The organism is Pseudomonas sp. KK18 (assembly GCF_037094675.1).
Taxonomy (GTDB): domain Bacteria; phylum Pseudomonadota; class Gammaproteobacteria; order Pseudomonadales; family Pseudomonadaceae; genus Aquipseudomonas.
In genome coordinates, this window is sequence record NZ_CP146605.1 from 2787603 (window position 1) to 2845273 (window position 57671).

Annotated in this window: 49 protein-coding genes (2 of these 49 cut by a window edge); 22 read left to right on the forward strand and 27 right to left on the reverse strand. The window is 62.5% G+C overall.

Going from position 1 to position 57671, the window contains the following annotated elements:
* The 4 genes from V6607_RS12720 to V6607_RS12735 all read left to right on the forward strand — a co-directional run.
* A protein-coding gene (locus V6607_RS12720; RefSeq protein WP_134326221.1) for an ABC transporter permease crosses the window boundary here: on the forward strand, positions 1–954 show its 3' portion. 24 nt of this gene lie to the left of the window's left edge; 954 of the gene's 978 nt are visible here — the last part of the coding sequence; its start codon lies off the left edge, out of view; its stop codon occupies positions 952–954.
* A complete protein-coding gene (locus V6607_RS12725; RefSeq protein ID WP_134326222.1) occupies positions 954–1781 on the forward strand; it encodes an ABC transporter permease in 828 nt (275 codons plus the stop codon). The genes V6607_RS12720 and V6607_RS12725 overlap by 1 nt, the downstream gene beginning before the upstream one ends.
* Positions 1778–3358 carry an ABC transporter ATP-binding protein gene (locus tag V6607_RS12730; RefSeq protein WP_134326223.1) on the forward strand — a complete coding sequence of 527 codons (1581 nt, stop codon included), beginning with the start codon at positions 1778–1780 and terminating at the stop codon, positions 3356–3358. Before V6607_RS12725 ends, V6607_RS12730 begins: the two co-directional genes overlap by 4 nt.
* Positions 3359–3663: 305 nt before the next feature.
* On the forward strand, positions 3664–4524 hold the full coding sequence (locus tag V6607_RS12735; protein WP_102606247.1) for an alpha/beta hydrolase: 861 nt from the start codon (positions 3664–3666) through the stop codon (positions 4522–4524).
* On the opposite strand, the gene V6607_RS12740 is transcribed toward V6607_RS12735, so the two are convergent.
* The 5 genes from V6607_RS12740 to V6607_RS12760 all read right to left on the reverse strand — a co-directional run bounded on the left by V6607_RS12740 (position 4491) and on the right by V6607_RS12760 (position 10395).
* A complete protein-coding gene (locus V6607_RS12740) occupies positions 4491–5213 on the reverse strand; it encodes a hypothetical protein (RefSeq protein ID WP_003210282.1) in 723 nt (240 codons plus the stop codon). The two genes, V6607_RS12735 and V6607_RS12740, sit on opposite strands and share 34 nt — an antisense overlap.
* Before the next feature lie 83 nt (positions 5214–5296).
* Entirely contained in the window at positions 5297–5983 is a 687-nt protein-coding gene (locus V6607_RS12745) for a M15 family metallopeptidase (RefSeq protein WP_102606251.1), read from the reverse strand.
* Positions 5984–6125: 142 nt separating this feature from the next.
* Positions 6126–7646 (reverse strand): glycosyltransferase family 39 protein, encoded by a 1521-nt coding sequence (locus V6607_RS12750; protein ID WP_102606246.1) that lies wholly within the window; start codon positions 7644–7646, stop codon positions 6126–6128.
* Positions 7647–7706: 60 nt separating this feature from the next.
* Positions 7707–9362, reverse strand: a complete 1656-nt coding sequence (gene arnT / locus V6607_RS12755; RefSeq protein ID WP_134326224.1) for a lipid IV(A) 4-amino-4-deoxy-L-arabinosyltransferase — start codon at positions 9360–9362, stop codon at positions 7707–7709.
* Between the two features lie 349 nt (positions 9363–9711).
* Positions 9712–10395 carry a histidine phosphatase family protein gene (locus tag V6607_RS12760; RefSeq protein WP_102606244.1) on the reverse strand — a complete coding sequence of 228 codons (684 nt, stop codon included), beginning with the start codon at positions 10393–10395 and terminating at the stop codon, positions 9712–9714.
* A gap of 346 nt (positions 10396–10741) precedes the next feature.
* Here V6607_RS12760 and V6607_RS12765 point away from each other — a divergent pair, with 346 nt between their 5' ends.
* From V6607_RS12765 to V6607_RS12785, 5 genes are all read left to right on the forward strand, one after another.
* Positions 10742–11410, forward strand: coding sequence for an ABC transporter ATP-binding protein (locus V6607_RS12765; RefSeq protein ID WP_102606250.1), 669 nt, complete (start codon positions 10742–10744; stop codon positions 11408–11410).
* Position 11411: 1 nt separating this feature from the next.
* Positions 11412–13886: an FtsX-like permease family protein gene (locus V6607_RS12770; protein WP_102606243.1), complete on the forward strand. Its 2475-nt coding sequence runs from the start codon at positions 11412–11414 to the stop codon at positions 13884–13886.
* Positions 13876–14940, forward strand: coding sequence for a lipocalin-like domain-containing protein (locus V6607_RS12775; RefSeq protein ID WP_102606242.1), 1065 nt, complete (start codon positions 13876–13878; stop codon positions 14938–14940). Before V6607_RS12770 ends, V6607_RS12775 begins: the two co-directional genes overlap by 11 nt.
* A gap of 143 nt (positions 14941–15083) precedes the next feature.
* Positions 15084–16067 carry a hypothetical protein gene (locus V6607_RS12780; protein WP_134326225.1) on the forward strand — a complete coding sequence of 328 codons (984 nt, stop codon included), beginning with the start codon at positions 15084–15086 and terminating at the stop codon, positions 16065–16067.
* Between the two features lie 2 nt (positions 16068–16069).
* Positions 16070–16432: a hypothetical protein gene (locus tag V6607_RS12785; RefSeq protein WP_134326226.1), complete on the forward strand. Its 363-nt coding sequence runs from the start codon at positions 16070–16072 to the stop codon at positions 16430–16432.
* A gap of 18 nt (positions 16433–16450) precedes the next feature.
* Here the strand turns inward: V6607_RS12785 and V6607_RS12790 are convergent, their stop codons facing one another.
* Together V6607_RS12790 and V6607_RS12795 are read right to left on the reverse strand one after the other, a co-directional pair.
* Complete coding sequence (locus V6607_RS12790) at positions 16451–17548, reverse strand: SMP-30/gluconolactonase/LRE family protein (RefSeq protein WP_003210263.1); 1098 nt, start codon at positions 17546–17548, stop codon at positions 16451–16453.
* Positions 17545–18222 (reverse strand): sterol desaturase family protein, encoded by a 678-nt coding sequence (locus V6607_RS12795; protein WP_134326227.1) that lies wholly within the window; start codon positions 18220–18222, stop codon positions 17545–17547. Before V6607_RS12795 ends, V6607_RS12790 begins: the two co-directional genes overlap by 4 nt.
* Positions 18223–18395: 173 nt before the next feature.
* On the opposite strand from V6607_RS12795, the gene V6607_RS12800 reads away from it, so the two are divergent.
* Entirely contained in the window at positions 18396–19862 is a 1467-nt protein-coding gene (locus V6607_RS12800) for a hypothetical protein (RefSeq protein WP_003210259.1), read from the forward strand.
* Here V6607_RS12800 and V6607_RS12805 read toward each other — a convergent pair whose 3' ends face one another.
* Positions 19863–21305 (reverse strand): PLP-dependent aminotransferase family protein, encoded by a 1443-nt coding sequence (locus V6607_RS12805; protein ID WP_134326228.1) that lies wholly within the window; start codon positions 21303–21305, stop codon positions 19863–19865.
* A gap of 130 nt (positions 21306–21435) precedes the next feature.
* Here V6607_RS12805 and V6607_RS12810 point away from each other — a divergent pair, with 130 nt between their 5' ends.
* The 3 genes from V6607_RS12810 (at position 21436) to V6607_RS12820 (ending at position 24506) form a co-directional block, all read left to right on the forward strand.
* Positions 21436–22071, forward strand: coding sequence for a LysE family translocator (locus tag V6607_RS12810; protein ID WP_003210255.1), 636 nt, complete (start codon positions 21436–21438; stop codon positions 22069–22071).
* Positions 22072–22149: 78 nt separating this feature from the next.
* Complete coding sequence (locus V6607_RS12815; protein ID WP_023658718.1) at positions 22150–23208, forward strand: diguanylate cyclase; 1059 nt, start codon at positions 22150–22152, stop codon at positions 23206–23208.
* Positions 23209–23276: 68 nt separating this feature from the next.
* Positions 23277–24506, forward strand: a complete 1230-nt coding sequence (locus V6607_RS12820) for a M20/M25/M40 family metallo-hydrolase (RefSeq protein WP_134326229.1) — start codon at positions 23277–23279, stop codon at positions 24504–24506.
* A 150-nt stretch (positions 24507–24656) separates the two neighbouring features.
* On the opposite strand, the gene V6607_RS12825 is transcribed toward V6607_RS12820, so the two are convergent.
* Positions 24657–27728, reverse strand: a complete 3072-nt coding sequence (locus V6607_RS12825; protein WP_134326230.1) for an efflux RND transporter permease subunit — start codon at positions 27726–27728, stop codon at positions 24657–24659.
* Positions 27729–27730: 2 nt separating this feature from the next.
* The gene (locus V6607_RS12830; protein WP_003210248.1) at positions 27731–28837 is read right to left on the reverse strand and encodes an efflux RND transporter periplasmic adaptor subunit; all 1107 of its coding nucleotides are present in this window, start codon (positions 28835–28837) and stop codon (positions 27731–27733) included.
* 186 nt (positions 28838–29023) lie between these two features.
* Here V6607_RS12830 and V6607_RS12835 point away from each other — a divergent pair, with 186 nt between their 5' ends.
* The 8 genes from V6607_RS12835 to V6607_RS12870 all read left to right on the forward strand — a co-directional run bounded on the left by V6607_RS12835 (position 29024) and on the right by V6607_RS12870 (position 39189).
* Positions 29024–29890 (forward strand): pirin family protein, encoded by an 867-nt coding sequence (locus tag V6607_RS12835; protein WP_134326231.1) that lies wholly within the window; start codon positions 29024–29026, stop codon positions 29888–29890.
* A gap of 63 nt (positions 29891–29953) precedes the next feature.
* A complete protein-coding gene (locus tag V6607_RS12840; RefSeq protein ID WP_063028913.1) occupies positions 29954–31396 on the forward strand; it encodes a mechanosensitive ion channel domain-containing protein in 1443 nt (480 codons plus the stop codon).
* A 789-nt stretch (positions 31397–32185) separates the two neighbouring features.
* Complete coding sequence (locus tag V6607_RS12845; RefSeq protein ID WP_134326232.1) at positions 32186–33112, forward strand: substrate-binding domain-containing protein; 927 nt, start codon at positions 32186–32188, stop codon at positions 33110–33112.
* 63 nt (positions 33113–33175) lie between these two features.
* Positions 33176–34684, forward strand: a complete 1509-nt coding sequence (locus tag V6607_RS12850; protein ID WP_008430598.1) for a sugar ABC transporter ATP-binding protein — start codon at positions 33176–33178, stop codon at positions 34682–34684.
* Complete coding sequence (locus V6607_RS12855) at positions 34650–35642, forward strand: sugar ABC transporter permease (RefSeq protein ID WP_003215773.1); 993 nt, start codon at positions 34650–34652, stop codon at positions 35640–35642. Before V6607_RS12850 ends, V6607_RS12855 begins: the two co-directional genes overlap by 35 nt.
* 69 nt (positions 35643–35711) lie before the next feature.
* Positions 35712–36791, forward strand: coding sequence for an alcohol dehydrogenase catalytic domain-containing protein (locus tag V6607_RS12860; RefSeq protein WP_032898587.1), 1080 nt, complete (start codon positions 35712–35714; stop codon positions 36789–36791).
* Between the two features lies 1 nt (position 36792).
* Complete coding sequence (locus V6607_RS12865) at positions 36793–38325, forward strand: FGGY-family carbohydrate kinase (protein WP_134326233.1); 1533 nt, start codon at positions 36793–36795, stop codon at positions 38323–38325.
* Between the two features lie 138 nt (positions 38326–38463).
* Complete coding sequence (locus tag V6607_RS12870) at positions 38464–39189, forward strand: SDR family oxidoreductase (protein WP_003215767.1); 726 nt, start codon at positions 38464–38466, stop codon at positions 39187–39189.
* On the opposite strand, the gene V6607_RS12875 is transcribed toward V6607_RS12870, so the two are convergent.
* From V6607_RS12875 to V6607_RS12920, 10 genes are all read right to left on the reverse strand, one after another.
* Positions 39186–40190: a LacI family DNA-binding transcriptional regulator gene (locus V6607_RS12875; RefSeq protein WP_087694790.1), complete on the reverse strand. Its 1005-nt coding sequence runs from the start codon at positions 40188–40190 to the stop codon at positions 39186–39188. The two genes, V6607_RS12870 and V6607_RS12875, sit on opposite strands and share 4 nt — an antisense overlap.
* 51 nt (positions 40191–40241) lie before the next feature.
* Positions 40242–41105 (reverse strand): LysR family transcriptional regulator, encoded by an 864-nt coding sequence (locus V6607_RS12880; RefSeq protein ID WP_008430591.1) that lies wholly within the window; start codon positions 41103–41105, stop codon positions 40242–40244.
* A gap of 164 nt (positions 41106–41269) precedes the next feature.
* Positions 41270–42673: an amidase gene (locus tag V6607_RS12885; protein ID WP_134326234.1), complete on the reverse strand. Its 1404-nt coding sequence runs from the start codon at positions 42671–42673 to the stop codon at positions 41270–41272.
* Positions 42670–43941 carry a Zn-dependent hydrolase gene (locus tag V6607_RS12890; RefSeq protein WP_134326235.1) on the reverse strand — a complete coding sequence of 424 codons (1272 nt, stop codon included), beginning with the start codon at positions 43939–43941 and terminating at the stop codon, positions 42670–42672. The genes V6607_RS12885 and V6607_RS12890 overlap by 4 nt, the downstream gene beginning before the upstream one ends.
* A gap of 13 nt (positions 43942–43954) precedes the next feature.
* Positions 43955–44650 carry an ABC transporter ATP-binding protein gene (locus V6607_RS12895; RefSeq protein ID WP_003215757.1) on the reverse strand — a complete coding sequence of 232 codons (696 nt, stop codon included), beginning with the start codon at positions 44648–44650 and terminating at the stop codon, positions 43955–43957.
* Complete coding sequence (locus tag V6607_RS12900) at positions 44650–45399, reverse strand: ABC transporter ATP-binding protein (protein WP_003215756.1); 750 nt, start codon at positions 45397–45399, stop codon at positions 44650–44652. Before V6607_RS12900 ends, V6607_RS12895 begins: the two co-directional genes overlap by 1 nt.
* The gene (locus V6607_RS12905; protein WP_008430582.1) at positions 45396–46406 is read right to left on the reverse strand and encodes a branched-chain amino acid ABC transporter permease; all 1011 of its coding nucleotides are present in this window, start codon (positions 46404–46406) and stop codon (positions 45396–45398) included. The genes V6607_RS12900 and V6607_RS12905 overlap by 4 nt, the downstream gene beginning before the upstream one ends.
* Position 46407: 1 nt before the next feature.
* A complete protein-coding gene (locus V6607_RS12910; RefSeq protein ID WP_003215751.1) occupies positions 46408–47268 on the reverse strand; it encodes a branched-chain amino acid ABC transporter permease in 861 nt (286 codons plus the stop codon).
* Positions 47269–47335: 67 nt separating this feature from the next.
* Positions 47336–48538, reverse strand: a complete 1203-nt coding sequence (locus tag V6607_RS12915) for an ABC transporter substrate-binding protein (RefSeq protein WP_338743948.1) — start codon at positions 48536–48538, stop codon at positions 47336–47338.
* Positions 48539–48634: 96 nt separating this feature from the next.
* Positions 48635–49405, reverse strand: a complete 771-nt coding sequence (locus V6607_RS12920; RefSeq protein WP_008430577.1) for an FCD domain-containing protein — start codon at positions 49403–49405, stop codon at positions 48635–48637.
* Positions 49406–50121: 716 nt separating this feature from the next.
* Between V6607_RS12920 and V6607_RS12925 the strand changes: the two genes are divergently transcribed.
* Complete coding sequence (locus V6607_RS12925; RefSeq protein WP_003208975.1) at positions 50122–51024, forward strand: LysR family transcriptional regulator; 903 nt, start codon at positions 50122–50124, stop codon at positions 51022–51024.
* Between the two features lie 9 nt (positions 51025–51033).
* On the opposite strand, the gene V6607_RS12930 is transcribed toward V6607_RS12925, so the two are convergent.
* The 7 genes from V6607_RS12930 to V6607_RS12960 form a co-directional block, all read right to left on the reverse strand.
* Positions 51034–52380 carry an OprD family outer membrane porin gene (locus tag V6607_RS12930; RefSeq protein WP_008436036.1) on the reverse strand — a complete coding sequence of 449 codons (1347 nt, stop codon included), beginning with the start codon at positions 52378–52380 and terminating at the stop codon, positions 51034–51036.
* Between the two features lie 101 nt (positions 52381–52481).
* Positions 52482–53834, reverse strand: coding sequence for a citrate-proton symporter (locus V6607_RS12935; protein WP_008436037.1), 1353 nt, complete (start codon positions 53832–53834; stop codon positions 52482–52484).
* A gap of 95 nt (positions 53835–53929) precedes the next feature.
* Positions 53930–55318 carry an amidase gene (locus V6607_RS12940; RefSeq protein WP_008436038.1) on the reverse strand — a complete coding sequence of 463 codons (1389 nt, stop codon included), beginning with the start codon at positions 55316–55318 and terminating at the stop codon, positions 53930–53932.
* A gap of 161 nt (positions 55319–55479) precedes the next feature.
* Positions 55480–56286 carry a hypothetical protein gene (locus tag V6607_RS12945; RefSeq protein ID WP_134326237.1) on the reverse strand — a complete coding sequence of 269 codons (807 nt, stop codon included), beginning with the start codon at positions 56284–56286 and terminating at the stop codon, positions 55480–55482.
* Complete coding sequence (locus V6607_RS12950) at positions 56274–56480, reverse strand: hypothetical protein (protein WP_063028939.1); 207 nt, start codon at positions 56478–56480, stop codon at positions 56274–56276. The genes V6607_RS12945 and V6607_RS12950 overlap by 13 nt, the downstream gene beginning before the upstream one ends.
* A 121-nt stretch (positions 56481–56601) precedes the next feature.
* Positions 56602–57180, reverse strand: coding sequence for a cupin domain-containing protein (locus V6607_RS12955; protein WP_023658720.1), 579 nt, complete (start codon positions 57178–57180; stop codon positions 56602–56604).
* Positions 57168–57671, reverse strand: partial view of an FAD-dependent oxidoreductase gene (locus tag V6607_RS12960; protein WP_102605441.1) — the final stretch only. It continues 1452 nt past the right edge of the window; 504 of the gene's 1956 nt are visible here — the last part of the coding sequence; its start codon lies beyond the right edge, outside the window — the gene reads right to left on this strand; its stop codon occupies positions 57168–57170. Before V6607_RS12960 ends, V6607_RS12955 begins: the two co-directional genes overlap by 13 nt.

The following is a 57671-nucleotide window of genomic DNA, read 5'->3' on the forward strand; positions in this document are numbered from 1 at the left end:
GGTCGCCTGCTCAAGGCACTGTTAATGATTGTGGCGGTGCTGGTGCTGGGCTTTTTACTGATCCGCCTGGCGCCGGGTGACCCGGCGCTGCTGTTGGCCGGCGAGGCGGGGGGGGACGATGTGCAGTTCATCGAACACCTGCGCCAGACCATGGGCCTGGACAAGCCGTTGCTCACGCAGTTGCTGATCTACCTGGGCAATATCGCCCATCTGGACCTGGGTTATTCCTACCGCAACCAGACCTCGGTGTGGTCGCTGATTGCCGAGCGCTTGCCGGCAACACTGGCCCTGATGGGCTCGGCATTTTTGCTCTCGTCGGTGCTTGGCGTCACCCTGGGGACGTTGGCCGCCCGGGCCCGACAGAAGCGTCACTGGCTGGATGGCGTGATCTCCCACGGCGCATTGCTGCTGTATGCGATGCCGCCATTCTGGCTGGCAATGCTGCTGATCCTGTTGTTCTCCGTCAGCCTCGATTGGTTGCCGGCGTTTGGCATGGAAACGGTGGCACAGGACTTTTCCCTGCTCGACCGGCTCAAGCACCTGCTGCTGCCGTGCGTGTCGTTGAGCGTGCTGTTCCTCGCCTTGTATATCCACCTGACCCGCGCCGCCGTGCTCGACGCCCTTGGCCAGGAATACGTGCGCACCGCCCACGCCAAGGGCCTGCACCCGCGGCGGATTTTGTACGTGCATGTGTTGCGCAATGCGCTGTTGCCGGTGGTGACCTTTGCCGGTTTGCAACTGGGCCAGTTGGCCAGCGGCGCGTTGCTGGTGGAGGTGGTGTATTCCTGGCCGGGGATTGGTCGCTTGATGTACGACTCGCTGGCCCAGCGTGACTACGGCGTGTTGATGGGCGGTTTCCTGGTGATCTCGATTCTGGTGGTGGGCTTTAACGTGTTGACCGATGTGATCTGTCGTTTTCTCGACCCGCGTATCGGTGCAGGAGTGCAAGGCTGATGCTGGTTTTCCGACGTTTTGTGCGCCAGCCTGCGGCGTTGATCGGTGCGCTGTTTTTGCTGCTGCTGACGCTGTTGGCGATCGCCGCCCCCTGGCTGACCAGCAGCTCGCCATGGGAGATGAACAGCCCGCCGATGCTCGCGCCATTCCACGACCCGGCCCATTGGCTGGGCAGTGACCTGCTCGGTCGCGACCTCGCCAGTGGCCTGCTGTACGGCGCGCGGGTGTCCCTGGCCGTGGGGGCGCTGGCCAGCCTGGCGACCCTGGTGGTGGGCCTGCTGGTCGGCGCGGTCGCCGGCTATTTCGGTGGCTGGCTCGATGGTGTGCTGATGCGCATTGCCGAGTTCTTCCAGATCATTCCGCAACTGGTACTGGCGGTGATCCTGGTGGCGATCCTTGAGCCGTCCCTGTTCTCCATCGTGCTGGCCATCGCACTCGTAGCGTGGCCGGCGGTGGCGCGGTTGGTGCGCAGTGAGTTCCTGACCCTGCGCCAGCGCGAATTCGTGCAGGCCGCGCGGGTGCTGGGGCAGTCGCCGCTGGGGATCATCGCCCAGCAGATCCTGCCCAACGCCCTGGCGCCGCTGCTGGTGACCATGACCTTTGTCATGGCCACGGCGATCCTCACCGAAGCGGCCCTGGCGTTTCTCGGCTTGAGCGACCCGGAAGCCATGAGCTGGGGCTACATGATCAATGCCTCCCGTGGCTTGCTGCGGGACGCCTGGTGGATGAGCTTTCTGCCGGGGTTGGCGATTGTGCTGTGCGTGCTGGCGGTCAATCGAGTCGGCGAAGGTTTGCGTGTGGCCTTTGAGCCCGGGAGGTCGCTATGACGTTGTTGAGTGTTGAACATTTGCGTATCGCCTTGCCGGCCGGTGCGGATCGCAGCCATGCGCTGTATGACCTGTCGCTGCAACTGAGCAGTGGCGAATGCTTGTGTGTGGTGGGTGAATCCGGTTCCGGCAAGTCAATGCTGGCCAAGGCTTTGCTGCGCCAGTTGCCGGCCCCGCTGAAGGTGGAAAGCGGGCGCCTGGTGTTTCGCGACGAAGACCTGGCCGACCGCAGCGAAGAGGCCATGCGCCAACTGCGCGGGCGGGATATCAGCATGGTATTCCAGGAGCCCATGAGCGCCCTCAACCCACTGATGCGGGTGGGCCAACAGATCGATGAAACCCTGCGCGCCCATGGCGTGGCGGCGGCACGGGTGCGGCGTCAGCGGGTGGTGAATTTGCTCGGTTATGTCGGCTTGCCCGACCCTGAGCGCTTGCGACTGGCGTATCCGTTTGAACTGTCTGGCGGGCAGCGTCAGCGGGTGGTGATCGCCATGGCCCTGGCGTTTGATCCGGCGCTGTTGATTGCCGATGAGCCGACCTCGGCGCTGGACGTGACCACCCAGGCGCAGATTCTCGACCTGCTGCGCAAGATCCAGCAGGACAAGGGCATGGCACTGTTGTTTATCACCCACGACTTTGCCGTGGTCGAGGCGATTGCCGACCGGGTGCTGGTGCTTGAGAAGGGCCGGGTGGTGGAGCAGGGCACGGCCCCGGCGGTGTTGCGTGTGCCCCGGGAAGATTACACCCGGCAGTTGTTGGCGGCGGTGTCGGCGCAACCGCTGGTGCCACGTACGCAGGTGGCTGGCCCTGTGGTGCTGAAGGCCGAAGCGCTGGGCAAGGTGTTCTGCAGCCGCAGCGGTTGGTGGGGGCGGCGTACGACTCAGGCGTTGGATGCGGTTCAGCTGCAGTTGCGTGAAGGCGAGACGTTGGGGATTGTGGGGGAGTCGGGGTCGGGCAAGTCGACCCTGGGTCGGTGCCTGGTGCGTTTGCTGCGTGCTGACAGCGGGCGGATCGAGTGGTTGGGGCGGGAGGTCGCGGGGTTGTCTGAAGGGCGGCTGCGAGCGTTGCGCAGTGATGTGCAGATGATTTTCCAGGATCCGTTTGCGTCGCTCAATCCGCGGCAGACGGTGGGGCAGATTGTTATGACTGGGCCTTTGGTGCAGGGGGTTTCCAAGGCGGATGCCGAGCGGCGGGCCCGTGAGTTGCTGGGGTTGGTGGGGTTGCCGGCAGCGGCGTTTGAGCGGTTTCCTCATGAGTTTTCCGGGGGGCAGCGGCAGCGCATAGGGATCGCCCGGGCGTTGGCGGTGGAGCCTAAGGTGTTGATCGCTGATGAGTGTGTGTCGGCGCTTGATGCGCTGATCCAGGTGCAGATTCTGGAGTTGCTGGAGTCGCTGCAGCGGCGGTTCAGGTTGAGCATTGTGTTTATTACTCATGACTTGCGGGTGGCTGCGCGGTTGTGCGACCGGATTGCGGTGATGCGTAAGGGGAGGGTGGTGGAGCAGGGGGAGACGGCGGCGCTGTTTGCTGATGCGCGGCATCCGTATACGCGGGAGTTGTTGATGGCTGAGGCCATCTGACTTGGGTTGTTGGGGTTGGGGGCATATCCGTTATTCAGGTAACGGCCACCTATGGTTTCGCTCTTACAGCGAGTCACATTGCAAAAGCGGCAAAGGCGACCTGAGTGTTAGAGCAAAAGCAGAGCCGCTTTATGTGGGAGCGGGCTTGCTCGCGAAGAACCTGAGAGCGCCGCGTTGAATCAGGATGTTCGCGTTATCGTTAACGACCTTCGCGAGCAAGCCCGCTCCCACATTTGGATCGTGTCCGCCTTTGATTTTGCTGTTGCTTCACCACACTCAACCCTTTCACTTATTGAGAAACCTCCATGCCGACCTCTTTCACCGAACTGCCAGTGATCCAGGGCCAACCACTGGAAATCCGCCCCAACCGTCACCTGAGCATCACCCATCACGCGGGCACCACCCAACCCGACACGGTAGTGTTCTTCTGCCACGGCGCCGGCGGCAACAAGGACCAGTGGCGCCACCAATGGCAATCCCTGAAAACCCAAGGCTACAGTCTGGTCGCCTGGGACCTGCTCGGCCACGGCGCCAGCGCAAAACCCCGCAACCCCGAGGCTTACGCCTGGCCCGAACTGGTCGCCGATTACCTGGAAATCCTCAGGCGCTACGGCGGCTCCCGCAACCTCATCGTCGCCCACTCCTTCGGCACTGGCCTGACCCTGAGCGCCTTGCTGGCCAAACCCGCGATCCCCATCGAAGCCGTATTGCTGCTGGGCACCCGACTGCACAGCATCAGCCGGAGCGGCGGCCTGATGCGTCTACCCGCATGGCTCCTGGAATGTCTGCGCCCACTGCTGGCCAAAGGTTTCCGCCAGGCGGCATGGAACGCCAAGGCCGACCCCGCACTGGTCGCCTACGAAGAAAAACTCACCGAGCGCAACCCGCTGTACATGTTCAAGGCCCTGATGAAAAACGTCCAATGGCCAGACGCCAATGCACTGCTCACCCTGACCCTGCCTGTGAGTGTGCTGGCCGGCGACACCGACGGCCTGACCCCGGCCAGCGGCGGCGAAGCACTCGCCCGGCATTTGCCCAATGCCGAGTATCAGTTGTTGCCCGAATGCGGCCACCAACTCATGCTGGAAAAACCCGATGAGGTATTGGCCGCATTTCAGCGCCTGCTGTCAGCTCAGCGGGACGGCAGTTTCCAGCGCTCACGGTAGAGGTCGTACTGCGCGGCGGGCAGTTGCACCAGCAGCGGGTTTTCTCGCGGGTCCAGCCAGGCAAACAACGCCTGGATATTCACCGGGTCCATCGCCGTGCAGCCCAATGTTCCCGAACTGACGCTGCGCCAGATATGCAGGAAAATACACGAGCCGCCGTTGGCCAAAGCCGGTGTGTTGTGCTCGACAAAAATCCCCTGGCGGTACAGCTGGTCCTTGCGCAGCATCCGCTCGGAACTGGTCCAGTCCTTGTTCACCGCCGAGCTGTCCACCAGGGTGTTGTAATGGCTGGACTGGCTGTCATCCACGCATTCGCGGGTGGCGGTACTGGCCGCGTAAGGCAAGCGGGTGTCAGCGGTGGGAGCGTAGCCGAAGGCACCGCCGAGTTTGAAGATGCCGGCCGGGGCCTTGCCATCGCCTTCATGCTTGAGGGGCTGCTGGTCGGGGGTGGGTGTCGTAAGGCCGGTGCCCCACGCCATGCCGTTTTTACCGACCACGATGGCAAAGGGTTCGCCGACTTTCTGAAAGCCTTGCCCGTGCCGCTCATAGCGTTGTGCGGTGCCCTGGAGGGCGTTCCAGCCCGGGGTGGTGACCACGATCAGTTGCCGGCTGGTCTCGGGGATTTGCGCGAGTGCCACGTTTGAAAGCAGCGTCAGCAGCGCCGCGCAGGTTTTGATGAGCGTGTTCAACGGCGTTCAGTCCTTGAAAAGAGGGAAACCTCAAACGCTAGTTTTTGCCCCGGGCTTTATCAAGCTGAAGCTGTGTTGTGATGTTACCGCAGCGGTTCGATAGGGAAGTCCATCGGCTCGGCCCGCACCGGATTGCGGCTGTAGGTGAAGTGCCACCATTCGCCGGCATAACCGGTAAAGCCTTCCTTGGCCATCGCAGCGCTCAACCGTTGGCGGTTCTGGCGTGCCGCCTGGCTGATGTGGGGGCTGTTGGCGTGGGCCATTTCGTCGAAGCAATCAAAACCGGTGCCCATGTCCAGGCCGCCATCGGGCAAGCGTCGACCGTAACCGGCGGCGCAATCCACCGCCGCGGTGTCGGCGCTCCAGGCCTGGGCTGGCCGCGCATCGGGACCGGTCAGGGTCACGTCCACTGCCGCGCCCCGGGAGTGGTTGGAAACCTTGGCCACGTAGCCCAGGCGCCAGAAATCCTGCTTGTTCACCCGGGGGTAGAACTCGGCCTTGGCCGGATCCCCCGGCAGGCTGGCGAAGCGGCCCATGTTCGCCACGGCACGGCTGGGACGATAGCAGTCGAAGACCTTCAAGCCGTAACCCTGCCTGGCCAACTCGGCCTGGACCCGTACCAGTGCCTTTGCCGCGTCGGCAGACAGCACGCATTCGGCTGCGTTGTAGCCGTCCAGCGGCGCTCCGGTGAAGTTGTGGGGGCTGGCGTAGCGAATGTCCTGGGCGATGCTCGGGTCGAGGCTGCGCAGGTAAACCATGTTGGCCGGCATCGGCGTGTCTGCCGCTACCGGCGTGGCGAGCACGATCAGGCTCAGGGCGGCAAGGGAAAGGGAAGAGTAGGGCATGGCGGGCCGGGCTCGGACGGTGGCTTAAGCGCGCCACACTAGCAATGCCCGCCCCATGCCGCCAGTGCTACGGCGCGGCGTTGGGCACAAATGCCACGCTGCCACCGTCACGCTTGTGGAACAACCGTTCACCATTGTCCGGCTGGGTAGTGATGACCTGATGATCGTTGCCCAGGTAGGCCAGCGGCGTCGGGTCATCCTTGGTGGACTGCGCGACAATAATTGTGCGCTTGGGATCAAAGGTGCGGCCGCTGGTTTTTTCCAGCCAGCCCATGAACGCCGCACTGTCGCCCTGGCGCGGGAAGTCCTGGGTTTCGGCAACGTAGTAGAACGGCGTCCCGTGATTTTGCAGGTACATCGGTACCTTGTTGTCGACTTCCACCATCACCATCTGCCACTCGTTCCATGGCGCGCTTTTCACTGCTTGCGCTTGAACGTCCTCGGCGAAACGGGTCACGCCGCCATTGCCATTGGTCCACGGATACACCACCCCGAGTACCAACAGCATCACCCCCGCAGCGATGCCGAACCCACGGTACCAACCCCGGCCGACCGTGCCTTTGCGGGCGATACGCTCACTGACCCACCACGCCGCCAGCAACTGCGCGAACGGCACCAGCGGCAGCACGTAGTAACTGCGCCGGCTGCCACTGGCGGTGAAGAACACAAACAGCAGGCCCAGCCCCCACACCAGCCAGCGGGTGTTGGGCGGGGTGTCGCGCCAATGCCGCACGGCGAGCCACAGGCCCAGCACCCAGCACGGCGCCCAGGGCAAGGTGTAGGCCGGCAGGTAGATCAGGTAGGTGTAGATCGGCCCCATATGGTCGAACGGGTCGAAGAAGCGCACCACGTTTTCCCGGAACACCAGTTCCAGGCCGCTTTCACCGTAGGTCGGTGCGCCGTAGAGGTGGGACAGCACAAACGGAATCGCATAGAACGCCCCGGCAATGATCACGGCCAGCACCAGCCGCAGGTTGAGGTGGCGTTTGTAGCGCTGTTCGCTGAGCAAGTGCGGCAACAGCACCAGGCCCGGCAGTACAAAGCCGATCAAACCCTTGAACAGTGATGTCGCCGCCAGTAACAGGAAGAACACCGTGTAGCGCCCCAGCCGCGTATCGTCCGGCCCGCGCCAATACCACCAGACGGCGGCGAGCACGCCGCATACGGTCAGCACGTCCGCCGTGGCCACCCGGGCCCAGAAGAGGAAGTAGAAGGTGGTCGCGAGCATCCAGCCGGCAATCAGGCCGGTGCCTTTGCGGAACAGTTGCTCGCCGATCAGGTACACCAGCCAGATGCTCAGCCACGCCGAGATCACCGATGACAAGCGCAACGACCACGGCCCCAGGCCGCCCATCAGGTTGGCAAACCCGGTGATCAGCCAATACGACGGCAAGGGTTTGTCGTAGTACGGGGTGCCCTTGAGGTACGGGTCGAAGTAGTCGCCGCTTTGCAGCATCTGCAGGGTGATGTTCGCCCAGCGGGTTTCCGGGCCCCACAGGTCGCGGGCGCCCAGGCCCAGCAGCAGGATCAGGGCCGACACGCCCAGGAGCAGCAGCAGGGCGCCGCGTTCGGTTTTCCAGAAGTTCATGGAGCGGTTCCGATGTGGGATGAGTGTTGAATGGGGTCACCCCACATTAGGGCGCCTGTGTTACGGCAATTGCGGGTAGATGATGATCTCCAGGTCACCCTTGTAATAACGCTTGCCCCCCAACGGCAGCTGGCCGGCTTCGCGCATTTCGCTGGTGCTCCTGACCCGCATCAGCACGCCCACCGGGCCTTGCTGGCGCGCCTGCTTGAGCCAGGCCTGAACGCTGTCGAGCTCCACCTTGCGGTGCATCGAGTCGGCGTATTGCAGGCCGTAGCGCAGTTCGCCTTCAGTGTTGTAAAGCGTCACTTCCGGCCGGCGCAGGCGCCATGCCAGGGCCGACGCCGATTCCAGTTCGTTGCTCAGCAGCGCTTGGGTCTGTTGGAGCTCGTCCAGGTGCTGGAGCACGAACTGGTCAGGCATCTGGTTATCTTCGACCACCGCCGGCATGCCGGCGGGCAACAGCGCCACCAGCAGGCCAATGCCCAAGGCCGGCATCGCCCACAGCGCCAGCGGGCGGGAGGCTTGCAGCAAGTTGGCGAGCATCCAGCCCATCAGCACGATGAACGTCAGGGACAGGTTGAACATCTCGCTGTGGCTATTGCCGTACAACGGCCGGTCGATTTGCAGGTAGATCAGCGTCACCATCGCGGCGAGGCCGATGCCCAAGTTGAGCAGGCCATTGACGCGCAGCGTGCGGGTGCGAGCGTTGGCCAGCAGGTCGATCAACGCATGGCCCATCAGCAGCGCCAGCGGCAGCAGGCACGGCATGATGTAGGTCGGCAACTTGCCGTTGCTCAGGCTGAAAAAGCCCAGGGGCATCAGCAACCACAGCGCCAGGAAGACGATGGCCGGTTGGCGCTTTTCCTTCCAAGCCTTGCACAGTGTCGCCGGCAGCAGCGCCGCCCATGGCAGGCACGACACCACCATCAGCGGCAGGTAGAACCACCAGGGACGTGCATGCTGGGCATTGTCGGAGGCGAACCGGCGGATGTGCTCATGCCAGAAGAAGAAACGCCAGTAGTCCGGTTCCTGCAGGTGGATCGTCAGCGCCCAGGGCAGGCACACCACGGCCGCCACCAGAATCGCCAGCGGCCCGTAGCGCAGCAGTTCCCCCAGGCGACGTTGCCAGAGCATGTAAGGCAGGGCGATCAGCACCGGCAGCAACCACGCCAGGAAACCCTTGGTCATGAAACCCATGCCGCAGGCCACACCCAACAACGTCCAGCTGGCGAGGCGGGCACGGGGGGTGGAGCTGTCGAGGGCAAACCACAGCGCCGCCAGGCTCAGGTTGACCCAAAAGGTGAATTGCGGATCCAGGTTGGAATAACCGGCTTGCCCGGCCACCAGGCCGAAACTCATGTAGAGCAGCGCGCAGGCGAAGCTCTTGCGCGGGTCGTTCCACAGCCGGCGGGCGATCAGGTAGGCGAGCACGACGCTCAGGCCGGTGGTCAGGGCGGAAGCGATGCGCACGCCGAACAGGTTTTCACCGAACAACGCCTGGCCCAGTGCAATGAGCCAGTAGCCGGCTGCGGGTTTTTCGAAATAGCGCACGCCCATGAAGTGCGGTGCCACCCAGTTGCCGCTCATGAGCATTTCCTGGCTGATCTGGGCGTAGCGGGTTTCGTCAGGAATCCATAGGCCATGCAGGCCCAGTGGCAGTAGATAGAACATCACGAATGCCAGTAGTAATACGGGCAATGGTTTAAGGCGGGTCATGGCTATTGCACTCTCAAGCGGTATTGACGGTGAATCAGCGCGAGCGCTGGATCAGCCATGCGCGAGGGGTGGAAGGTGGTCGTGGTCGGGTAGAAATGCGGCACAGAACGTTATTCCTTAAACAGTCTGTTAGTGGGGGGGCGAAACTGAATATCCCTGTGCCCCAGTCAAGCTCGTTAAACGTGTGGCGTCCAATAAGTCATCGAAGGTCATCGTCATGTTGTTAACTTGTGAAAAGTTAGTGAGCTAATAAATTTTTGACAAAAATTCAATTAAAACCATAGACGATGCCACGGTCTGGCTGTCTTTTTGCTGAACGAACTTGAATGATTAAATGTTAAGAAGTGTTCTAAAGTTGTTTAAGCACGGCGGCCCAGTCCTTACTGTTCAAAATACCCAGCGCCTTGAACTTGCCATCGGGCAGCAGCTTTACAAACAATGCACTGCCGTATTCAGCATGGGCAGCGTGTGAGTAGCCCAATGCCTCCTCGAAGTCGCTGATGCAGGCGCTGTGGGTGACCACCAGCAGGTTGCGGTCCGCGTGTTTATGCGGGCGCAGTTCCTCGCCGATGGCAGGGCCGCAGATGGCCAGGGGGCCGGGTGACAGTTCGGCCTTGCCGAACATGAAAAGCGAGGTCTGCGCGGTACGGGTGGTGGGGCTGCTCAGTACGTCGGTGTTTTCCATGCCCAGGGTCTGGAAGGCCTTGCCCACGGCACTGGCAGACAACGAGCCGAGCGTGGTCAGGCCGTCTGACGGGCCCAGGCAAGGGTTGTTGGAGCGGTCACAGCGTTCCTCATGGCGGACCAGCACCACCAGGTCTCCGTTACGCCAGGCTTCCAGGGTTCCGGAGGTGAGCAGGCGGTGGCCCACGCCCAGGTCCAGCGGCGATCTTGGCCACCAGATGAACGCCGTTACTGCCAGGCTGATCATCATGATACCTGCCACGCCAAGCCACAGTTTGTTCAGCTGTTTTACAAATGCCCAGCGCGAGCGAGACTTGCTCAGGGTCAGGTCAACCACACTATTCACCATTGGTAACTTCCAGGCGTTAATCCGGTAACTGGCAGCGGCAAGTTAGGCAGGCGCCAAGTGAGTAGCGCTGATGCAGGAATATGCAAAAGCGTGTCACAGGGGCGCTGTCTTTTTGCTGAACATACCGATATAAAAAATTGTTCACTTGCACTAACGGGCGTTTGAAATAACCAGCCTGTTATCTGCCCATGGACGGCAATTTAAAGTGCAGCAGGTGGCAGCCGGGTGAAATCGATGTGAAAAATTTGCAGGGGGTCATGGGGCGCTCCTTTTGCCCATGGTTGTGACATAAAAATGTGACAACCGTTATTCTCGGCCTCAGTCCAGAGGCAGGTGGGGAATGGTGATGCTGCAGGTACAAGGGGTGTTTAAAAGCTATGGCACGCCGCAGGGGCCACTGGCCGTGCTGGCGGGTGTCGACCTTTACCTGGGAGAGCGTAGCAGTCTTGCGCTGATGGGCGAGTCCGGGAGTGGAAAAAGTACCTTGCTCCACCTGGTGGCCGGGCTCGACCAGGTCGACCGTGGCCGCATCCAGGTCGGCGATCAGCACCTGGACCAGATGAGCGAAGCGCAGTTGGCCCACTGGCGGCGCACCGAGATCGGCCTGGTGTTCCAGCAGTTCAACCTGATCGGCAGCCTGCGGGTCGAAGACAACCTGGCCTTCCAGGCGCGCCTGGCCGGGCGCCTCGATCCGGCGTGGCAAGGGCAGCTTGTGGAGCGACTCGGCCTGGGTGACTTGCTCAGGCGTTACCCCGAACAACTGTCCGGCGGCCAGCAGCAACGGGTAGCGGTAGGACGAGCCCTGGCGTCGCGCCCCGGCTTGCTGCTGGCGGACGAACCCACCGGTAACCTCGACGAAGGCACCAGTGACGAAGTGCTGCAACTGCTGCTGGACCTGCTGCGGGACAGCCCGACCAGTTTGCTGATGGTCACCCACAGCCCGCGCATCGCGGCGCGCCTTGACCAGCAGGTGGTGTTGCATCGCGGCCAGGTACTCGCTGCGGACGCCCGCTGACATGCGCGTCTTCCACTGGACACTGCGCGCGCTGCTCAGCCATTGGCGGCGCCACCCTGTACAATTCTTCAGTGTGCTCACCGGCCTGTGGCTGGCCACCGCGCTGTTGACCGGCGTGCAAGCCCTCAACAGCCAGGCGCGGGACAGCTACGCGCGGGCCAGCCAGCTGATCGGCGGCGAACCCCAGGCCAGCCTCAGTGCGCCGGACGGTGCGAGCTTCCCCCAGGCGCTGTTTGCCGACCTGCGCCGCGCCGGGTGGCCGGTGTCGCCGGTGGTGCAGGGCCGCGTGCAGCTCAAGGGCCATGAAGACCAGCGCCTGCAAGTGATGGGCATCGACCCGGTGTCGTTGCCCGGCGGTGGCGCGCTGGCCGGGCAGACCCTGGACCGGGCGCAGATGGTCGCGTTCTTCAACCCGCCGGGACGCACCTGGATCGCGCCGCAGACCTTGCAGTCTCTGGGCCTGAAAGAGGGCGACCAGCCGCTGACAGCTGCCGGGCTGGCGCTGCCGCCGCTGCATGTTCAAGCGGACATGGCCCCTGGCGTATTGCTGACCGATATCGGCTTCGCCCAACCGCTGCTGGACATGCCCCAACGCCTGTCGCGGTTGCTGCTGGACAGGGCCTTTGCCGCCGCGCATCCCGCCCTGCCGCCGGAACTGGGCGCGCAACTGCAGCTCAAGCAGGCCGAGGAAAACAACCTCGCGCGCCTCACTGAAAGCTTCCATCTGAACCTCGATGCGCTGGGCTTTCTGTCCTTTGTGGTGGGCTTGTTTATCGTGCATGCCGCCATCGGCCTGGCGCTGGAGCAGCGGCGCGGCCTGCTGCGAACCTTGCGGGCGTGCGGGGTCAGTGCGCGGATGCTGATCCTCAGCCTGGCGGTGGAACTCGGTGGCCTGGCCGTGCTGGGTGGCCTGGCGGGCGTGGCCAGCGGGTACTTGCTGGCCAGCCTGTTGCTGCCGGATGTAGCCGCCAGCTTGCGCGGCCTGTATGGCGCCGAGTTGCCCGGCCAACTGAGCCTCAGCCCGCTGTGGTGGCTCAGTGGCCTGGGCCTGGGTTTGCTCGGCGCGTTGCTCGCCGGGGCCAGCAGCCTGTGGCGGGCGGCGCGTTTGCCGTTGTTGGCGCTGGCCAATGCCCAGGCCTGGCACCAGGCCCATGGGCGCTGGCTGCGACGCCAGGGCTGGGTGGCGGGTTCGGCCTTACTGGTTGCGCTGTTGGCACTGGTATTTGGCGACAGCCTGGCCAGTGGTTTTGTATTGATGGCGGCCTTGTTGCTGGGCGCTGCGCTGGGCTTGCCGGTGGTGCTCAATGGCGTGCTCAAGGCGGTATTGGGGCGCAGCCGTTCGGTGCTGGGGCAATGGTTTCTCGCCGATTGCCGCCAGCAGTTGCCGGCCCTGAGCCTGGCGCTGATGGCCTTGCTGCTGGCGTTGGCCGCCAATATCGGCGCGGGCTCGATGACCTCGGGCTTTCGCCAGACCTTCAACAACTGGCTGGAACAACGCCTGACCGCCGAGTTGTACCTCAACCCGCAAAACCCGGCCCAGGCCGAGGCGCTGCAAACCTGGCTGGTGCAGCAGCCCCTGGTGCAGACAGTGCTGCCGACCTGGCAGGTTGCGGTGCAGTTGCAGGGGTGGCCGGCTGACCTGTTCGGCGTGGTCGACGACCCTACTTATCGCCAGCATTGGCCGTTGCTGGAAGCGGCGACGGACCCATGGGGCCAGTTGCTGCAGGACGACAGCCTGATGCTCAGTGAGCAAATGGCACGCCGGCTCAAGGTGCGGCTGGGCGATGTGGTCAGCATCCCCACGCCCCAAGGTCCATGGTCGCCGAAGGTCGTGGGGATTTATGCCGACTACGGCAACCCCAAGGGCCACTTGCTGGTGAATTCGCGGCACCTGTTGCAGCACTGGCCGGGATTGTCGCCGGCGCGTTTCAACCTGCGGGTTTTGCCGGGCAACGTGCCGCCGCTGGTGCGTGCAGTACAGGAACGGTTTGCCCTCGAAGACAGCCGCATCGTCGATCAGCAGCAGCTCAAGGGCTGGTCGAGCCAGGTCTTCGAACGGACTTTTGCCGCCACCGCCGCCCTTAACAGCCTGACCCTGGGCGTGGCCGGCGTGGCGTTGTTCATCAGCCTGCTGACCCAGAGCCAAAGCCGTCTTGGCCAGTTGGCCCCGCTGTGGGCGCTGGGCGTGACACGACGCCAATTGATGCTGCTCAACCTCGGCCAGACCTGGCTGCTGGCGGTGCTGACCCTGGTGCTGGCGTTGCCGCTGGGCTTGTTGCTGGCGTGGTGCCTGGACGTGGTGATCAACGTCCAGGCCTTCGGCTGGCGCCTGCCGTTGCAGGTGTTCCCGGGGCAACTGGCGCAACTGCTGGGTCTGGCGATGCTGGCCACCTTGCTGGCTTCGGCCTGGCCGCTGTGGCAGTTGTACCGCAGTCGCCCGGCGGATTTGCTGAGGACCTTTGCCAATGAAGATTAAGTGCCTGCTATGGGCGACCTTCCTGCTGCTGGGCGCCTGCGACAAACCGCCTGCGCCTGAAGAAAGCTTCGCCGGGCTGGGCAGCCAGGCCGCGGACTTTGCCCAGGTGGTGCCCGGCAAGGTCTTCAGCTTTCCCCAGGACCATGGCCCCCATGACGGCTATCGCATCGAATGGTGGTACCTCACCGCCAACCTGAAGGATGCCGAGGGCAATGCCTACGGCGTGCAATGGACGCTGTTTCGCAACGCACTCAAGGCCGGCCCGACACAACCGGGCTGGCACGACTCTACGATCTGGCTCGGCCACGCCGCCGTCACCTCGGCCACCCGCCATTACGCCAGCGAACGCTACGCCCGCGGCGGCGTGGGGCAGGCAGGGGCCCAGGCGGTGCCGTTCAATGCCTGGATCGATGACTGGAATTTCGCCACCCGCCCCGGTGCAGCCAGCCCCTTGGCGGACATGCAACTCAAGGCTGCAGGCGAGCATTTCAACTACGACCTGCACCTGACCTCCAGCCGCCCGCTGGTGCTCCAGGGGGATAACGGCTACAGCCGCAAGTCCGACCAGGGCCAGGCGTCGTACTACTACAGCCAGCCGTTTTTCCAGGCAGATGGCCGCGTGACCATCGATGGAAAATCTTACCAAGTCACCGGCAACGCCTGGCTCGATCGCGAATGGAGCAGCCAGCCCCTGACCGCCAGCCAGACTGGCTGGGACTGGTTCTCCCTGCACCTGGACAGCGGCGAGCAGTTGATGCTGTTTCGGGTGCGGCAGAAAGACGGGCCGTCGTACCTGACGGGTACCTGGATCGACAAAGAAGGCCACACACAGACCCTGCACAACCAGGATATTCAACTGACGCCGCTGGGCACGACTGCCATTGATGGGCGCAGCATTCCCACCCAGTGGTCATTGAAGATCCCGGGCAAACATCTGGATATCACCACGGAAGCGGTCAACCCAAAAGCCTGGATGAACCTGAGCATTCCTTACTGGGAAGGGCCGGTGAAATTTCAGGGTGGGGTGGGGTATCTGGAGATGACGGGGTATTGAGTCCGACGATTTTTTGTAGGCCTTGATTACCTGCCAGGTAGGTGATTTCCCAAATGTAATTTCAGCTGTTCCAACCTTGTGTCCGGGCTGAGTCAGCCTGCTTATATTCCTGCGCCATATTCATTACATCAGGGATGTAAGTGATGGCGCAGGGATACATCAATGAGCGCACCACGGACTACCTCAGCTTGAAGTCCCGCTTGCTGACCGGGTCCAGTCGGCAACTCTCCGATCAATTCGACGCGTTGAACCTGCATTTGCGCCAGACAAGCCTGGTGACGCCGGGGCAGATGGTGATTATTCCTGATTACCATGGGGTGGCATGCACTGCCGATGATGCGTGGTTGATGCGCCATGCCCAGGAGATTCAGCGCAACTTGGAGTTGGACGCATCAGCGGGGACAGCGGTGATCAATAATTATGACTTGCTGCAAAGCTTTCTCGGGTACAGCTCTGTGGGCGTCGGCAGTGCGACGTCGGCGTGGGGACGACATTTGGACGAGGTCCAGCACACGTTGGAGGAGATTGAACGGCTGCATCAGCAATTGAAGAACGGTGGGGTGAACAAGGCGCTTTTTATCCTGCAGCGGCAGATGTTGTTCCGGCGTTTGGATACACAGTTGCGAGGCGCGGCGCGATTTGGCACGAGCCTGAAAACCAATAAATCGCTGAAAAAAGTGCTGGGTATTTCCACCAAGAGTTATCTGCACAAGAGTGAAATCGTGGGCTATACGCAGCGGATTCGCAGCATTGTCGAGACGTCGAGGTTTTTGGGCAAGGGGACGTATGTGGGGTTGGCGTTGGATGTGGGGGGGGCGGGGTTGGAGGTCAAGGAAGCGTGCATGGAGGGGCGGGAGGCACAGTGCAGTCGGGCGAAGTATGTGCAGGGTGGGAAGTTGGTGGGTGGGGTAGGCGGGGCCGCTATTGGAGGGACTCTGGGGGCTGCGCTCGGGAGACGTTTATGCGGGATAGTCATGGGGGTTGCGGTGAAAGGGCAGGGTGCGCTGGTCTGCGGGATCATCGGCGGTGCTGCCGGAGGTTATGCCGCCGGGAGTACGTTTGGGCGTGCCGGTGAATGGGGTGGAGAAATGATGGGTGACCTGATGTATCAGCCTGATGGGGCTTGATCATGTCTTATTATGATTTTTTCACTGTTACGTTGCTTTTATGGATGCTTATCAACTTGGGACTGTTGCTCTTCGTCGCGTACAGAAAACTCGATGAGTTGGAAAGCTACTTCACCGAAAACGAGGCCGTTCAACGCACCAAGCGTTTTTGGCGCAGGAATCTGCCGATCGACAAAACCATGCGAATGGTTGTGATCGTCGAGCTGCTGTCCATGCCAAAACGCCATGTAAAAAAGGGCGAGGCGACTGAGGCAGAGTTGACGTCCGTCCCCGTGGCTCTGAGGCGATGGGCAGTATGGCCCTATTACGGCGGATTGGTTTTGATGGTCCTGGCAATTATTTGGGAGGTCTGGTCCAAGCCATAGCCGAGGGGCTTTTTTTCGTTATTGCGCCAACGCCACCTTGAGTGGCAAGCGCGCCATACCGGTGTTTTTAAGCGAACCCAGATACAACCAGTCACCGTACTCACGTGCCGTGGTGACGGGCGAGTAGTTACCGCTGCTGCCATCCTGCAGGTTTGCGATGACCTTGCCGTTCACGTCCAGCCCGAGCACAAAGGCCTTACGCTCGATGGGCTTGGGCACCACCATCAGTGCCCGTACCATGATCTTGCGCATCAGCGGGTAGCCGGCAAAACCGTCGAGCAGCGGGTTGCGCGGTGAATACAAGGCAACCCAGAACCGGTCCTTGCCGTTGAAGCTGAGGTTGTCCGGCAGGCCCGGCAGGTTGTCGATAAACAGGTCGTGGACGCCGGCCTTGTCGCCCTTGAGCCAGTAGCGGCTGATGCGATAGGCGCCGGTTTCGTTGACCAGCACATAGTCTTCGTTCGGCCCCAGGGCCACGCCATTGGCGAATTGCAACTGGTCCAGCAATACCTCGGTGTGGCCGGTGCTGAAGTCATACCGTAGCAAACGGCCGTCACCGCCGTGCTCGATCACCGCCTCGCCGTCTTCCCCATAACCCCATCGGCTTGATGCATCGCTGAAGTACGCATAACGCCCGGCGGCGTCGACGGTGACGTCATCGACAAAGCCAAACGGCAGGCCGGCGGCGCTGGTGGCCAGGGTGGTGAGATTGTGCTGGGTGTCGAGGGCGAGCAGGCCCTTGATCCCATCGGCAATGATCAACCGCCCGTCCGGATGCAGGGCCAGGCCCAGGGGGCGACCCTGGGTGTTGGTCAGCTCTTCGAGAACGTGGCTTTCGGGGGCCGTGCGGATGATGCGCCCGTCATGCAGGCCGGTGATGAGGAACCCTTTGCCATCCAGCAACAGGGCTTCGGGCCCGGCGATGTCCTGGGCGCCGGTTCTTTTCACGTCCTTGAGGCGCTGGTTTTCGGCGTAGGGCCCGTCCTTCAGGGATGGCGCCTTGGGCGGCGACCAGTTGACCGGTTGCACTTTGGTGGGCATCAGCAGCAGGAAGGCGACGATGGCGGTCAGGATCAGCAGGACCAGACGACCAACGTTGCTTGGACGGGTACTCATGACGATTCCTGGTGATCAGTGGTGGGCGGTTCCCAATGCAGGGTGCCGAACAGGTAGTCCATCAGCGGCAGGACGATGTTGAAGTTGCGTCCCTGCATCAGTTCGCGCCGGTGATGCAGGGCGTGCAGGTGGTGCATCTGGCGGATCCACGGCAGGCGGGCCACGGGGTGGTCGGGGGGCAGGTGTTCGCAGGCGTGGAAAAACTCGTAGAGCAGGTAACCGAGGATCATGCAGCCGGCGAACAGGCCGGCGATGTTGGGGTTGAGGTGTTTGAGCAGCCACCAGGCGGGGAGGGTGATGACCAGGCTGTGGACCAGGATGAGCCAGGCGGGGAACAGGATGACACGCCAGTCTCGAGGGCTGTCGTAGGTCATGTGGGCGGGGGTGAAGAAGCTGTGGTGGTCGCCGGTGTGGCGGGCGTAGAACAGGCGGGCGAAGGTGTGTTTGTGATGGCCCAGGTGACGGTGGACGAGATAGATACACAGATTGAAGAAAATCAGGGTGAGGGGGATGGCCAGCCATTCCAATGGCTGGATTTGCCGGGTGGTGGACCAGAACAGGCTGATGCAGAGCAGGCCGTAGCCGAAAACGAAACCAGCGTGGAGCCACGGGTTGTAGCAGGGGTGGATGCTGGCGCGGTAGGTGGAGCGGAAAGCCTCGGTGGGGTGAGTCATTGGGAGCGCTCGGTGTCGTTTTTGTTGGGGATGAGCGTAGTCGGGATTGGCGCATCTATCTTGTCGCCATAAAATACTGTACATGCATACAGTTATGTCCTACATTCCATCCCAGGTGACCGGATGTCGCCGATCACCTGAGCTTCAATTTTTTAACTATGGATGGATAAAAAATGAAATCGAAAAAAGCGTTCATGCTCGGAGCCGCCATCGCGGCGTCCTGCTTCGTTTCGGCCTGCGCCCTGGCCGAACAATCTCCTGCACACTTGACGCCGCAACCGTTGCAGCAAGCCGTGCAACAAGCCCTCAAGAGTGGCGGCAACGTCACGGCGCAGAAGGCGTCGGCTGCCTTCCTGGACAAAATCAAAACCTCGCAGCAGCTGAAAAAGCCGGTGCAGGCTGCCAAGGCCTTGAGCGGGGTTGTGGTCGCCGAGCCTGTACAGGCAGATAGCGCCAAGGTGGATGCCCAGGCCGTGGCGGCCCAGGCGTTCACGCCGCTGTGCCAGACCCTCGGTATCAACCAGATGTATAACCTGGACGGTGTGCAAACCGGCAACGACGTCTGCTACCACTTCAACGTGCCGCAAAAAGCACGGGCGACAGTGATGCTGGTAGGGCAGAGTGCTGCCACCAACATGTCCCTGACCCTGTTCCAGGACGACGGCCAGAACAACATCACTTCTCTCGGCACGTCGGATAACCCGGGCAATGCCAACGAGGTGTTGGCTGGCGTACTGCCACCTGGCGACTACTACTGGTTCATGCATGCCAATTCGGCTGACGGTTCGCCGTTCAGTTTCGGCGTGGATATCAACATGACGATTGACGATTTCGAGCCTAACGACAGTTTCGAAACGGCTTATCAACTGCCGGATACCCTGAACTACGTCACGGGTAACTCCGACACGGCGACCGATGAAGACTACTTCTCCTTCAAGGCCCTGCGCGGGCAGAAGGTCAGTGCCTATTTCGACGGTGTGAACGAGAGCGATCGGGGCCAGTGGATTTCCGAGTATTTTGACGGCGTCAAATGGATCCCGATCAGCCCCAAGGCGAAAATCACCTGGCCAACGCCATCGGTTAATGGCGTGGTGAACGTACGGGTGCGGCCTAACCCGGCCGCAACCTGGAAGGCTACGGCGCGCTACAAGCTGTCGCTGGGCTCCACACCCGAGGTGTTGAGCCACAGTGTGCAAGGTGACAACGTGGTGCGGATCCCGGCTTCGGCCAATGACTACGACCCGTTCATGACCACCCAGGCGGCACGTGACTTGAGCTGGGCCGTGACCTGGGCCGACAGCACCGGTAAACGCCTGCAGGGATTGACCCCGTATCTGCAACTCGACAAGCACGTCAACCGTAATACCTACCTGCCGGTGTACATCCCTTACTACGGTTCGGTAACCGGCGTGTCGGGCGCGGCATCCGGTACGGTCAACCTGGGCAACTGCGCGGGTGAGGCGACTGTCAGGTATGTGTCCTACGACTCGGGTTACAAAAATACCTGGGAGACCAACTACAACTTCGCCGTCTGGCGCCTGCGCATCGAGGAGTACCCGGATGTCGGCGTGGGTGGCGACGCTACCCCGGTGAGCATGGCTCATATCTGCAGCCAGCGCGTGATCTCCAGTGAACGGTGATCAACCCTCCGCTTGATCCGTAACCCCGGCGCCAACTCTTCGGGTTGGCGCCCCCAGCAACCCTTCAAACTGCGCCTGAACCCGCCCTTCGTCGCAATGCGCCACATTAAACCGCATGAAATCCCGCAACCCCGGCTCATACCCGAACAACGCCCCCGGCGCCAACACCATCCCGCGTTTCAACCCGGCTTCAGCCAGCCGCTCACCATTTACCCCCGCCGGCAACCGCGCCCAGATGAACATCCCCCCCTCAAACCCCATCGGCAATTCACACCCACAACGCCGCAGCCACTGCTCAACCCGCCCCCCAGCCTCCAGCAGCCGCTGAACCATGCGCTTGCGATGCCTGGCATACCCACCCTCACTCAGCAGCCGATACACAATCTGTTCGAACAGCTCGGACGTTATGCCGCCGCTCATCAACTTCATATTGGTCAGATTCGCCGCCAATTGCGGCGCCGCCACCACATAACTGACCCGCGCGTTCGCCGTCAGCACCTTCGAAAACCCCGACAGGTACGTCACCTGCTCCAATCCCGCCAAAGTCGCCAGGCGCGGCGGGGGGTTAGGGTGCAAATCCCCGTAAAGATCATCCTCAACGATATGGCAGCGATACTCCCGGGCCAGTTGCAACAACCGAAACGCCTGGCTCGGACTGAATGAATGCCCGGTGGGGTTATGCAACACGCTGGTGGTCAGGTACAGGCTCGGACGATGCTCCGCCAACAACTGCTCCAGCGCGACAAAATCAAAACCATCAGGCCGCCGGGCGATCGTCACCACCTTGACCCCATGCAACGCCAGGTTCGCGTGGAAGTTGAAATAACACGGTGCATCCAGCAGCACCGTGTCCCCGGGCCGCGCCAGCAGGCGCATGAGCATGTCCAGGCCTTGCACCGTGTTGGGCGTGGTGATGATTTGTTCCACCGGCACCGACAACCCTTCACCGTGCAGTTTCTGTTGCAGCGCCTGGCGCAACGGCAGCAGGCCCGCCGGGGTGCCCAGCCCGGCGATGCGCAGGGTAGGGGCGCGGACTGCGCTGCGCATGGCCTGGCGCAGGGCTTCGGAATCCAGCCAGTCTTCCGGCAGATGGCCGCCGCCGGGGCGCAGGTCGCCCTGGGCCATGGCCAGGGGGCGGCGCAGTACGCTGAGCAAGTCCTGGGGCAGCAAGTCGACCCAGGTGCTGGACGACGGCTGTGCCAGGCTGCTGGCGACAAAGTGCCCGCGGCCCTGGCTGGAGGTCAGGAGGTGACGCCCGCGCAGGCGATCCAGCGCTTCATTCATGGTGAATTTTCCGACGCCCAGCAAGGCTCCCAACTCACGCACCGAAGGCAGTTTGCTGCCAGCGGCCAATTCGCCTTGCTCGATCGCATGGGCCAGGGCATCGACGATCTGCTGCACCTTCGGTGCTCGGTCATGAAAGTGAATCGCAGGAATGGGCATCACACTGTCCTTAAGTTTGCCGCCAACTTCACCGGTAAAGTCTGCGCGTATATCCGTAGAGTTTACCTGCCTGTGGCGGCACGTGCGCCCTAGACTGCAAGCCCTCTTTCCTGCTGTGAAATTCCACGCCATGGCCACCGCGCTGACGCTGTCTTCGTTTTTGTATTTCCTGCTGCTGTGCACCACCCTGGCCTTCAGCCCCGGGCCCATGACCTTGTTGTTGCTCAGCCTCGGCCTGAAGGACGGCCTGCGCCGCTCCCTGCCGGCGCAGTTCGGGGCGAGTGTTTCCTACCTGGTGTCGATCCTGATCTTTGCCGTGGGTTTTTCCGAGCTGATCAAGGATTACCCGCTGATCACCCGGATCATCCAGGTGGTAGGCGTGGCCTACATCCTTTACCTGGCCTACAAGCAATGGACCAGCAGCGGAGTGACCATCAAGACCAACGATGCAACCCCGGAAAATGCCCGCAGCCTGTTCGGAAAAGGTCTGCTGACCGGGTTGTCGAATCCCAAGGCGATCATTCTGTTCAGCGCGGTATTCCCGCAGTTCGCCGCCATCGGCCAGGGCAGTGCCGCCGCCGACATCGCGATCCTCGGCCTGACCTTCCTGCTGCTGCAATTTGCCAGCGGCTGCCTGTATTGCTACTTCGGCCAGCGCATCAAGCACGTGCTGGAAAACCCCAAGCGCCGGGTGTTGCTGCAACGGGCCACGGCGGTGTTGCTGCTGGGGGTGGCGCTGATGTTGGCCCGGGGCTTTTCCAGCTGAAGGTCAGCTTATGAGCGGTAGTGGCGATCTGCCGGTGCCCTGATAGACTTCGGGCATTCATCCAGGATCAAGCCAGACATGCCAGCCGCAGGAGGAAACGGACTTTCGCTCGCTTCACGCTTGTACAAGTCGCGCACCCTGGGATTGACCCTCGGGTTTGTCTGTGTGGCCGCCGCCATCTACCCGCTGGATAAATCCGCTTGGGTCTGGGGAGTGATGATCGCCAATGCCTTCATCTGGCCGCATGTGGCCTACCAATGGTCGCGGCACTCGAAAAACTCCCTGCGCTCGGAACACCGCAACCTGCTGTTCGACTCGTTTTGCGGCGGGTTCTGGGTTGGCGCCATGCAGTTCAACCCGCTGCCCAGCGTGACCACCTTGTCGATGATGACCATGAACAACGTCGCCATCGGCGGCCCGCGCTTCATGCTCGCCGGTTGGGTGGCCCAGGCGCTGGGCATCGGCGCCTCGATGCTGGTGTTCACTCCGGCGGTGACCGCCCTCACCAGTGAAGTGCAGCTCTACGCCTGCCTGCCGATCCTGATGCTGTATCCCCTGGCGCTGGGCTGGATCTGTTACCGGCAAGCGATCACCCTGGCCCGGCACAAGCGCGAGTTGCTGGCCCTGAGCCGCACCGACAGCCTGTCGGGCCTGCTCAACCACGGCGCCTGGAAAGACCACCTGGAAATCGAGTTCCAGCGCTGCCGCCGCGACCAGCAGGGCGCCGCCATCGCGCTGATCGACATCGACCACTTCAAGACCATCAACGACACCTACGGCCATGTCACCGGCGATATCGTGCTGCGTCAATTGAGCAAAGTGCTGCGCCAGAACCTGCGGGCCACTGACCTGGCCGGGCGCTACGGTGGCGACGAATTCTGCGTGATCCTGCCGGACATGCCCCTGAACCGCGCCACCGAGGTGATGGACGCCCTGCGTGATCGCTTCAACTCCCTGGCCTACGCACAGGACCCGACCTTGCGCGCCAGCCTGAGCATCGGCCTGGCGCCGTACCGGCCGGCACACGCCGACGCCACCAGTTGGCTGAACGATGCCGACCAGGCCTTGTACGAGGCCAAGAGCAGCGGGCGCAACCGGGTCAGTTCGGTGCAGGGAAGTTGGCTGAGGTCGATCTGAGGATCAACAAATCGGTGTTTGTCAGGTAGGGTGGAGCGCTACCTTCCAACAAAAACAAGGATCGGTTCATGCTTTTCAACTTCCCACGCAGCTTACTGGCAGCCACCCTGGCGCTGTCTTTCGCCATGCCGGCCTTCAGCGCCGAACCCCACAAACAGATCCAGGCCGATTCCGAGCAGTACAAGGCCGAAGCCTTGAAACTGCTGGAGCGCCTGGTGAATATCGATTCGGGCTCCGGCTACGAGCCGGGCCTGACCCAAGTGCGTGACATCGCCGTCGATGAGCTCAAGCAACTGGGTTTCAGCATCCAGTTGGTGCCGGATGCCGCGGCCCATAACAGCCATGTCATCGCCACCCTCAAGGGCACCGGCAAGGCCAGGATCCTGCTGATGGCCCACATGGACACGGTGTTCAAGGAAGGCTCGGCGGCTGCCCGGCCGTTCCACATCAAGGACGGCCGCGCCTATGGCCCGGGCGTGATGGATGACAAGGGCGGCATCGTCGCCGGCATCTACGCGTTGAAGGTCCTGAAAAACCAGGGCTTCAAGGACTACGCACAAATCACCTTCCTGCTGGACGCCAGCGAAGAAACCGGCACCGACGGCGCGTCCGAGCTGATCCGCAACACCGCCAAGGGCCACGACGTGACGCTCAACCTGGAACCGGGTCGCCCGGCCGATGGCCTGGTGGTATGGCGCAAAGGCAGCGCCACCGCCGTGGTCGAGGTCAAGGGCAAGGCCGCCCACGCCGGCGTCGCCCCGGAATTGGGGCGCAACGCGGCGATGGAAGCGGCGCACCAGATTCTGCAACTGGGCAAGCTGGGGGATGCCGAGAAGAAAACCACCATCAACTTCACCGTGATCAACTCCGGCGACCGGGTCAACGTGATCCCCGACCAGGCCACCGCCAAGGCGGATGTACGGGCGGCGTTGCCGGAAGAGTTTGACCGGATCGAGAAAGACCTGGCACGGGTCTCGGCCAACAAGCTGATCCCCGAGACTGAAGTGACCACCAGTTTGCACCGTGGCCTGCCGCCGATGCCGCAGACGCCGGAGTCGGACAAGCTGGTGGCGATTGCCCAGGGGATTTATGGCGAGCTGGGGCGCAAGCTGACCATTGAGGGCAGCGGCGGGGCGGCGGATGCGAGCTTGTCGGCTGGCGTGGGTACGCCGACCCTGGACGGGTTCGGGATTGTCGGGGGCAATATCCATACGCCGGAGGAATATGCCGAGGTGGAGAGCGTGGCGCCGCGGATTTATCTGCTGAGCCGGATGATCATGGAGCTCTCCAAGCGCTGACTTAAAAACGCCACACCTCTAAATGTGGGAGCGGGCTTGTGTGGGAGCGGGCTTGCTCGCGAATGCGGTTTATCAGTCGACATCTGCTTATCTGGTACACCGCTTTCGCGAGCAAGCCCGCTCCCACATTGGTTTGTGGTGTTGGTTGGATCAGGTTGCAGTCACCACTTCCCGGGTCTTCTCCCGCCCTAACACCAGACTGCACAACGCCGGCAAGAACAGCAACGTCAACACTGTCCCCACCAACACCCCGCCAATCAGCACATACGCCAGCGACGACCAGAACACCGACAGCGTCAGCGGAATAAACGCCAACGCCGCCGCCAGCGCGGTCAATATCACCGGCCGTGCCCGGCGCACCGTGGCCTCGATGATCGCCTCGCGAATCACCATGCCCTGGTCCTGGTTCTGCCGAATCTGGTCGGTAAAGATCAGCGTATTGCGCATCAGAATCCCGCCAATCCCGATCAACCCCAATATCGCGTTGAACCCGAACGGCTGGTTGAACAGCAACAACGTCGGCACCGCTCCGATCAGCCCCAGCGGCGCGGTGGCGAACACCATGAACATCACCCCGAACGAACGCACCTGGAACATGATCACCGTCAACGTCAGCAGGATCATGATCGGGAACAGTGCCGCCAGCGCCACGTTGGCCTTGGCGCTTTCTTCCACCGGGCCGCCGATGACGATCTGATACCCGGCCGGCAGCTTGGCGATCAGGGGTTGCAGGTCCTTGTACACCGCCATTTCCACATCTGGCGGCTGGGTGCCGTCGACGATGTCGGCGCGCACTTCCACGGTCAGTGCGCGATTGCGGCGCTTGAGGATCGGTTCTTCCATCACCGCCTGGAAATGCCCGACCTGGGCCAATGGCACCGAGACGCCGGCACTGTTGGTCAGGGTCATATTGTCCAGGTTGCCGAGGTCTTCGCGCTGGCTGCCCTGGGAGCGGGCAACCACTGAAACGGTGCGATTGCCTTCGCGCACTTCGGTGATCGGGTTGCCGCTGAGCAACGCGTTGAGCTGGGATTTCACCCCGTCGGGGGTAAAGCCCAGCAGGCGCAGGCGGTCCTGGTCGAGTACCAGGCGGTAACTGCTGGCGCGCTCGCCCCAGTCGAGGAAGCTGTCCCGCGTGAGTGTGTTGGCCGCGACCACTTGGCGCACATCTTCAGACAGGCTGCGCAGCACATTCAGGTCGGGACCGGACACGCGAAACACCACCGGGAAGGGCACCGGCGGGCCGAACACCAACTGGGTGACGCGCACCCGCGCCGATGGAAACTCGCCGGCAGCGATGCGTTCAGCCATGCGTTTTTTCAGGTTGTCCCGGGCATGGGCGTCGGCGGTCTGCACGATCAACTTGGCGAAGGCCGAGTCTGGCAGCTCAGGGTTCAGCGACAGGAAAAACCGCGGTGCACCACCGCCGACATAGGTGTCGACCATGACGGTTTGCGGCTCCTCCATCAACGCCTTTTCCACCTGCGCCGCTACCGCCTCGGTGCTTTTGAAGGCGCTGCCCGGTGGCATGTACACCTCCAGAATCAGCTCGGAACGGTCGGAGTTGGGAAAGAACTGCTTCTTCACCACGCCCATGCCCAGGCCACACAGCACAAAGGCCGCCACCACCAGCCCGGTGACCAGCCAGCGTCTGCGCACGCAAGCATCCACCAGGCGCCGCAGTTTCTGGTAATAGCGCCCGGCGTAAATTGCGTCGTGGCCGCCGACAACCGGCTCGATGTGCGGCAGCAGCTTGACCCCCAGGTACGGGGTGAACACCACCGCCACCAGCCACGAGGCGATCAGCGCAAAACCGACGATCCAGAAAATATTCCCGGCATATTCACCGGCCCCCGAGCGGGCAAAACCCACCGGCAGGAAGCCGATAATCGTCACCAGCGTGCCCGTGAGCATCGGCGCGGCGGTGGAACTCCAGGCGAAGGTGGCCGCGTGGATCCGGTCAAAACCTTCCTCGAGTTTGACCACCATCATCTCGATCGCAATGATCGCGTCGTCCACCAGCAGGCCGAGGGAAATGATCAACGCGCCCAGGGTCACCCGGTCGAATTCGCGGCCGGTCATCAGCATGATCACAAACACGATCGACAAGGTCAGCGGCACCGCAGCGGCCACCACCAGCCCGACGCGGAACCCCAGGGCCAGCAGGCTGATGACCATCACCACCGCGAGGGCGACGAAGAACTTCAGCATGAACTCGTTGACCGCCAGGCTGATGTTTTTCGCCTGGTCGGAGACCTTGGCGAAGTTGACCCCCAGCGGCAGGTCGGCCTGGATTTTCGCTTCCTGAGCCTTGAGAGCCTTGTCCAGTTCCAGGCCGTTCCAGTGCTTCTCCATGATCACCCCGAGCATCAGCGAGGGGTCGCCCTGATGACGGATACGGTAGCTGGGCGGGTCTTCATAACCCCGGCTGACGGTGGCCACATCGGCGATGCGCAGCAGCTTGCCGTTGGCTTCCAGCGGGACGTTTTCGATCAGCGCCAGGCTGTCGAAGGCCCCGTCGATGCGGATATAGGCGCGTGCCCCGGCGGTCTCGACAAAGCCTGAAGGCGCCACGGCATTCTGGGCGGCGAGGGCGGCGAAGATCTGCTCGGGCTTGATGCCCAAGGTGGCCAGGCGCTCATAGGAAAACTCGACGAAGATCCGCTGCGCCTGTTCGCCGAGGATATTGACCTTCTTCACTCCCGGCAGATTGAGCAGGCCCTGGCGCATGTCCTCGGCCATTTGCACCAGTTGCCGGTGGGGCAGGTGTTCGGCCTCCAGCGCGTACAGGGAAAAGTACACGTCGGAGTATTCATCGTTGAAAAACGGCCCGATCACCCCCTTGGGCAACTTCGCGGCTTCGTCGCTGAGCTTTTTGCGGGTCTGGTAGAACAGGTCCTGGATCTCGCTGGGACGGGTGGACTCCAGGTACGTCATGCGCATCGAGACGAAGCCCGGTTGGGCGATGGTTTCGACGCGGTCGTAATAGTCCAGCTCCTGCAGGCGTTTTTCCAGGCGGTCGGCCACTTGCTCCTGCATCTCTTGCGCGGTGGCGCCGGGCCAGGCGGCGGTGATGGTCATGACCTTGACGGTGAACGAAGGGTCTTCGGCGCGCCCCAGTTTGCCAAAGGCAAAGACCCCGGCGGCGAGGATCGCGATGATCAGGAACAGCGTGACCGCGCGATGCTTGACCGCCAGTTCGGAGAGGTTGATCCCGCGCATTATCAGTGTTCCTGCTGACGGTTGAGGGCCAATACCTGGGCCGGCAACAGGCGTACCGCGTCACCGCTGTGCAGCAGGTGCGCGCCGAGGGCGACGACTACTTGGCCGGGGTCCACGCCACTGTCCAGCAACGCGTCCTCCTGGCCGAGGCTGGCGACGTTGACCGGGGCGAAGCTGACCTTGTCATCGGCGCCAATCACCCACACACCGGTGCCTTTGCCGGCATCCTGCAGCGCCCCGATGGGCACGCGGGTCTGTTGCGCCTGGCCGTTACCTTGCAGGCGCACGGTGATGGTCGAGCCGAGAGCGAAGCGGTCGACGGGGCCATGCAAGACATAGCGGGCCCGGTAGGTGCGGGTGGTCGGGTCGGCGCTGGCAGACAGCTCGCGCAACGTGGCGGTCACTGCCTGCTCAGGGGCGCCGAAGGGGAACGCCAGGGCTTTTTGCGAAGCCTGGTCGCGCTGGTTTTCCGGCAGGTTGACGATGGCTTCCCGGGCGCCGTCGTGAGCCAGGCGCGCCACCACTTGCCCCTCGGCGACCACTTGGCCGCGGTCCACCCGCACGTCGGTGATGATGCCGTCGCTGTCGGCCCTGAGCACCGAGTAGGTGCGGCGGTTTTCGATCTGGCTGGCGTCGGATTGCGCGGAGGCCAGCTCGGCTTCGGCCACCCGCAGGTTGGTGGCGGACTGGTCGAAAATCTGCCGCGACACGGCGCCGGTATTGGCCAGGCGCTGGTAGCGGGATTCATCGTCCCGGCGTTGGCGCAGTTGCGCCTGGGCCGCATTGACGCGGTTTTTTGCCGAACGCAGGGCCAGTTCGAAGTCGCCGATATCCAGCACCAGCAAAGTGTCGCCACGGTTGACGTGCTGGCCGGGATCAACCTTGCGCTCGATCACCTTGCCGCTGACGCGGAACCCCAGGTCACTTTCCGTGCGCGCGGCCACTACGCCGGTGTAGGCGCTTTGCTGGCTGCCGGCGGCTTCGACCTTGGCGGCCAGCACCGGGCGGGGCAGGGGCGCTTCGGCGACGGGGTCGGCCTTGTTGTTGCAGCCACTGAGTACCGCCAGCAGGGCCAGGGGGGTGAGAAGACGCAGGGGGAGAGGGTTCATGTCGGGCTCCGTGGGGCGGGGTGAGCTAAAAATTACGCTTGTAATATTTGTCGCCATATTATGGTCGAAATATAAAATAATCCAGCCCCGAGTCTTTGTTCCACTGATGGGACGATCAGGGCCGGTTTTGCCGTCTAGCGCGGAATTGGTATCGGATTTAAGGTGTATCCATTACTGGAGACACATATGAAAAAGATCATCGGCATCTACACCAGCCCACGTGGCCATTGGGTCGGCGACGGCTTTCCGGTTCGCACGCTGTTTTCCTACGACACCATGGGCAAGCAGATCAGCCCGTTCCTGTTGCTGGATCACGCCGGTCCTGCGGCGTTCACCCCGACCGAGCAACGTCGCGGCGTGGGCCAGCATCCCCATCGCGGCTTTGAAACCGTGACCATCGTGTACAAAGGCGAAGTCGAGCACCGGGATTCCACCGGCGCCGGCGGCACCATCGGCCCGGGCGATGTGCAATGGATGACTGCGGCAAAGGGCATCATCCACGAGGAGTTTCACTCCGAGGCCTTTGCCCGCAGCGGCGGCGCTCTGGAGATGGTCCAGTTGTGGGTCAACCTGCCGGCCAAGGACAAAATGACCGACGCCGGTTACCAGACCATTCTCGATGGCGATATCCCGACGCTGCCCCTGGCCGACAACGCCGGCAGCCTGCGCCTGATCGCGGGCGAGTTCGACGGAGTCAAGGGCCCGGCCCGTACCTTCACGCCGATCGACGTGTGGGACATGCGTCTCAACGCCGGCCGTTCGGTGACGCTGGACCTGCATGCCGGGCGCAACACCGCGCTGGTGGTATTGCGCGGCACGCTGCGGATCAACGCAACCGAGGTGGCGCGGGAAGGGCAGTTGGCACTGTTTGAGCGCGATGGCACGCAACTGCGCCTCGAGTCCAGCGACGATGCCATGGTGTTGCTGCTCAGCGGCGAACCGATCGACGAGCCCATCGTCGGTCACGGCCCGTTCGTGATGAACACCGAGCAGGAAATCCACCAGGCGTTTGCCGACTATCAGTCCGGGCAATTCGGGCAGATGCAGCGCTAGGGCGCTATACCCTCCAAAGGCATTTCATGCGATCTTCATGGCATTCGCCCTGGAGTCGCCTGAATGCCCTCATTTATCTCCGATCACCCGATGTTCTGTGCCTTGGCGCTGGTGCTGATCGATATTGCCGTATGGCGTTTGATCTCTGCCGATTTCGCCAATTGGAAGCTGGCGGCGCGGCTGGTGATCTTTGCGGTGTTCAGCGCCGTGCTGTTCAACGAAGGCATGAACCCGATGCAGGTCGCGCCGTTCGGCGACAACGTGGCGCTGCATTTGGCGGCAACGGCGTTCCAGATCGGCTGGTGGCTGTTTGCGGCGCGCACCCTCACGGTATTGCTCGGCGCGGTGATGATGCAGCGGGTCGGCCACACCGGGCGGCTGTTGCAGGATCTGGTGGGCGCGGTGATTTTCCTGATCGCGATCATCGCCGCCATGGCCTACGTGCTCGACCTGCCGGTCAAGGGCGTGCTGGCCACTTCCGGCGCGGTGGCAATCATCGTCGGCCTGGCGTTGCAAAGCACCTTGAGCGACGTGTTTTCCGGCATCGTGCTCAACACCACCAAACCCTACCAACTGGATGACTGGATCTCCATCGACGGCACCGAAGGCCGGGTGATCGACATCGACTGGCGCGCCACCCAACTGCAAACCTCCCAGGGCAGCCTGGCGGTGGTGCCCAACTCGTTGGCGGCCAAGGCCAAGATCATCAACTTCTCACGTCCCGCAGATATGTTTGGCTTGGCGGTCAGCCTGCAAGTCAGCCCCCATGCGCGGCCCCAAACCGTGCTGGATGCGCTGGAGCGGGCGATGCAGGGGTGTCGGCCGTTGTTGGCCAAGCCGGCGCCGAGCGTGGCGTTCAAGACGTCGGCCAGTGGTGGCGTGGAGTATGAGATCAGCGGGTTTGTGCCGGCCATGGCGCTTAAGCGTGAGGTGCGCAATCAGCTTTATGATTTGGCGTTTCGGCATTTGCAGGCGGCGGGGGTGAGCTTGTTGTCGGCTGCCGAGAGTAATGCGCCGGTGACGGTTTCCCGGGCTCGGGCGTTGTTGGAGAGCTCGTCTATTTTCTCGACGTTGAGGCAGGAGGAGAAGGAGACATTCAGCCAGAACATGACGCTGCAGACCTTTCGCGCCGGGGAGATGATTTTGCCGGCGGGGGAGGTGAGTGATCACCTGTTTATCATCGAGTCCGGGGTGATTTCGGTGATGTTGACCAAGGCCGGGCACAAGTTTGAAGCCGGGCGGATGGGGCCTGGGGAGGTGATTGGTGAGGCCGGGATTCTTTCGGAGCAGGGTGTGCCTGCGGACTTTTCGGCGAAGACGTTTTGTACGTTGTATCGGATTGAGAAGGAGTATCTGAAGCCTTGTCTGGATGCTCGGCATGACATCAGTGAGGCTATGAAAAGTTTGTTGGATTTCAGGTTGCATGCGGCTCAGAGTTTGACGCAGGAGGCGCCTGTGGTGCCGGTTAAGAAGGGGTTTATGCAGTGGCTGCGGAGTCGGGCCTGAAGGTGTACATATCCGTTGCTGCGGTAACGGCCGCTTATGGTTCCGCTCTTACAGCGGGTCACTTTTGGCAAACGCCCCAAAAGTAACCAAAAGGTCTTTGCCCCACCACTCGGTGCCTCGCCTAGGCTCGGCATGCCCGCACTCCGGCCCGGTTCCGCGGGCCGCCGCGACGGGCCATCCATGGCCCGGCGCGGCTAAATCGGCATCCCTGCCGATTTACCCGCTCCACCGTGCCTACTTGCGGCCATCGTGGTTGACGGGGCCCGCAGATCAAAATCAAAAGCAGATCAAAAGCAGAGCACAGCGGCCTACCGGCCGGCTTGAGTGTTTAACAGCCAGATCAAAAACCAGAGCGAAAGCAGAGCTGCTTTTCTGTAGGAGCTGGCTTGCCGGCGATGCAGACACCTCGGTCTTCCAGACACACCGAGGTGATGCCATCGCAGGCAAGCCAGCTCCCACATTTGAACCGTGCCCGCTTTAGCTTTTGATTTAGCTTTTAACACTCAAGCCGGCTTTCAGGCCGCTGTGCTCTTGCTTTTGATCTTGATTTTGATCTTAGGCGCCCCGTTAAACCACGCTGGCCGGAGTGAGGGCACTCCGAGCCTAAGCGAGGAGCCGCTGTAAGAGCGGAACCATAAGCGGCCGTTACCGCAGCAACAGATATGTCCACCACACCCGCCACCACCGATCAAACACCCCTTGCGACCCCCCAATTTCTTTGCTAGCTTCTTACAAAATGTTAACGATAACATTTGCTCTAAAAATAAAAACAAAACAGAGATCCCCACCATGAAAATGCTTCCGAAAACCCTGTGTTTGTTGGCTCTGAGCATCAATCTTGGCACCGCTGGCCTGGCACTGGCCGACACCAAACCCGCCCCCATCCGCATCGGCGCGTCCTTCCAGGAAATCAACAACCCTTACTTCGTCACCATGAAAGACGCCCTGCAGGAAGCCGGGGCGACCATCGGGGCGCAGTTGATCATCACCGACGCCCGCCACGACGTGTCCAAACAGGTCAGCGACGTCGAAGACATGCTGCAAAAAGGCATCGACATCCTGCTGATCAACCCCACCGATTCCGTCGGCGTGCAATCAGCCGTCAAATCCGCCCACGCCGCCGGCGTAGTCGTGGTCGCCGTCGACGCCCAGGCCGAAGGCCCACTGGACTCCTTCGTCGGCTCGAAGAACTTCGACGCCGGCTTCCAGGCCTGCGAATACCTGGCCAAAAACATCGGGGACAAGGGCAATATCGCCATCCTCGACGGCATCGCCGTGGTACCGATCCTGGAGCGCGTGCGCGGTTGCAAGGAGGCCGTGGCCAAGCACCCGGACATCAAGATCGTGAGCATCCAGAACGGCAAGCAGGAACGTGACCAGGCGCTGACCGTCACCGAAAACATGCTGCAGGCCCAGCCCACCCTCAAGGGCATTTTCAGCGTCAACGACAACGGCTCCCTCGGCGCACTCTCGGCCATCGAAGCCAGCGGCCTGGATGTCAAGCTGGTGAGCGTCGACGGCGCGCCGGAAGCGATCAAGGCCATCCAGAAACCCGGCAGCAAATTCATCGCCACCTCCGCGCAATACCCCCGTGACCAGATCCGCCTCGCCCTGGGCATCGCCCTGGCCAAGAAGTGGGGCTCGCAAGTGCCGGCCACAATCCCGGTGGACATCACCCTGATCGACCAGGGCAAGGCCAAGGATTTCAGTTGGTAAAACACCCAGGCCCCACGCCAGGCGTGGGGCACAGGTCATCCATCTGAATGCGAGGTCGGCGGTATGAGCAGTCTTCTGAAGCTGGAAAATATCTGTAAGCGCTACCCGGGGGTGCAAGCCCTCAAGGCGATCAACCTGGAAGTGCAGCGCGGCGAGATTCATGCCTTGCTCGGGGAAAACGGTGCAGGCAAATCGACCTTGATGAAGATCCTTGGCGGGGTCGAGCACCAGGACGAAGGGCAGATCCTGATCGACGGCGAGGCTCGGCAGTTCGCGACGTATCGTGATGCGATTGCCGCCGGCATCGGCATTGTGTTCCAGGAATTCAGCCTGATTCCCTACCTCACGGCGGTGGAAAATATCTTCCTCGGCCACGAGCTGAGCAACCGTTTTGGCCTGTTGCGCAAGCGCGAAATGGTCGAGGCCAGCGAGGCGTTGTTCAAGCGCCTCGGTGTCAGTATTGACCTGCAATGCGCGGTCAGGCACCTGAGCGTGGCCGAGCAGCAATTCGTCGAGATCGCCAAGGCCCTGGCCCTGGACGCTCGGCTGCTGGTGCTCGACGAACCCACCGCCACCCTCACGCCGAGCGAAGCCGAGCTGCTGTTCGAAATCATGCGTGAACTCAAGCGCCAGGGGGTGGCGGTGATTTTTATCTCCCACCACCTGGAGGAGATTTTCCAGGTCTGCGACCGCATCAGCGTGCTGCGCGACGGCGGCAATGTGGGCGTCACCGATGTGGCCGACAGCGATATCGACCGCCTGGTGGAAATGATGGTCGGGCGGCGCCTGGAGTGCAGTTTTCCGCCCAAGCCCACCGCCGCACGCGGGCCGCTGCTGCTGGAGGTCAAGGACATCCAGTTGGTGCGCAACGGCCCCCATAACCACTTTGAATTGCACAAGGGCGAGATTCTCGGCTTTGCCGGCCTGGTGGGTTCCGGGCGTACCGAATTGGCGCTGGGCATGATGGGCGCGCTGCCGTCGGTGAGCAAAGACGTGTGGCTGCGGGGTGAACAAATCACCCTCGACGACCCGGCCCAGGCCTTGGCCCATGGCATCGGCCTGCTGCCGGAAAGCCGCAAGACCGAAGGGCTGATCACCGATTTCAGCATTCGCGAAAACATCTCTCTCAACAACCTGCCCAAATACCAGAACGCCAGCGGCCTGATCGACAAGGACAAGGAATGCGCCAGCGTTGAAGCGCTGATGCGCCAGCTGTCGATCAAGGCCCCCAGCGGCGAGAGCCGGGTGTTCAACCTCAGCGGCGGCAACCAGCAGAAAGTCGTGATTGCCCGCTGGATCAACCATCACTGCGACGTGCTGGTGTTCGACGAACCCACCCGTGGCATCGACGTCGGTGCCAAGGCGCAGATCTACGCACTGATGCGCAGCCTCACCGAACAGGGCTACGCAATCATCATGATTTCCTCGGAACTGCCGGAAGTCATCGGCATGTGCGACCGCGTCGCGGTGTTCCACAAGGGCGCCATCGTCAAGGTACTGGAAGCGTCTGCCGTCAATCCTCAAGAGGTCATGCGCCATGCAACAGGGGGCTCAAGTGAATACGTCCATTAATGCCGTGGGGCCTGGCCGGCTGCGCCTGAACCTGGCGCGGCTGATTCGCTCACCGGCGTTCTATCCCTTTGTCGGGCTGCTGGTGGTGACGTTGGTGATGATCTTCGCCAGCGATAACTTCCTGACGGCCAACAACCTGTCGAACATCGCGCGCCAGGTGTCGATCAACGCGATTATCGCGGTGGGCATGACCTGCGTGATTCTCACCGGCGGCATCGATTTGTCGGTGGGGCCGGTGATGGCGTTGTCCGGCACCTTGACCGCCGGCTTGATGGTCGCAGGCTTGCCGCCGGGCCTGGCAATTGGCGCCGGGATGCTGGTCGGCGTGGCGTTCGGCATCGGCAATGGTTTGTTTGTCGCCTACCTGCACATGCCGCCGATCATCGTCACCCTGGCGACCATGGGCATCGCCCGTGGGTTCGGCCTGATGTACACCGACGGCTACCCGATTTCCGGTTTGCCGGAGTGGTTCGGCTTCTTTGGCCGCGAAAGCCTGTTCGGTATTTCGGTGCCGATCCTGATCATGCTGGTGACGTACCTGGCGGCCTATGTGCTGCTGCAACACACCCGCATCGGCCGCTATATCTACGCGATCGGCGGCAACGAGGAAGCGGTACGCCTGTCCGGCGTGCGGGCGGCGCGCTTCAAATTGCTGGTGTATGGCATCAGCGGTTTGACCGCCGCGATTGCCGGGCTGGTGCTGACCTCACGCTTGATGAGCGGCCAGCCGAATGCCGGGGTGTCGTTCGAACTCGATGCGATTGCCGCGGTGGTCCTGGGCGGCGCCTCGATTGCCGGTGGGCGCGGGGTAATCGTCGGCACCTTGCTCGGCGCCATGCTGCTGGGGGTGTTGAACAACGGCTTGAACATGCTCGGGGTCTCGCCCTACGTCCAGAGTGTGATCAAGGGCGGGATCATTTTGCTGGCGATCTTTATCAGCCGTCAGCGCCACAAGTAAACCGGTCATCTCCACGCGGCCATGGTGGCCGCGATGGGTTCTCTCATGCTCAAGAAAGGTCCGCACATCATGGAAAAGCACAACCAAATGCAAGCCGTCGTCTGCCACGGCCCGAAAGACTACCGCCTGGAACGCATCAGCAAACCCCAGGCGCGGGTCAATGAACTGGTGATTCGCATCGCCGCCTGCGGCATCTGCGCCAGTGACTGCAAATGCCACTCGGGCGCCGCGATGTTCTGGGGCGGCGATAACCCGTGGGTCAAGGCCCCGGTGGTGCCGGGGCACGAGTTCTTTGGCTACGTGGTGGAAGCGGGCGAGGGCGCCGAGGAGCACTTTGAGGTGAAGGTTGGCGACAAGGTGATCGCCGAGCAGATCGTGCCGTGCGGCAAGTGCCGCTTCTGCAAGTCGGGCAAGTACTGGATGTGCGAGGTGCACAACATCTTCGGCTTCCAGCGTGAAGTCGCCGAGGGTGGCATGGCCCAGTACATGCGCATTCCAAAGACTGCCATCGTGCACAAGATTCCGGAGTCGGTGTCCCTGGAAGATTCGGCGCTGATCGAGCCGATGTCCTGCGCGATTCACACCGTCAACCGCGGTGAGATCCAGCTGGATGACGTGCTGGTTATTGCTGGTGCCGGCACCCTGGGCCTGTGCATGGTGCAGGTGGCAGCGCTAAAAACGCCGAAGAAACTGGTGGTGATCGACATGGTCGACGAGCGCCTGGAACTGGCGAAGCAGTACGGTGCCGACGTGGTGATCAACCCGTCCCGGGATAACGCCCGGGAGATCATCAATAGCCTGACCGACAACTACGGCTGCGACGTGTACATCGAAACCACCGGCGTACCGGCGGGCGTTACCCAGGGCCTGGATCTGATTCGCAAGCTCGGCCGGTTTGTCGAGTTCAGCGTGTTTGGCGCCGAGACCAGCGCCGACTGGTCGATCATCGGCGACCGCAAGGAGCTGGACGTACGCGGTGCGCACCTGGGGCCGTATTGCTACCCGGTGGCCATCGACTTGTTCGAGCGTGGCCTGGTGACGTCCAAGGGCATCGTGACCCATGACTTCGGGCTGGACAGCTGGGCCGAGGCATTTGAGTTGGCCAACTCGACCAAGTCGATCAAGGTGCTGCTGAAGCCGGTGCTCTGACATGAACTACGTAATGGGTGTGGACATCGGCACGCAAAGCACCAAGGCGCTGCTGGTGGATGCGGACGGCCTGATCATCGCCCAGCACAGCCAGGGGTATCGCGTGGATACCCCGAAAGTGCGCTGGGCCGAGCAGTGGCCGCAGCTCTGGCTGGATGCGGTGGAGGCCTGCGTCGCCCAGTGCATGGCCAAGGCCGGCGTAGGGAAAGAGCAGGTCAAGGCGCTGTGCATCAGCAGCCTGTATGGCGGCTCCGGAATTGCTGTGGACGAGCAGATCACGCCGCTGCACCCGTGCCTGATCTGGATGGACCGGCGCGCGGGCGAGCAGGTGGAGTGGGTGCGCGAGCATGTGGACCTGGAGCGGCTGTTTGCGGTCACCGGCAACTCGGTGGACAGCTACTACGGTTTCACCAAGATGCTCTGGCTCAAGCAGCACCAGCCGCAGGTGTGGGCCAACACCCGCTACCTGCTGCCGCCCAACAGCTACATCAATTGGTGCCTGACCGGTGAGTTGGCGGTGGACCACAGCAGCGCCGGCAATATCGGTGGCGTCTACGATGTGGCCCGGCGCGGCTGGTCGGCCGAGATGCTGGCGGCGCTTGGGATTCCGTTGGCGATGATGCCGGAGCGTTTGCTGTATTCCGGTGAAGTGGTCGGTGGTTTGCTGGAGGAATGGGCCCAGCGGCTGGGCTTGCAGGCCGGCACGCCGATCCTGGCCGGGGGCGTGGATGCGGCCATGGCCACATTGGCGGCCGGGGTGACGCGGCCGGGCAATCACGTGGCGATGATCGGCACCAGCATGTGCTGGGGTTATCTCAATCAGCAGGTGGATGCGCGCCATGGCCTGGTGAGCATGCCCCACGTCTATAACGGCCATCAGGACCTGTACATCTTCGGTGGTGCGATCACCGCCGGGGCGTCGGTGAGCTGGTTTCGCGAACAGTTCTGCCAGGCGGAGGAGCAGCAGGCGAAAGAGACGGGCCAGGACAGTTTGTGGCTGCTGGAGCAGAGCGCCGCGAAGATCCCGGCGGGCAGTGAAGGGCTGTTGTTCCTGCCGTATCTCATGGGCGAACGCAGCCCGGTGTGGGATGACCGGGCCAGCGGCAGCTTTGTCGGGCTGAACCTCTATCACAGCCGGATCCACCTGTACCGCGCAGTGCTCGAAGGGGTGAGTTTTGCCCTGCGGCACAATATCGAAGCGGGCACCCGTGGGGCGCATTCCCTTGATCCACGGCTGATTGTGGTGGGTGGGGCGAGCCATTCTGATTTGTGGATGCAGATTATTGCGGACATCACCCACTTCCCGGTCTACACCATTGTGCAAGAGGTAGAGGCGGCCTTGGGCGCGGCGTTGTTGGCGGCCCATGCGGTGGGGGTGGTGGATGACCGGCAGATGGAGAAAGGTTGGGTGCAGTTGGAGCTGCGGGCGGAGCCGGAGGCGGGGAATGTCGGGGTGTATGACCGGGCGTTTGCCAGCTATCTGGAGCTGTATCCGGCCTTGAAACCGGTGATGCACAGCTTGCAATTGAATTAAGCGAACACTGATCCAAATGTGGGAGCGGGCTTGCTCGCGAATACGGTGTATCAGTGCCGGATTTATTGCCTGACCCACCGCATTCGCGAGCAAGCCCGCTCCCACATGGGATCTCCATCGTTTTAGAGATCGTGAACCATGAACGCTATTTTTGACTTCACCAAGCAGCGCATCCTCGTCACCGGCGCCAGCAGCGGCATCGGCCGGGAAATTGCCCTCCAACTGATCGCCAGCGGCGCCCAGGTGTTTGCCCTGGGCCGCGACGCTCAGGCCCTGGCCCAGCTCGGTTGCGAAACCCTGTGCCTGGACATCGCCAACAGCGCCGCCCTGGACCTGGCCCTGCAAGGCCTGCCGCCGATGCATGGACTGGTCAACTGCGCCGGCATTTCCCGCCTGGAACCCGCCGCGGCCATCAGCGCCGAAGCCTTCGACCAGGTGATGAATGTCAACGCCCGCGCCGCGGCCCAGGTCGCCAGCCGTATCGCTGCGGCGATGATTGAAGCGAAGATTCCCGGCAGCATCGTCAACGTCTCAAGCCAGGCCTCACTGGTAGCCCTGGACGATCACCTCGGCTACTGCGCCTCAAAGGCCGCACTGGACGCCATCACCCGCGTGCAATGCGCGGAATGGGGCCGCTTCGGGATTCGCGTCAACAGCGTCAACCCCACCGTCACCCTCACGCCCATGGCACAGATGGCCTGGTCGGCGCCCGCCAAGCGCGACCCGGCATTGGCGGCGATTCCCCTGGGGCGATTTGCCGAAACGGCGGAAGTGGCCCTGCCGGTGTTGTTCCTGCTGAGCGATGCCGCCAGCATGATCAGCGGCGTCAGCCTGCCGATCGACGGCGGCTACACCAGCCGCTAGCCGTTCTCCAGCTTGCCGGCGATCACCACCTTGTCCCGCGGTTTGTGCGGGTCTTCGAGACGGTCCAGCAGCAGCCGCACCGCGCTGCTGCCGGCCAGTGACGCGTCGTGGGCCACGCAGGCAATCGGCACGCCGAAGATATCGGCGAAGGGCAGGCGGTCGATGCCGCAGATGGTCAGGCTGTCGTGGGGGATGTTGTGCATGCGCAACGCACGCAAGGCGCCGAGGGTGATCAACTGGTTGAAGCCCATGATCGCGTCCGGCGCCGAGTGCTCGGCCAGGTAGTCGAGGGTGTGCAGGTAGGAGGGCATCAGCGTGTAGTCGCCGGCACACACTTCGACCTGCACCTGCGGGTGCTCGGCCAGGACTTCTTTCAGGCCCTTGAGGCGTTCCATGGTGATGCGCGAATGCTCGGGCCCGGTCAGCACCAGCAGGCGCTTGAGGTTCGGGGTTTGCCGCACCAGGTACTGCGCCGCCTCGATGCCGCTGTGATAGTTGTCCAGCACCACACGGCTGAAGGGGCTGTCGTGGATCGTGCGATCGAGCAGCACCACCGGCGTCTTGCCGTTACCCAGGCGCTCCAAATAGTCCGGCTGGTAGCTGGGCTCGTCGGAGACCGGCGACAGGATGATCCCCGCCACGCGGTAGCCCAGCAGTGTGTCGACTGCCTTGCTTTCCAGTTCTTCCAGTTCGTCGGTATCCACAAGCATGATGGTGTAGCCGTGCTTTTTCGCCTCGCGGGAAATCGCCTTGATCATCTCGCTGTAGAAGGGGTTGTCGACCGAAGCGGTGATCACGCCGATGATCAGGCTTTCACTGCGCTTGAGCCCGCGGGCAAAGGCGTTGGGCACATAGTCCAGCTCCCGCGCCACTTCGAGAATCCGCGCCAGGGTGGCGGGCTTGACCAGGTCGGGTTTGCTCAGCGCCCGGGACACCGTGATGGTGGTCATGTTGACCCGTTTGGCGATGTCGCTGATGGTGACGGACTTTTTCTTGTTCATCGGCAGGGGGGAACCAGGAGAAAACAACCTGAGGCTACCATGGGCACGGCTTCAAATCACCGGATCCCAGCGCTGCGACCAATCCTTTTCGGCCTCCACCACCGCCCGCAGCAACCCCAGCGCCTGCTGCAAAACCGCCGAGTCGCGCTCGCGGGAATACACCAGGTACGTCGGGAAGCTGAACTCCGGCGCCTTGGGCACCCGTTCCATCACACCGCTGTCGAGGTAGCTCTGTACGACCCGCGTGCGGAAATACCCGGCACCGCCGTTTTCCAGGATGTACTGCAACGCCAGTGGCCCCAGATTGAAACTCAGGGCTGCGCGGGCCTTGTCCGGCAGTGCGGCGTCGTGCTGCTGGCGAAAGCCCTGGCCCCAGTCGATATACACGTAGGGCTCGGGCCGGGCGGCCAGTTGCACCAGGATCAGTTTTTCTTCCAGCACCTGCTCCACCTGCAACCCCGGCCAATATTGCGGCTGGAACACCAAGGCGGCGTCCAGCACCCCCAGCTCCAGTTGGCGCAACAGGTACTCGCCTTCGCGAATCTCGGTGCGCAAGGCATGACCGGGGATGTGTTCACGCAAGGCCTGGGCCCAGCCGAGCATCAGCGGGTTGCACAGGCTGACTTCGCCACCGATGTGCAGCACGTTGCGGTAGCCATCGGGTAATGGCAGGTCGCGGCGTGCCGCTTCCCAGGTCTGGACAAGCTGGTTGGCGTAGACCACGAACGCCTCGCCGTCCGGGGTCAGGCGGGCACCGGCGCGGTTGCGCACGAACAGGGTGCTGTTGAGCTGGCTTTCGAGGTTTTTGACCCGGGCGGTGATTGCCGTCTGGGTGACGTGCAGTTTCTCGGCCGCCGCGGCGAGGCTGCCGCAGCGGGTGATTTCGAGGAAGGTGCGTGCCAGTTCGATGTCCATAAGGGCCCCTTGGAGAATAGGGGTCATTGTAGGGGCTGATGACTGGAATGCGGGCAAAAAATGTGGGAGCGGGCTTGCTCGCTAAGGCGGTGTATCAGTCAAGATACCCGGTGACTGATACACCGCCTTCGCGAGCAAGCCCGCTCCCACAGTTTGATTGTATTTCAGGTTGGGGTTTTGGGTGTTTGCAGGTGCTGGGTCGGGAAAGCCCTGGCATAAACCTGGCAAACCTTCAGCACCTGCTCATCCGCAAACCGCGCCCCCACCACATGCAGCCCCACCGGTAACCCATTGGCCGCCAACCCGCACGGCACCGACGCCGCCGGTTGCTGGGTCAGGTTGAAGGGATAGGTAAACGGCGTCCACTCCATCCATTCCCCTAGTCCCGAACCCGGCGGCACATTGTGCCCGGCCTCGAACGCGGTGATCGGCATCATCGGCGAAACCAGCACATCGTAATGCTCATGGAATGCCGCCATGCGCGCCACGAGCGCTGCCCGTGCTTCCAGAGCGGCGCTGTAATCGCTGAGGCTGATCTGCTCGCCCAGTCGGGCAATGCGCAGCAACCCCGGGTCCATCAATTGCCGCTGCGCATCGCTCAACGGCCCGGCCAGACGTGCTGCACCGGCAAACCATAAAGTATTGAACACCTCCAGCGGATCACTGAACCCCGGATCAATCTGTTCAACCTGCGCGCCCAGCTGCACCAGGCCTTCTACCGCCTGGGCGACCACCCTGGCCACTTGCGGGTCCACATCGACATAACCGAAGTTCGGGCTATAGGCGATACGCAGCCCCTTCAAATCAGCCCCGGCGTGCAACCATGGCGTGGTCCGGGGCGCGCCGATCAAACCATCCCGCGCATCCGGCTGGGCGATGGTTTGCAGCATCAGCACCGAGTCTTCCACGGTGCGGGTCATCGGCCCCAGGTGCGACAGAATCGTCATCGAACTGGCCGGCCATTGCGGCACATAACCGAAGGTCGGCTTGATGCCGAAGGTGCCGGTGAAGGCACAGGGGATCCGGATCGAGCCGCCGGCATCGCTGCCCTGGTGCAGCACGCCGAGGTTCAAGGCCGCCGCCGCACCGGCACCACCGGACGAACCGCCCGCCGTCATGCGCGTGTCCCACGGGTTGCGGGTAATGCCATACAGCGGGTTATCGGTGACGCCTTTCCAGCCGAATTCCGGTGTGGTGGTCTTGCCCAGCAATACCGCGCCGGCCTTGCGCATGAAGGCCGAGAAGGGCGCATCCACATCCCATCGACCCTCGGCGGATGTGGTACGCGAACCCTTGCGCGTCGGCATGCCGATGGTCTGCGTCAGATCCTTGATGGAGGAGGGCACACCGTCCAGGGCCCCGCACGGCTGGCCCTTGAGCCAGCGCTGTTCCGAATTCCGCGCCGCCTTCAAGGCGCCTTCCGGGTCGACGTGGCAGTAGGCGTTGACCGCCGGGTTGTAGCGTTCGATTCGCAGCAGGGCGTCTTCGGTGACCTCCACCGGCGACAGGCTTTTATCCCGATAGCGGGCCAGCAGCTCAACTGCGGTCAGGTTGGCGATATTCGTCATGCCGCTTTACCTCCTTGCGCCGCGTTGACCATGGCCCGCAGCAACACCGCGCAGCCCGCCGCCAGGTCATCCGGCGCGGCGTTCTCGATTTCGTTATGGCTGATGCCGCCTTCGCACGGCACAAAGATCATTCCGGCCGGGCCCAGTTCGGCGACGAAGATCGCGTCATGCCCGGCGCCGCTGACGATGTCCATATGGCTCAGGCCCAGGCTGCTCGCGCCATCACGCACGGCGTTGACACAGGCAGGGTTGAAATCCAGCGGCGGGAAGTCGGCAGTGGGTGTCAGCTCAAAGCTCAAGCCGTGTTGCTCGGCGGTGGCTTCGATCACCTGGCGCACTTCGTCGACCATCGCTTGCAGCTTGTCGGCGTGCAGGTGGCGCAGGTCGATGGTCATGTGCACCTGGCCGGGAATCACGTTGCGCGAGCCGGGATGCAGGCTCAGGCAACCGACGGTGCCGCAGGCGTGGGGTTGTTGTTCGTGGGCGATGCGATTCACCGCGCTGACCACTTGCGCCGCGCCTACCAGTGCGTCCTTGCGCAGGTGCATTGGCGTCGGGCCCGCGTGGGCTTCGACGCCAGTGAGCGTCAGGTCGAACCACTTCTGGCCCAGGCAGCCCATGACCACGCCGATGGTGGTGGCCTGGTCTTCCAGCACCGGGCCCTGCTCGATATGCGCCTCGAAATAGGCGCCCACCGGATGGCCCAGCACGGCGCGGGAGCCGGCGTAGCCGATGCGCTGCAATTCGGCGCCCACCGACAGCCCTTGCTCGTCCTGCTTGTCGAGGGTTTCCTGCAGGTCGAACTTACCGGCGAACACCCCGGAGCCCATCATGCACGGCGGGAATCGCGAGCCTTCTTCGTTGGTCCACACCACTACTTCAATTGGCGCTTCGGTCTCGATGTTCAAATCATTGAGGGTACGGATCACCTCCAGGCCAGCCATCACGCCGTAGCAACCGTCGAACTTGCCGCCGGTAGGCTGGGTGTCGATATGGCTGCCGGTCATCACCGGCGCCAGTGCCGGATTACGCCCCGCACGGCGGGCAAAGATATTGCCGATGGCGTCGACGCTGACGCTGCACCCGGCGGCTTCGCACCATTGCACGAACAGGTCGCGGGCCTGGCGGTCGAGGTCGGTAAGGGCCAGGCGGCACACGCCGCCCTTGGGTGTGGCGCCGAGGCGGGCGAGGTCCATCAGCGATTGCCACAGGCGCTCGCGGTTGATCAGCGGGGCGTTGCTCTGGAGCGGTTGCGCAAAACTATTCATCAGCAGTCTCCGGTCAGGCACTCAGGGCCAGGTAACGGTTCTTGATCGTCGGGTCGGCGCGGAAGGCTTCGGCACTGCCTTCGTACACCACGCGGCCCTGTTCGAGGACGTAATGGCGGTCGGCGAGCTTGTCGCAGACCATCAGGTTCTGTTCCACCAGCAGCACCGGCAGGCCGTCTTCCTTGACCTTGCGCAGGATCTTCACCAGCTCGTCGACGATCACCGGCGCGAGGCCTTCGGTGGGCTCATCGAGGATCAGCAGCTTGGGATCGTTGAGCAGCGCGCGGGCGATGGCGAGCATCTGTTGCTCACCGCCGGACAGCGCGTGGCCGGCGTTCTTGCGGCGCTCCCTGAGGCGCGGGAACATGCCGTACACGTCTTCCATCTGCCAGCGGCTGGTCTTGCGCACGGCAATGCGCAGGTTTTCCTCCACCGTGAGCAGGCGGAAAATCCCGCGGTTCTCCGGCACCAGCGCCAGGCCCTGGCGGGCGATTTCGAAGATTTTCTGCCCCACCAGCGGCTGGCCGTTGAAGTGAATCTGGCCCTGGCGCGGGCAGATAATCCCGAGGATGCTGCGCAGGGTGGTGGTCTTGCCGGCGCCGTTGCGCCCCAGCAGGGTCACCAGTTCGCCAGGGTTGACGGTCAGGGACACGCCTTCAAGGACGTGGCTCTTGTCGTAGTAGGAATGGATATTGTCGACGGTCAGCATCAGGCGGCTTCTCCCAAATAGGCGGTGCGCACGCGCTCGTCGGCGCGCACGAATTCCGGTGTGCCTTCCACCAGGATCTGGCCGTGGCTCATCACGGTGATGCGTTGGCTGATGGACATGACGATGCTCATGTTGTGCTCGATCAACAGCACGGTATGGTCGCGGCCGAGGTCGCTGATCAGTTGGGTCATGATCGGGATGTCGTCGATGCCCATGCCCGAGGTGGGTTCATCGAGCATCAGCAGCTTGGGTCTGGAGCAGATCGACATGCCGACTTCCAGCACCCGCTGCTGACCGTGGGACAACTCGCCGGCCAGGGTGTCGGCGCGGGCGGTGAGTTGCAGGCGTTCCAACACCTGGTCGGCCATTTCCAGGTGTTCGCGCTTGCTGTCGACCCGGCGCCAGAAGTTCAGGGCGCGGGCTCCGTCGCGGCCCTGGGCGGCCAGGCGCAGGTTTTCGCGCACGCTGAGGTTCTGGAACAGGCTGGTGAGCTGGAACGAGCGCGCCATGCCCAGGCCGACGCGGCCGTGGGCCGGTTTGCGCATCAGGTTCTTGCCGTCGAAATGAATTGCTCCGGCGGTGGCCTGGCGTTCGCCGGTCAGGCAGTGGAACAGGCTGGTCTTGCCCGCGCCATTGGGGCCGATGATGGTGTGGATGGTGCCGGCTTCGACCTTGAGGTTGACACCGTTCACCGCGTGGAACGCACCGTAGGCCAGTTCCAGGTTCTTGGTTTCCAGCAGGATGCTCATGACAGCTTCTCCTTGGTCACAACGTCGGCCTTGCGGCTGCCGCGCACACGTTCGAACAGGGTCGACAGACCACCCCACAAACCGCCGCGCATGAAGATCACCACCAGGATCAGGATCACCCCCAGCAGCATCAGCCAGCGCGGCCACAGATCGGAAAGGAAGTCCCCCAGCAGCACGATGGAACCGGCGCCCAGCAACGAGCCGAACAGCGAGCCGGTGCCGCCGACGATGGTCATGATCAGGATGTTTTCGGACATCGCCAGGTCGATGTTCGACAGCGGCACAAAGTGCAGCAGCATCGCGTACAGCGCCCCGGCAATCCCGGTGACGGCGCCGGACAGTACGAACACCAGGATCTTGAAGTGGCGGGTGTCGTAGCCGATGGCCGAAGCCCGGGTTTCGTTTTCGCGAATCGCCATCAACGTGCTGCCGAATGGCGAGGCGATCACTCGGCGCGCGCCGATGAAGATCAGCAGGAACAGCACCGCGACAAACCCGTAGAACGCGCGGGCGTCGGTCAGCGACAACAGCACCGTGTCACCGATGCGGATTTCCGGGCGCGGCACGCTGAGCAGGCCGTTGTCACCGCCGGTCCAGTCGCTCAGGGTGTAGGCGACGAAGTAGGCCATCTGGCTGAAGGCCAGGGTCAGCATCACGAAGTAAATGCCGGTGCGGCGGATCGCCAGGGCGCCCACCAGGAAAGCCAGGAAACCACCGGCGACGGCGGCACCCAGCAGTGCGCTGAACAGCCCCAGTTGCAGGTGAATCATCAACAGCGCCGCGCAGTAGGCGCCGGCCCCGAAGAAGATGCCTTGGCCGAACGACAGCAGCCCGGTGTAACCCAGCAGCAGGTTGCAGGCGAGGGCGGCCATGGCAAATATCAGAATCTCGGTGGCCAGGGTCGCCGAGGGCAGAATCAAAGGCAGGCCGATCAATACCACGAGCACCAACAGCAGCATGTAGCGCGACTGGGTCTTGGCGAACGGCAGGGGATTTTTCTCGCTCATGTCAGGCTCTCCCGAATAGGCCGTAAGGACGCACCAGGATCACCACGGCCATTGCGCCGTAGATCATCAGGCTCGCGCCCTGGGGCCAGAGTGTGGTCATCAGGCTTTGCACCACGCCGACCAGCAGGCCGCCCACCAGTGCACCGCTGAAGGAACCCATGCCGCCGATCACCACCACCACGAACGCCACGCCGAGGATTTCCGGGCCGACAAAGGGCTGGGCGCCGCGCAACGGGGCGAACAGCACACCGGCCACACCGGCGAGGGCCACGCCGAGGGCGAAGGTCATGGAGAACAGGCGGAAAATGTTGGTGCCCAGCAGGGACACGGTTTCCGTGCTTTCACTGCCGGCCCGCACCAGGGCGCCGAAGCGCGTGCGTTCCAGCAACAGCCACAGGCCCAGGCCGACGAGGCCGGAGAACACGATCAGGAACAGGCGGTAGTAGGGGTAGACAAAATCGCCCACCACCAGCACCCCGCGCAGCAATTCCGGTACGGCGACGCTCTTGCCCACCGGGCCCCAGATCATCACGCTGGCTTCCTGGATGATCAGGGCAATCCCCAGGGTCACCAGAATCTGGAACATGTGCGGCAAGTGATAAATCCGCTGGATCAATAATCGCTCGATCACCCAGGCCAGCGCGGCCACCACCAGCGGCGCGATCAGCAGTGCCAGCCAGAAGCTGCCGGTGAGGCTGACGGCGGTGTAGCAGATGTAGGCGCCCAGCAAAAAGAATGCACCGTGGGCGAAGTTGACGAAGTTCAGCAGGCCGAAAATGATCGTCAAGCCGACCGCGATCAGGAAGTAGATCATCCCAAGGCCCAGGCCGTTGAGAATCTGGAACAGGTAAAGATTAAGCATGCAGGAACCCTCGGCAGGCGGCCGCATGAGCGGCCCTGCGCTGTGTCACCAGTAGATTTTCAGCGGATCAGCCGAGCACGCAGCCCGTGGCTTCCACCGGCGGGAACGACTGGCCGGAGCTGAGCACCTTGGCCAGATCGTCCTTGTCGGCCATGTCGCCTGCGGCCTTGCCCACTAGCAGGTAGTAGTCCTTGATCACCTGATGGTCGCCGGCGCGGATCGACTCCTTGCCGGTGGGGCCTTCGTAGCTCAGGCCCTGCATGGCCTTGGCCACGGTCGGCCCGTCGAAACTGCCGGTGGAGATGATGGTTTCGAGCATGACCTTGGTGCTGATGTAGTCGGCGGCCAGCGGGTAAGTGGGGTTGATGCCGTATTTGGCCTTGGTGAGTTTCACCAGGTCACGGTTGAGCGGGGTGTCGACCTGATGCCAGTACTGAGCGCCGAGGTACACACCTTCCAGTACGTCACTGCCCAGCTCCTGGAACTGGTCGAGGCCGGCGGACCACACCAGCAGCACTTTCATGCGCTCCTTGATACCGAAGTTCACCGCCTGGCGCAGGGTGTTGGACGACTGGCTGCCGAAGTTCAGCAGCACCAGCACGTCGGGTTTGGCGGCGATGGCATTGGTCAGGTAGCCGGAGAACTCCTGCTCCTGCAGCGAGTGGTAGCTGTTGCCGGCGTGTTCCAGGCCATGCTCGGCCAGCACCGATTTGGCGCCTTCGAGCAGGGCTTCGCCGAACACGTATTGCGGGGTGATGGTGTACCAGCGCTTGGCGTCGGGCAGCAGCTTGATCAACGGCACGAGGGTCTCGCGGATCGCGCCGTAGGTCGGCACCGACCAGCGGAACGTGGCGCTGTTGCAGTCCTTGCCGGTGACTTCATCGGCGCCCACCGGGGTCATGAACACGCCACCGGCCTTGCTCACTTCCTTGGCCACCGCGAGTGCCGAAGACGACAGGGTACAGCCCTGGAAAAAGTGTGCGCCGTCCTGCTGGATCGCTTCCTGGACTTTACGCACGGCCTTGCCGGCGTTGCCTTCGGTGTCGATCACTTTGTAGACCAGCGGGCGGCCGAGCAACTCGGGATGCTGTTCCACCGCGAGGCGTGAACCCATGTCGGCAAATTTGCCATAACTGGCAAAGGCGCCAGACATGGACTTGAGGCCGTAAAAGGTAAAAGGCTCGGCGGCGAATGCAGAACGCACGCTCAGCGGGAGGCTGAGGGCGGCGGCTGCGGTGAGACTGGCTTTCAACAACGTACGACGCTGCATGGGGTGACTCCCTGGATTAGTTATTGGCAGGAGTGGCAATGGCGATACGGTGGAGCACGGCCTGTGGGCAGGCCTTTTATTGGTGGAGGGTGCGGTTTAGTGGTTGTGGTCGAACTCCAGTAGAAAGTGCGGGCTGACTTCACCTTCAAGGGCGGTCATGTGGTGTTCGGCGTCGCACATGTGTTCGTGCATCAGGCTGCGTACGGTGGCTTCGTCCTCGGCCCGGAAGGCGATCAGCAGTTGCTTGTGGTAGTCGAGGTTGGCGGCGTCGAATTGCTTGCGCTTGGGTTTGTAGGCTTTTTTCAGCACGACCAGGTCACGCAGCAGGTCGTTGAGGAATTGCGCCATGAAGCTCAGCAGCGGGTTGGGGCAGGCCTTGGCCAGCAGGTTGTGGAATTCCAGTTCGGCGATGCGTTGTTCGCGTTGGCCGGCTTCGCTGTCTTCGGGGGCGCTGCAGAAATCGACGTTGTCCTGGAGGGCGCGGTAGTCGTCTTCGCTCAGGCGGCCCAGGACCGAGACGGCGAGTTCGACTTCGATGACTTTGCGCAGCTGGTAGACCTGTTGGCCGTCCAGGTGCTGGAAGTGCAGGTAGTTGCGCAGGGCGCGGCTGGCGGGTTCGGTGCCGGCCTGGTTGAGATAGGCGCCGCCGCTGGGGCCGGTGCGGGTGTTGACCAGGCCTTCGACTTCCAGCGCCTTGAGGGCTTCGCGGGCGGAGCCTTTGGAGCACTGGAAGCTTTCCATCAGTTCGCGTTCGGTGGGCAAGCGGTCGCCGGGCTTCAGGGCATCGGTGACGATGGAGCGTTTGACCGACTCGACGATCACGTCGGAGAGCTTCTGGCGTTTGCGGCGCAGCGGGCGGCTTAGCATGGTGTTCGATTGATCCTATTAATGCGGATTAATAGTACTTAATAGGGGTTTGGGGTGGGGCGTCAACGGAGGGGGTCGCTTTTGGTTTGGATGGGTCGTAAATGGTGGGGGTGTGCATATCCGTTTCTTCGGTTATGGCTGATATTGGTTCCGCTCTTACAGCGGCTCACTTTTGAAAAGCGCAAAAGTAAGCAAAACGCTCTTGCCCCACCACTCGGCTCCTCGCTTAGGCTCGGAGTGCCCTCACTCCGGCTTTGGACCGTGGGCCGCCGTCATGGGCCATCCTTGGCCCAGGACGGCTAACCCGGCGTCCTGCCGGGTTACCCACGCTCCAAAGCCTGCGTTCGGCCAGCGTGGTTTAACGGGGCGCCTAAGATCAAAATCAAGATCAACAGCAAGAGCACAGCGGCCTCCCGGCCGGCTTGAGTGTTGAAGAGCAAAATCAAAAGCTAAAGCGGGCACCTTCGAATGTGGGAGCTGGCTTGCCTGCGATGGCATCAACTGGGTGTACCTGATGCACCGAGTTGTCTGCATCGCAGGCAAGCCAGCTCCCACAGAAAAGCAGATCTGCTTTTGATCTTGATCTGAGCGAACGCGGGTAGTGCAGAGCGGGTAAACCGGCAGGACGCCGTGACCGAAGAAACGGATATGTACACCCGCATGGCGCAGTAATTGCGTCCTCCCCAATCCACCCCCCCAAAAAAGGAGCACCCCCCATGCAACTACGCGCCTTGCGATATTTCCACGAGGTCGCCCGCTGCGCCTCCCTGCGTAAGGCCGCCGAACGTCTTTACGTCACCCCCACCGCCGTCAGCCGCCAGATCGAACACCTGGAGCACTTCTTCGGCGCCGCCCTGATTGAACGCGGCCCCCGCGGCATCCGCCTCACCGCCGAGGGCGAGTGCCTGGCCGAACAAGTCACCTCAACCCTGCGCGGCCTCGACCAGGTACGCGAAGTCATCGCCAGCCGCCAAAGCCAGGTGGCCGGTAACATCAGCATCCATGTGTCAGAAAGTATCGTTTCCACCGTGCTCGCCCCGGTGCTCGCCACCTTCTACCGCGCCCACCCCAAGGTCACCTTCAACATCGTGATCGCCAGCGCCTCGGCCACCCTCGACGCCCTGTGCAGCGGCGAGGCGGACCTGGGCCTGGCGTTCTACCTGCAAGAGCGCGCCGACGTCGAAGTCACCGCCCACTGCCAGTTATGGCACCGGGTGCTGGTCAGCGCCGAACACCCCTTCGCCCAGCGCGACAGCATCGAATTGAGCGAACTGCAAGGCCAGCCCCTGGCGATTCCCGACTCGGCCTACGGCGTGCGCCAGGCCCTGGAAGTGGCGGCAAAAAAACGCGGCGTCACCCTCGAACCGGTGTTCACCACCAGCTCCCTGGAAGTGCAGAAGAGCCTGGCCCGGCAACGGGCAGCGGTGCTGATTTTGCCCCAGGTCGAGGCAGACGTGCGGGACCTGGGCGACGGCCTGGTCGCCGTGCCGATCGCCGATGAAGACCTCGGCCGCATCCGCATCGACCTCTGCGTGTACCGCAACCGCCCCCGCTCGGTGGCGGTGCTCAAGTGCCAGGAAATGCTGGCGGGGGCGATGCAGCGTTGTTCGCTGAACTGAGCCTGAGCCTCAGAAGATGTTGATCGGCACATTGGCGACGAGGCGGAACTCATCGTAGCTGCCGTCAATCTGCCCGCCGCTGGCGCGATGGTTGTAGACGATGGTGCGCAGTACGGTGTTCTTGAGTGTTCCGGACTGAATCACATAGGCCAGCATCAAGCCGTTTTCGTTGTGCTTGGCGCCATCCAGGCTGCGCACGTTGTAGCCGGTGTTGTGGCCGTTGCGGTCGCCATCGTAATGGGTGCCGTCGATGTCCCAACCCTTGGCGTGCCACAGGCTGGCGGTGAGGCCGGGCACACCGTAGGCGGCGAAGTCCAGGTCGTAGCGCAACTGCCAGGACTTTTCGTTGGGGCCGTTGTAGTCCGAGTACAGCGAGTTGGCCATGTAGTTGCCGGTGGACTCCCACACGTAGTCGAAGTATTCGTTGCCGAATACCTGCTGCCAGGCCAGGGTCAGGCTGTGGGCCAGGTGCGTGGCGGTGAAGGCCAGGCTGGCGGCGTTATTGTCGATGTAGCCGAGGTTTTTGTCGCCCGAGTCGCTGGTGTGGTAGTAGTTGAAGGCGGTCTTCAAGGCGATGTCGCTTTTGTCACCGATGCGGTGGGTCAGGCCGACGTAGGTCTGGTCCCACATGTCTTCGAAACGCGACGCGTAGACGCTGGCTTCCAGCCCGTAACCCGGTTTTACCGTGGCTCCCAGGTAGCTGATGCGTGCGCCGCTGTAGGCGCGGTTGCCGAAGGTGGTGGTGAGCTTTTCGGCGCCGGTGCCGGTGCGTGGAATCGCCCGCTCGAAGCTGCCGCCCTGCACCGACAGCCAGTCGAATTCGTTGCTGAACAAGCCCACGCCCTGGAAGCTGGAGGGCAGGGCGCGGTTGTCCTTGTAACGCAGGATCGGATTGTCGGTCATCAGCCGACCCGCCTTGATCTCGGTGCTCGACAGGCGAAAACGCACGTCGCCCACCCCCAGTCGGCTCCAGGTGGGAATCGCATCGCCGTCGCCGTCCACCAGCACCCGGTCGCCGCCATTGGCCACCTTGCCGTGGCCGCGTTCCAGGTTGACCGCGCTGAAGATCCCCGCATCCACGCCCACGCCAATCAGGCCCTGGGTGTAGCCGGAGCTGTACTTGAGCATGCTGGTCTGCACCCAGGTTTCCCGTACACGCGTGGGCTCGACGCCGCCGGCTTTCTTGATGCTCAAGTGGGTGGTGCGTTTGGTGTGCTGGTTGGAATAGTAGTGGCGCAGGTTCAGGTCCAGGGTGCTGCCTTCGAGGAAGCCCGGTGCGCTGGCCTGGGCGTTTTCCTGGGCGAAAGCCTGGGTGCTGGACGCCAGGGTGACGGCCAGTAAAAGACGTGGATACATGGTAAATCCCCATACAAATCAGACGTAAGGCGACCGTCCCGGCAGGCCCTCAGGTGCTGCCGGTCGGTGGCGAAAAGACGCGGGACAGTGGGAAAAGGTATTCAGCGAACCGAAGCTTCTGTGAGCCGGGTTTCGCGGGCCGGGCTGCCGGGCAGCGGCGGACGGGTTTCCTTGGCGAACCAGGCGGCGGTGAGGCACACCAGGTTGGCGATCAGCAGGTACCAGACCGGTGACATCGGATCGCCTGTGGTGCCGATCAACCAGGTGATGATGATCTGCGCGGTGCCGCCGAACGCTGCCACACCGAAGGCGTAGACGATGGAGAAACCGGTGGAGCGCACGGATTTCGGGAAGCTTTCCACCAGCAACACGATCAGCGCCGCGCCACTCATGCCGTGCAGGCCCGAGAGTACCGCCAGGGTCAACAGGAAGGTCGCCGGGCTTGGGTGCTCGGTCATCAGTTGCAGGGCCGGGAACAAAATCAACAGCAACACCACCCGCGGTGTCATCAGGATCGTACGGCGTCCGAAGCGGTCGCAGAGCATGCCGCCAGCCACCGCGCACACGGCCATCGCGGCGCCGGCCACCAGGGTCGAGAGCATCGAAATGCTGGTGGGAAGCTTCAGTTCGGTGAGGGCGAAGGTGGTCATGTAGTTGAGGAAGTACTGGGTGATGGTGCTGCCGGAAAGGATCAGCAACCCCAGCACCAGTGCGCGCCGGTGCTTGCCGCAGACTTCCCGTACCAGGTCGCCGGTGCTGGTTTGCTCGCCGTGGCCGTGGAAGGTTTCGGCGAGGTTGCGGCGGATGTAGATGCCGATCGGCAACACCAGCAGGCCGAACACGAACGGCACGCGCCAGCCCCAGCTGTTGAGGTCTTCCGGGGACATGACCTTGGTCAGGGTGAACCCTACCAGCCCGGCCACCATGGCTGCGACGCCCTGGGCGACTACTTGCCAGCAGGCGTAGGTCCCGCGTTTGTGGGGTGGCGCCGCTTCGAGGATGTAGGTGGTGGCGGGGCCGGCTTCACCGCCCCAGGCCAGGCCCTGGATCATGCGGGTGAGTACCAGCAGGATCGGCGCCGCGATACCGATGGTCTCGTAACCGGGCAATATCGCGATGCTGCCGGTGCCCACGGCCATCATTACCAGGGTCAACAGCATCGCCGGTTTGCGCCCGACGCGGTCGGCGTAGGCGCCGATCAGTACTGCGCCCAGGGGCCGGACGATAAAGCCGATACCGAACGCCGTGACCGACAGCATCAGGCTGACGAAAGCGCTGTCGGACGGGAAGAACGTGTGGCCGATCATCACCGCAAAGGTTGCGTACACACCAAAGTCGAAAAACTCCACGGCGTTGCCCAGGACCACGGCGAAGATGCTCTTTTTGCCGGCGTCCGGGGACGGTGTTTCGGGTGCGTGATCAGGATCGGATCGTGTCAATTGCTCAGTGTGCATACCAGCCCCTCGATTTTAGTTATAGGTCGTCCGAGCTCCAGGCCAAGAGGGCCCGGAGCTGGCGTGTGGGTGGGCAGTTCTTACAGCGTCAAAAGTCAGGAAGGATTCGGCCAGTGGTGGATTGCGCCACGCCAGCTCTCGTAGGTTTTAGCGATTTGCAGCAGCCATTGATCGGCAAAACGCGGGGCGATCATCTGCAGGCCGATGGGCATGCCATCGGCGGCGAAACCGCAGTTGATCGACAACGCCGGTTGCTCGCCCATGTTCCACGGCACCGTGAACACGATGTGTTCGAACGGCAGTTGCGGGTTGTTGCTCGGTGATGGCCACTCGGCCGGGAAGGCATTGACCTGGTTAGTGGGGGACAGCACCAGGTCGAGTTCGGTGAACACCTGCGCGGCGCGGCGGCGCATTTCAAAGGTCTGGTTGAAACCCTTTACGGCTTGTACGCCGCTGATCTCGGCGCCCGGCGCGGCCCAGTCGCGGATGTACGGCAAGACCTTGTCGAACTGCTCGCTGCTCAGGGCCGACAAATCGCCCCACTGGCGGGCGCGCCAGAAATGGTCGAGGCCATCGAGTTGTGCGCGGTCCATGATTGGCGGGATCAGCGTGACCTTGGCGCCGTGGGCTTCGAACAGCCGCGCGGCTTGCTCCACGGCTTCACACACGAAGCCCTCAGGCTGCATGCCTGCGCCGGGTTCAAGCATCAGGCCGACGCGCAGGCCCCTGACTGACAGCGGCTGGTTACTCCACTGGGTGGTGAGCGGCGGAAGGCTGGTGGCATCGCGGGCATCGGGGCGGGCCAGGTGTTGCATCAACAGCACGCAGTCGTCGACGGTGCGGGTCATGGGCCCGGCGGCGCGGCCGGTGTAGTACGGGTCGATGGGGATGCGCCCCAGGGTCGGCTTGAATCCCACCAGGCCGCACCAGGCGGCGGGCAGGCGCACCGAGCCACCGATGTCGGTGCCCACGTGCAGCGGGCCGTAACCGGCGGCGGCCGCTGCGGCGGCACCGGAGCTGGAACCGCCGGTGTTGTTGGCGGTGTTCCACGGGTTGCGGGTGATGCCGTGGAAGCTCGACAGGCCGGAAGACAGCATGCCGAAGTCCGGGTTGGTGGTCTTGGCCAGGATTATCGCGCCCGCTTCACGCATGCGGGCTGCGGGCGGTGCGTCCCTGAGGGCCGGGGTCAGGCGGGTAGCCGCGCTGCCGAGGGGAATGGGCACGCCTTCGGTGGCGATCAATTCCTTGAGAGTCACCGGTACGCCATCAAGGGCGCCGTTGGGTTGGCCCTTGTTCCAGCGCTCGGTGGAGGCCTGGGCCTGCTGACGCACCTGTTGCGGGTCGAAGGCATAGAGCGCGTTGATCTGCGGCTCCCAGCGGTCGATGTGGGCCAGGAGTTGGTCGTAGTAGTCGATGGGCGCGAGTTGCCGGCTGGCAAATTGCGCCAGCAGTTCGGCGGCCGTAAGGGTATGCAGGTCAGTCATCGAACGCTTCCTTGTGATGGGCCGGCTGGCTCATGGCGGGTTGCAGTAGGAACGACTATATAAACCCCGGTGTGAAGCGGCCATCACAATCGGTGCAGTTCAGTGTTGCGTTTTTGTGTGCACTGAACCCCGAGGCGCAGCCCCTGGATTATTTCAAAACCTCAGGCGCAGGCGCTTGAGGCTTTTGTCGTACGGATGGAGCGGTGATTGAAGAACGGCTCCTGTCGAGGTGGGTGGTTCGTTCGAGCGTGTGAAGTGTTCCAGGTGGTGAAGTCGAAGCGAGTGACGGAGACTACGTTTTCCTGGATGAGCATGATGGGGGCAGGGTGGCTGTTGTCTGAATAACGCGTGCCCAGGTTGACTTCCAGTGTGTCCTTGTCACGGTAGCCGCTGAGCAGGGGCAGAAGAGTGAAGGTGTGGTCCATTCCTTCTGACTCGGTGGGCATGCCCACGAATACGACAATGCCGACATACACCTTTCGATCGTTCAAGCTGAACATGCAAGGCGTGTACTTCTGGATGGATTCTTTGAGCAGGTATTTGAAAGGCGTGCCTTCAAGGATGTTCAAGGCGAGCCGGCAGTTGAGTTGTTCATCGGATTTCAACTTCAGCTGTTTTTTCTTCGCGTTGACATACAGTCTCGCCCAGAGAGAAGGAATGACCAGGGTGGTCAAACCGGTCTGCAGCCAAAAAACCCAAAGTGCGGCATTCTTTTTGTTGGCAATATCGAGCTCTACCAACAGGGCGCCAAGATAGCTGCCGTAGTCTGTTGCAACCTCACGACCTGCAAATGCCAGAGTCAAGGCACTTGCCAGGCTAGCGACGACCAGGCAAACCAGCCCCAGTCGCGCAACCTGTAGATAGAGTAACTGCCCTTCAAAACGATGCAGCCGGCAGTAGTAATAGGGATGCTTGATACACACCAGATAACCGCTGACCAGTAACGGGAAAATGATCAGCAGGCCCATGAATCATTGGCCTCCATTTTGCGGACTTGGCGAATTGCTTCCTTGTAGGCCTCGGATTCCATGACTTCTTCGGCGGAGACTGAAATACCCCATTCTCCCTCAATCCTCATGGTTCTTTTTGACTTGATGGCTTCCACCGTATCCAAGTCATCCTGAGTCGGCTTACCGGCAAACAACGAATACAATCCAAACATGGCGACGACCTCGAAAAGATGTAGTCGTTTTTATAGCAAGCGGCCTTGACCCCCGCCATTGATGGCCGGCGTGCCAGCGTCGCCAGTTCCCGTAGGAAACGTCTCCATTCACTCCAACGGTCTAAAACGTCGGCGGCGTAATCACCCAGATCACCACCGCATCCACCTTTCCGGGGTTGCCATAGCGATGGGGCTCACTGCTGGGGAAGCTGAAACTGTCGCCTTCAGCCAGCTGAAAATGCCGCTCGCCCACCCATAACTCAAACGTTCCGCTCAACACATAACCCGCCTCTTCACCCTCATGGCTATAGCTCTGCTGGCTATAGGTGCCCGGTGGAAAGCGCGAGTGCAGCATCTCCAATTGATGATTGGGCAGGGGCGTCAGCAACTGGTCGACGATCCCGTCCTCATAGTGAATGCTCTGGCGATTGTTCCTGCGCACCACAAAACCTTCATCCTCCGCTGCCGGCGTGGTTTCGCTGGCAAAAAACCACTGGATCGTCACCCCCAGGCTGCGGGCGATGTTGAACAAGGCCGGGATCGACGGGTAGGCGAGGTTGCGTTCCAGTTGGCTGATATAACCGGCCGTCAATTCGCTCATCTGCGCCAATTCGGTAAGCGTCATGCCCCGGGCCTTGCGCAAGCCGCGGATGCGGGTGCCGAGAAACAGCTGTGGCGGTTGGTCGTTCAAATGTCCCACGCTACTTTCAATCCTTCATAAATCGCCTCTTCGGCGGTACGCGGCGCCAGGCAATCGCCGATCCGCGTGAACGCCACCAGGCCTTCCAGTTCTGCGCCCAGAGTGTCCACCGGCTGGTGGCCCTGGCACAACACCAGGGTGTCGATATTTTCCAGCAGCATCGGCTCGCCGCTGGCGGTGTGTTGCAGGTAGACGGTAGTGTCGTCGCAGCCGTACAAACGGGCGTAAGGGATGATCGGAATGCCCAGCCGATGCAGTTCGCCGGCCAGTTGGTCACGCACGTACAACGGCAGGTTTTCCCCGCAATGGGTGCCGTTCACCGCCAGTTGCACCTGATGGCCGGCGCGGGTGAGGCGCTCGGCAATGCCCGGGCCGATCCAGTCGCAACGCCAGTCCACGACGACCACCGAACGGCCCAGTTGCACCTCATCGCGCAGCACTTGCCAGGCATCCACCACCTGTAGCTCGCCGCCGCGTTCGAAGGCCGGCCA

Excerpts from the sequence above, each read along its gene's own strand:
- V6607_RS12830 (WP_003210248.1), bottom strand. The coding sequence starts at position 28,837 with ATGAACCCTCTCCCCCTGCGTCTTCTCACCCCCCTGGCCCTGCTGGCG.
- V6607_RS12885 (WP_134326234.1), bottom strand. The coding sequence starts at position 42,673 with ATGACGAATATCGCCAACCTGACCGCAGTTGAGCTGCTGGCCCGCTAT.
- V6607_RS12855 (WP_003215773.1), top strand. The coding sequence starts at position 34,650 with ATGCAACAGGGGGCTCAAGTGAATACGTCCATTAATGCCGTGGGGCCT.
- V6607_RS12905 (WP_008430582.1), bottom strand. The coding sequence starts at position 46,406 with ATGAGCGAGAAAAATCCCCTGCCGTTCGCCAAGACCCAGTCGCGCTAC.
- V6607_RS12865 (WP_134326233.1), top strand. The coding sequence starts at position 36,793 with ATGAACTACGTAATGGGTGTGGACATCGGCACGCAAAGCACCAAGGCG.
- V6607_RS12950 (WP_063028939.1), bottom strand. The coding sequence starts at position 56,480 with ATGTTTGGATTGTATTCGTTGTTTGCCGGTAAGCCGACTCAGGATGAC.
- V6607_RS12915 (WP_338743948.1), bottom strand. The coding sequence starts at position 48,538 with ATGCAGCGTCGTACGTTGTTGAAAGCCAGTCTCACCGCAGCCGCCGCC.
- V6607_RS12840 (WP_063028913.1), top strand. The coding sequence starts at position 29,954 with ATGCCCTCATTTATCTCCGATCACCCGATGTTCTGTGCCTTGGCGCTG.
- V6607_RS12750 (WP_102606246.1), bottom strand. The coding sequence starts at position 7,646 with ATGAACTTCTGGAAAACCGAACGCGGCGCCCTGCTGCTGCTCCTGGGC.
- V6607_RS12775 (WP_102606242.1), top strand. The coding sequence starts at position 13,876 with ATGAAGATTAAGTGCCTGCTATGGGCGACCTTCCTGCTGCTGGGCGCC.
- V6607_RS12765 (WP_102606250.1), top strand. The coding sequence starts at position 10,742 with ATGCTGCAGGTACAAGGGGTGTTTAAAAGCTATGGCACGCCGCAGGGG.
- arnT (WP_134326224.1), bottom strand. The coding sequence starts at position 9,362 with ATGACCCGCCTTAAACCATTGCCCGTATTACTACTGGCATTCGTGATG.
- V6607_RS12805 (WP_134326228.1), bottom strand. The coding sequence starts at position 21,305 with ATGCCCATTCCTGCGATTCACTTTCATGACCGAGCACCGAAGGTGCAG.
- V6607_RS12925 (WP_003208975.1), top strand. The coding sequence starts at position 50,122 with ATGCAACTACGCGCCTTGCGATATTTCCACGAGGTCGCCCGCTGCGCC.
- V6607_RS12930 (WP_008436036.1), bottom strand. The coding sequence starts at position 52,380 with ATGTATCCACGTCTTTTACTGGCCGTCACCCTGGCGTCCAGCACCCAG.
- V6607_RS12935 (WP_008436037.1), bottom strand. The coding sequence starts at position 53,834 with ATGCACACTGAGCAATTGACACGATCCGATCCTGATCACGCACCCGAA.
- V6607_RS12800 (WP_003210259.1), top strand. The coding sequence starts at position 18,396 with ATGAAATCGAAAAAAGCGTTCATGCTCGGAGCCGCCATCGCGGCGTCC.
- V6607_RS12735 (WP_102606247.1), top strand. The coding sequence starts at position 3,664 with ATGCCGACCTCTTTCACCGAACTGCCAGTGATCCAGGGCCAACCACTG.
- V6607_RS12725 (WP_134326222.1), top strand. The coding sequence starts at position 954 with ATGCTGGTTTTCCGACGTTTTGTGCGCCAGCCTGCGGCGTTGATCGGT.
- V6607_RS12860 (WP_032898587.1), top strand. The coding sequence starts at position 35,712 with ATGGAAAAGCACAACCAAATGCAAGCCGTCGTCTGCCACGGCCCGAAA.
- V6607_RS12760 (WP_102606244.1), bottom strand. The coding sequence starts at position 10,395 with ATGGTGAATAGTGTGGTTGACCTGACCCTGAGCAAGTCTCGCTCGCGC.
- V6607_RS12770 (WP_102606243.1), top strand. The coding sequence starts at position 11,412 with ATGCGCGTCTTCCACTGGACACTGCGCGCGCTGCTCAGCCATTGGCGG.
- V6607_RS12940 (WP_008436038.1), bottom strand. The coding sequence starts at position 55,318 with ATGACTGACCTGCATACCCTTACGGCCGCCGAACTGCTGGCGCAATTT.
- V6607_RS12850 (WP_008430598.1), top strand. The coding sequence starts at position 33,176 with ATGAGCAGTCTTCTGAAGCTGGAAAATATCTGTAAGCGCTACCCGGGG.
- V6607_RS12870 (WP_003215767.1), top strand. The coding sequence starts at position 38,464 with ATGAACGCTATTTTTGACTTCACCAAGCAGCGCATCCTCGTCACCGGC.
- V6607_RS12900 (WP_003215756.1), bottom strand. The coding sequence starts at position 45,399 with ATGAGCATCCTGCTGGAAACCAAGAACCTGGAACTGGCCTACGGTGCG.
- V6607_RS12825 (WP_134326230.1), bottom strand. The coding sequence starts at position 27,728 with ATGCGCGGGATCAACCTCTCCGAACTGGCGGTCAAGCATCGCGCGGTC.
- V6607_RS12910 (WP_003215751.1), bottom strand. The coding sequence starts at position 47,268 with ATGCTTAATCTTTACCTGTTCCAGATTCTCAACGGCCTGGGCCTTGGG.
- V6607_RS12945 (WP_134326237.1), bottom strand. The coding sequence starts at position 56,286 with ATGGGCCTGCTGATCATTTTCCCGTTACTGGTCAGCGGTTATCTGGTG.
- V6607_RS12780 (WP_134326225.1), top strand. The coding sequence starts at position 15,084 with ATGGCGCAGGGATACATCAATGAGCGCACCACGGACTACCTCAGCTTG.
- V6607_RS12785 (WP_134326226.1), top strand. The coding sequence starts at position 16,070 with ATGTCTTATTATGATTTTTTCACTGTTACGTTGCTTTTATGGATGCTT.
- V6607_RS12820 (WP_134326229.1), top strand. The coding sequence starts at position 23,277 with ATGCTTTTCAACTTCCCACGCAGCTTACTGGCAGCCACCCTGGCGCTG.
- V6607_RS12810 (WP_003210255.1), top strand. The coding sequence starts at position 21,436 with ATGGCCACCGCGCTGACGCTGTCTTCGTTTTTGTATTTCCTGCTGCTG.
- V6607_RS12920 (WP_008430577.1), bottom strand. The coding sequence starts at position 49,405 with ATGCTAAGCCGCCCGCTGCGCCGCAAACGCCAGAAGCTCTCCGACGTG.
- V6607_RS12795 (WP_134326227.1), bottom strand. The coding sequence starts at position 18,222 with ATGACTCACCCCACCGAGGCTTTCCGCTCCACCTACCGCGCCAGCATC.
- V6607_RS12880 (WP_008430591.1), bottom strand. The coding sequence starts at position 41,105 with ATGGACATCGAACTGGCACGCACCTTCCTCGAAATCACCCGCTGCGGC.
- V6607_RS12875 (WP_087694790.1), bottom strand. The coding sequence starts at position 40,190 with ATGAACAAGAAAAAGTCCGTCACCATCAGCGACATCGCCAAACGGGTC.
- V6607_RS12890 (WP_134326235.1), bottom strand. The coding sequence starts at position 43,941 with ATGAATAGTTTTGCGCAACCGCTCCAGAGCAACGCCCCGCTGATCAAC.
- V6607_RS12815 (WP_023658718.1), top strand. The coding sequence starts at position 22,150 with ATGCCAGCCGCAGGAGGAAACGGACTTTCGCTCGCTTCACGCTTGTAC.
- V6607_RS12835 (WP_134326231.1), top strand. The coding sequence starts at position 29,024 with ATGAAAAAGATCATCGGCATCTACACCAGCCCACGTGGCCATTGGGTC.
- V6607_RS12845 (WP_134326232.1), top strand. The coding sequence starts at position 32,186 with ATGAAAATGCTTCCGAAAACCCTGTGTTTGTTGGCTCTGAGCATCAAT.
- V6607_RS12895 (WP_003215757.1), bottom strand. The coding sequence starts at position 44,650 with ATGCTGACCGTCGACAATATCCATTCCTACTACGACAAGAGCCACGTC.
- V6607_RS12790 (WP_003210263.1), bottom strand. The coding sequence starts at position 17,548 with ATGAGTACCCGTCCAAGCAACGTTGGTCGTCTGGTCCTGCTGATCCTG.
- V6607_RS12745 (WP_102606251.1), bottom strand. The coding sequence starts at position 5,983 with ATGCCGGCCAACATGGTTTACCTGCGCAGCCTCGACCCGAGCATCGCC.
- V6607_RS12730 (WP_134326223.1), top strand. The coding sequence starts at position 1,778 with ATGACGTTGTTGAGTGTTGAACATTTGCGTATCGCCTTGCCGGCCGGT.